Source organism: Pseudonocardia adelaidensis (assembly GCF_039543345.1).
GTDB lineage: Bacteria > Actinomycetota > Actinomycetes > Mycobacteriales > Pseudonocardiaceae > Pseudonocardia > Pseudonocardia adelaidensis.
The window spans coordinates 1-55954 of the sequence record NZ_BAABJO010000043.1; the positions used below are offsets into that span (position 1 = coordinate 1).

At 71.3% G+C, this 55954-nt stretch carries 57 protein-coding genes, 2 tRNA genes and 2 pseudogenes (1 of these 61 cut by a window edge); 32 read left to right on the top strand and 29 right to left on the bottom strand.

Going from position 1 to position 55954, the window contains the following annotated elements; translation table 11 throughout:
* Together ABEA81_RS37245 and vanR-Sc are read right to left on the bottom strand one after the other, a co-directional pair.
* Positions 1 to 319, bottom strand: a pseudogene (locus ABEA81_RS37245) (sensor histidine kinase); the annotation flags it as partial.
* A gap of 11 nt (positions 320 to 330) precedes the next feature.
* Entirely contained in the window at positions 331 to 1008 is a 678-nt protein-coding gene (vanR-Sc, locus tag ABEA81_RS37250; protein WP_345611936.1) for a VanSc-type vancomycin resistance response regulator transcription factor VanR, read from the bottom strand.
* 266 nt (positions 1009 to 1274) lie between these two features.
* On the opposite strand from vanR-Sc, the gene ABEA81_RS37255 reads away from it, so the two are divergent.
* The 3 genes and pseudogenes from ABEA81_RS37255 to ABEA81_RS37265 all read left to right on the top strand — a co-directional run bounded on the left by ABEA81_RS37255 (position 1275) and on the right by ABEA81_RS37265 (position 4770).
* Complete coding sequence (locus ABEA81_RS37255) at positions 1275 to 1937, top strand: M15 family metallopeptidase (RefSeq protein WP_345611937.1); 663 nt, start codon at positions 1275 to 1277, stop codon at positions 1935 to 1937.
* A gap of 23 nt (positions 1938 to 1960) precedes the next feature.
* Positions 1961 to 2257, top strand: a pseudogene (locus tag ABEA81_RS37260) (ABC transporter ATP-binding protein); the annotation flags it as partial.
* Positions 2257 to 4770, top strand: a complete 2514-nt coding sequence (locus ABEA81_RS37265) for an ABC transporter permease (RefSeq protein WP_345611939.1) — start codon at positions 2257 to 2259, stop codon at positions 4768 to 4770. The pseudogene ABEA81_RS37260 and the gene ABEA81_RS37265, both read left to right, overlap by 1 nt.
* A 125-nt stretch (positions 4771 to 4895) precedes the next feature.
* Here ABEA81_RS37265 and ABEA81_RS37270 read toward each other — a convergent pair whose 3' ends face one another.
* From ABEA81_RS37270 to ABEA81_RS37280, 3 genes are all read right to left on the bottom strand, one after another.
* On the bottom strand, positions 4896 to 5324 hold the full coding sequence (locus tag ABEA81_RS37270; RefSeq protein ID WP_345611941.1) for an arsenate reductase ArsC: 429 nt from the start codon (positions 5322 to 5324) through the stop codon (positions 4896 to 4898).
* 91 nt (positions 5325 to 5415) lie between these two features.
* Positions 5416 to 6495, bottom strand: coding sequence for an ACR3 family arsenite efflux transporter (arsB, locus tag ABEA81_RS37275; RefSeq protein ID WP_345611942.1), 1080 nt, complete (start codon positions 6493 to 6495; stop codon positions 5416 to 5418).
* Entirely contained in the window at positions 6492 to 6866 is a 375-nt protein-coding gene (locus ABEA81_RS37280) for an ArsR/SmtB family transcription factor (RefSeq protein ID WP_345611943.1), read from the bottom strand. Before ABEA81_RS37280 ends, arsB begins: the two co-directional genes overlap by 4 nt.
* A 108-nt stretch (positions 6867 to 6974) precedes the next feature.
* On the opposite strand from ABEA81_RS37280, the gene arsM reads away from it, so the two are divergent.
* From arsM to ABEA81_RS37295, 3 genes are all read left to right on the top strand, one after another.
* Positions 6975 to 7757 carry an arsenite methyltransferase gene (arsM, locus tag ABEA81_RS37285; RefSeq protein ID WP_345611945.1) on the top strand — a complete coding sequence of 261 codons (783 nt, stop codon included), beginning with the start codon at positions 6975 to 6977 and terminating at the stop codon, positions 7755 to 7757.
* Positions 7758 to 7921: 164 nt separating this feature from the next.
* Positions 7922 to 8080, top strand: a complete 159-nt coding sequence (locus tag ABEA81_RS37290; RefSeq protein WP_345611947.1) for a hypothetical protein — start codon at positions 7922 to 7924, stop codon at positions 8078 to 8080.
* 15 nt (positions 8081 to 8095) lie between these two features.
* Positions 8096 to 8734 (top strand): cysteine hydrolase family protein, encoded by a 639-nt coding sequence (locus ABEA81_RS37295; RefSeq protein WP_345611948.1) that lies wholly within the window; start codon positions 8096 to 8098, stop codon positions 8732 to 8734.
* A gap of 1037 nt (positions 8735 to 9771) precedes the next feature.
* Here ABEA81_RS37295 and ABEA81_RS37300 read toward each other — a convergent pair.
* Together ABEA81_RS37300 and ABEA81_RS37305 are read right to left on the bottom strand one after the other, a co-directional pair.
* Positions 9772 to 10494, bottom strand: a complete 723-nt coding sequence (locus tag ABEA81_RS37300) for a hypothetical protein (protein WP_345611949.1) — start codon at positions 10492 to 10494, stop codon at positions 9772 to 9774.
* Positions 10495 to 10541: 47 nt separating this feature from the next.
* Positions 10542 to 10612, bottom strand: a tRNA-Cys gene (locus ABEA81_RS37305).
* A gap of 606 nt (positions 10613 to 11218) precedes the next feature.
* Between ABEA81_RS37305 and ABEA81_RS37310 the strand changes: the two genes are divergently transcribed.
* Positions 11219 to 12367, top strand: coding sequence for a hypothetical protein (locus ABEA81_RS37310; RefSeq protein WP_345611951.1), 1149 nt, complete (start codon positions 11219 to 11221; stop codon positions 12365 to 12367).
* Positions 12368 to 13185: 818 nt separating this feature from the next.
* On the top strand, positions 13186 to 14025 hold the full coding sequence (locus tag ABEA81_RS37315) for a PaeR7I family type II restriction endonuclease (RefSeq protein ID WP_345611952.1): 840 nt from the start codon (positions 13186 to 13188) through the stop codon (positions 14023 to 14025).
* Position 14026: 1 nt separating this feature from the next.
* Here ABEA81_RS37315 and ABEA81_RS37320 read toward each other — a convergent pair whose 3' ends face one another.
* Positions 14027 to 15706 carry an Eco57I restriction-modification methylase domain-containing protein gene (locus ABEA81_RS37320; protein ID WP_345611953.1) on the bottom strand — a complete coding sequence of 560 codons (1680 nt, stop codon included), beginning with the start codon at positions 15704 to 15706 and terminating at the stop codon, positions 14027 to 14029.
* Between the two features lie 1139 nt (positions 15707 to 16845).
* Between ABEA81_RS37320 and ABEA81_RS37325 the strand changes: the two genes are divergently transcribed.
* Positions 16846 to 17343, top strand: a complete 498-nt coding sequence (locus ABEA81_RS37325; RefSeq protein ID WP_345611955.1) for a hypothetical protein — start codon at positions 16846 to 16848, stop codon at positions 17341 to 17343.
* A 133-nt stretch (positions 17344 to 17476) separates the two neighbouring features.
* A complete protein-coding gene (locus ABEA81_RS37330; RefSeq protein ID WP_345611956.1) occupies positions 17477 to 17785 on the top strand; it encodes a hypothetical protein in 309 nt (102 codons plus the stop codon).
* A gap of 152 nt (positions 17786 to 17937) precedes the next feature.
* Here the strand turns inward: ABEA81_RS37330 and cutA are convergent, their stop codons facing one another.
* Positions 17938 to 18288 carry a divalent-cation tolerance protein CutA gene (gene cutA / locus ABEA81_RS37335; protein WP_345611958.1) on the bottom strand — a complete coding sequence of 117 codons (351 nt, stop codon included), beginning with the start codon at positions 18286 to 18288 and terminating at the stop codon, positions 17938 to 17940.
* Positions 18285 to 18905 (bottom strand): helix-turn-helix transcriptional regulator, encoded by a 621-nt coding sequence (locus tag ABEA81_RS37340; protein ID WP_345611959.1) that lies wholly within the window; start codon positions 18903 to 18905, stop codon positions 18285 to 18287. Before ABEA81_RS37340 ends, cutA begins: the two co-directional genes overlap by 4 nt.
* A gap of 158 nt (positions 18906 to 19063) precedes the next feature.
* On the opposite strand from ABEA81_RS37340, the gene ABEA81_RS37345 reads away from it, so the two are divergent.
* The 14 genes from ABEA81_RS37345 to ABEA81_RS37410 all read left to right on the top strand — a co-directional run bounded on the left by ABEA81_RS37345 (position 19064) and on the right by ABEA81_RS37410 (position 27586).
* On the top strand, positions 19064 to 19471 hold the full coding sequence (locus tag ABEA81_RS37345; protein ID WP_345611960.1) for a hypothetical protein: 408 nt from the start codon (positions 19064 to 19066) through the stop codon (positions 19469 to 19471).
* Positions 19468 to 19704, top strand: a complete 237-nt coding sequence (locus ABEA81_RS37350) for a hypothetical protein (RefSeq protein WP_345611962.1) — start codon at positions 19468 to 19470, stop codon at positions 19702 to 19704. The genes ABEA81_RS37345 and ABEA81_RS37350 overlap by 4 nt, the downstream gene beginning before the upstream one ends.
* A 193-nt stretch (positions 19705 to 19897) precedes the next feature.
* Positions 19898 to 20035, top strand: a complete 138-nt coding sequence (locus ABEA81_RS37355; RefSeq protein WP_345611964.1) for a hypothetical protein — start codon at positions 19898 to 19900, stop codon at positions 20033 to 20035.
* Positions 20035 to 20511 (top strand): hypothetical protein, encoded by a 477-nt coding sequence (locus ABEA81_RS37360; protein WP_345611966.1) that lies wholly within the window; start codon positions 20035 to 20037, stop codon positions 20509 to 20511. Before ABEA81_RS37355 ends, ABEA81_RS37360 begins: the two co-directional genes overlap by 1 nt.
* Positions 20512 to 20791: 280 nt before the next feature.
* Positions 20792 to 21085, top strand: coding sequence for a hypothetical protein (locus tag ABEA81_RS37365; protein ID WP_345611967.1), 294 nt, complete (start codon positions 20792 to 20794; stop codon positions 21083 to 21085).
* A 4-nt stretch (positions 21086 to 21089) separates the two neighbouring features.
* A complete protein-coding gene (locus ABEA81_RS37370) occupies positions 21090 to 21278 on the top strand; it encodes a hypothetical protein (RefSeq protein WP_075950704.1) in 189 nt (62 codons plus the stop codon).
* Positions 21279 to 21409: 131 nt separating this feature from the next.
* Positions 21410 to 22987, top strand: coding sequence for a cell division protein FtsK (locus tag ABEA81_RS37375; RefSeq protein WP_345611970.1), 1578 nt, complete (start codon positions 21410 to 21412; stop codon positions 22985 to 22987).
* On the top strand, positions 22984 to 23202 hold the full coding sequence (locus ABEA81_RS37380; protein ID WP_425570824.1) for a hypothetical protein: 219 nt from the start codon (positions 22984 to 22986) through the stop codon (positions 23200 to 23202). Before ABEA81_RS37375 ends, ABEA81_RS37380 begins: the two co-directional genes overlap by 4 nt.
* A complete protein-coding gene (locus tag ABEA81_RS37385) occupies positions 23199 to 23972 on the top strand; it encodes a hypothetical protein (protein ID WP_345611972.1) in 774 nt (257 codons plus the stop codon). The genes ABEA81_RS37380 and ABEA81_RS37385 overlap by 4 nt, the downstream gene beginning before the upstream one ends.
* 119 nt (positions 23973 to 24091) lie before the next feature.
* The gene (locus tag ABEA81_RS37390; protein ID WP_345611974.1) at positions 24092 to 24331 is read left to right on the top strand and encodes a hypothetical protein; all 240 of its coding nucleotides are present in this window, start codon (positions 24092 to 24094) and stop codon (positions 24329 to 24331) included.
* A complete protein-coding gene (locus ABEA81_RS37395) occupies positions 24328 to 24621 on the top strand; it encodes a hypothetical protein (protein ID WP_345611976.1) in 294 nt (97 codons plus the stop codon). The genes ABEA81_RS37390 and ABEA81_RS37395 overlap by 4 nt, the downstream gene beginning before the upstream one ends.
* Positions 24618 to 26030, top strand: coding sequence for a replication initiator (locus tag ABEA81_RS37400; protein ID WP_345611978.1), 1413 nt, complete (start codon positions 24618 to 24620; stop codon positions 26028 to 26030). Before ABEA81_RS37395 ends, ABEA81_RS37400 begins: the two co-directional genes overlap by 4 nt.
* Positions 26031 to 26066: 36 nt before the next feature.
* Positions 26067 to 26216 (top strand): helix-turn-helix domain-containing protein, encoded by a 150-nt coding sequence (locus ABEA81_RS37405; RefSeq protein ID WP_345611980.1) that lies wholly within the window; start codon positions 26067 to 26069, stop codon positions 26214 to 26216.
* The gene (locus tag ABEA81_RS37410; RefSeq protein ID WP_345611981.1) at positions 26213 to 27586 is read left to right on the top strand and encodes a tyrosine-type recombinase/integrase; all 1374 of its coding nucleotides are present in this window, start codon (positions 26213 to 26215) and stop codon (positions 27584 to 27586) included. The genes ABEA81_RS37405 and ABEA81_RS37410 overlap by 4 nt, the downstream gene beginning before the upstream one ends.
* A 72-nt stretch (positions 27587 to 27658) precedes the next feature.
* Here ABEA81_RS37410 and ABEA81_RS37415 read toward each other — a convergent pair.
* The 3 genes from ABEA81_RS37415 to ABEA81_RS37425 all read right to left on the bottom strand — a co-directional run bounded on the left by ABEA81_RS37415 (position 27659) and on the right by ABEA81_RS37425 (position 31960).
* A tRNA-Met gene (locus tag ABEA81_RS37415) sits at positions 27659 to 27735 on the bottom strand.
* A gap of 78 nt (positions 27736 to 27813) precedes the next feature.
* Positions 27814 to 30750, bottom strand: coding sequence for a UPF0182 family protein (locus ABEA81_RS37420; protein ID WP_345611983.1), 2937 nt, complete (start codon positions 30748 to 30750; stop codon positions 27814 to 27816).
* 193 nt (positions 30751 to 30943) lie between these two features.
* Entirely contained in the window at positions 30944 to 31960 is a 1017-nt protein-coding gene (locus tag ABEA81_RS37425; protein ID WP_345611985.1) for a YlbL family protein, read from the bottom strand.
* 102 nt (positions 31961 to 32062) lie between these two features.
* Here ABEA81_RS37425 and ABEA81_RS37430 point away from each other — a divergent pair, with 102 nt between their 5' ends.
* Positions 32063 to 33493, top strand: coding sequence for a zinc-dependent metalloprotease (locus ABEA81_RS37430; protein ID WP_345611986.1), 1431 nt, complete (start codon positions 32063 to 32065; stop codon positions 33491 to 33493).
* A gap of 22 nt (positions 33494 to 33515) precedes the next feature.
* Here ABEA81_RS37430 and ABEA81_RS37435 read toward each other — a convergent pair whose 3' ends face one another.
* Positions 33516 to 34100, bottom strand: a complete 585-nt coding sequence (locus tag ABEA81_RS37435; protein WP_345611987.1) for a M48 metallopeptidase family protein — start codon at positions 34098 to 34100, stop codon at positions 33516 to 33518.
* A gap of 121 nt (positions 34101 to 34221) precedes the next feature.
* Between ABEA81_RS37435 and ABEA81_RS37440 the strand changes: the two genes are divergently transcribed.
* Together ABEA81_RS37440 and ABEA81_RS37445 are read left to right on the top strand one after the other, a co-directional pair.
* Positions 34222 to 35214 carry a hypothetical protein gene (locus ABEA81_RS37440; protein ID WP_345611989.1) on the top strand — a complete coding sequence of 331 codons (993 nt, stop codon included), beginning with the start codon at positions 34222 to 34224 and terminating at the stop codon, positions 35212 to 35214.
* Positions 35215 to 35304: 90 nt separating this feature from the next.
* Positions 35305 to 36645, top strand: coding sequence for an ABC1 kinase family protein (locus tag ABEA81_RS37445; protein ID WP_345611991.1), 1341 nt, complete (start codon positions 35305 to 35307; stop codon positions 36643 to 36645).
* A gap of 572 nt (positions 36646 to 37217) precedes the next feature.
* Here ABEA81_RS37445 and ABEA81_RS37450 read toward each other — a convergent pair.
* The 3 genes from ABEA81_RS37450 to ABEA81_RS37460 all read right to left on the bottom strand — a co-directional run bounded on the left by ABEA81_RS37450 (position 37218) and on the right by ABEA81_RS37460 (position 40060).
* A complete protein-coding gene (locus tag ABEA81_RS37450) occupies positions 37218 to 37574 on the bottom strand; it encodes a WhiB family transcriptional regulator (RefSeq protein WP_345611992.1) in 357 nt (118 codons plus the stop codon).
* A gap of 125 nt (positions 37575 to 37699) precedes the next feature.
* A complete protein-coding gene (locus ABEA81_RS37455; RefSeq protein ID WP_345611994.1) occupies positions 37700 to 37876 on the bottom strand; it encodes a hypothetical protein in 177 nt (58 codons plus the stop codon).
* Between the two features lie 123 nt (positions 37877 to 37999).
* A complete protein-coding gene (locus ABEA81_RS37460) occupies positions 38000 to 40060 on the bottom strand; it encodes an ATP-dependent DNA helicase UvrD2 (RefSeq protein ID WP_425570825.1) in 2061 nt (686 codons plus the stop codon).
* A gap of 47 nt (positions 40061 to 40107) precedes the next feature.
* On the opposite strand from ABEA81_RS37460, the gene ABEA81_RS37465 reads away from it, so the two are divergent.
* Positions 40108 to 40356 carry a mycoredoxin gene (locus ABEA81_RS37465; protein WP_345611999.1) on the top strand — a complete coding sequence of 83 codons (249 nt, stop codon included), beginning with the start codon at positions 40108 to 40110 and terminating at the stop codon, positions 40354 to 40356.
* Positions 40357 to 40430: 74 nt separating this feature from the next.
* Here ABEA81_RS37465 and ABEA81_RS37470 read toward each other — a convergent pair whose 3' ends face one another.
* From ABEA81_RS37470 to ABEA81_RS37495, 6 genes are all read right to left on the bottom strand, one after another.
* On the bottom strand, positions 40431 to 41348 hold the full coding sequence (locus tag ABEA81_RS37470; RefSeq protein WP_345612001.1) for a type IV toxin-antitoxin system AbiEi family antitoxin domain-containing protein: 918 nt from the start codon (positions 41346 to 41348) through the stop codon (positions 40431 to 40433).
* A 129-nt stretch (positions 41349 to 41477) separates the two neighbouring features.
* A complete protein-coding gene (gene nudC / locus ABEA81_RS37475) occupies positions 41478 to 42398 on the bottom strand; it encodes an NAD(+) diphosphatase (RefSeq protein ID WP_425570829.1) in 921 nt (306 codons plus the stop codon).
* Positions 42399 to 42442: 44 nt separating this feature from the next.
* On the bottom strand, positions 42443 to 43813 hold the full coding sequence (locus tag ABEA81_RS37480) for a M16 family metallopeptidase (RefSeq protein ID WP_345612004.1): 1371 nt from the start codon (positions 43811 to 43813) through the stop codon (positions 42443 to 42445).
* Positions 43810 to 45090: a M16 family metallopeptidase gene (locus ABEA81_RS37485; protein ID WP_345612006.1), complete on the bottom strand. Its 1281-nt coding sequence runs from the start codon at positions 45088 to 45090 to the stop codon at positions 43810 to 43812. The genes ABEA81_RS37480 and ABEA81_RS37485 overlap by 4 nt, the downstream gene beginning before the upstream one ends.
* A gap of 254 nt (positions 45091 to 45344) precedes the next feature.
* On the bottom strand, positions 45345 to 46361 hold the full coding sequence (locus tag ABEA81_RS37490; RefSeq protein WP_345612008.1) for a carbon-nitrogen hydrolase family protein: 1017 nt from the start codon (positions 46359 to 46361) through the stop codon (positions 45345 to 45347).
* 92 nt (positions 46362 to 46453) lie between these two features.
* Positions 46454 to 46651 (bottom strand): MerR family transcriptional regulator, encoded by a 198-nt coding sequence (locus ABEA81_RS37495; protein WP_345612010.1) that lies wholly within the window; start codon positions 46649 to 46651, stop codon positions 46454 to 46456.
* Between the two features lie 95 nt (positions 46652 to 46746).
* Here ABEA81_RS37495 and ABEA81_RS37500 point away from each other — a divergent pair, with 95 nt between their 5' ends.
* Both ABEA81_RS37500 and ABEA81_RS37505 read left to right on the top strand, forming a co-directional pair.
* Complete coding sequence (locus tag ABEA81_RS37500; RefSeq protein ID WP_345612011.1) at positions 46747 to 47040, top strand: hypothetical protein; 294 nt, start codon at positions 46747 to 46749, stop codon at positions 47038 to 47040.
* A 44-nt stretch (positions 47041 to 47084) separates the two neighbouring features.
* Positions 47085 to 48068 (top strand): AraC-like ligand-binding domain-containing protein, encoded by a 984-nt coding sequence (locus ABEA81_RS37505; RefSeq protein WP_345612013.1) that lies wholly within the window; start codon positions 47085 to 47087, stop codon positions 48066 to 48068.
* On the opposite strand, the gene ABEA81_RS37510 is transcribed toward ABEA81_RS37505, so the two are convergent.
* Positions 48020 to 49282 (bottom strand): aldehyde dehydrogenase family protein, encoded by a 1263-nt coding sequence (locus ABEA81_RS37510; protein ID WP_345612015.1) that lies wholly within the window; start codon positions 49280 to 49282, stop codon positions 48020 to 48022. The two genes, ABEA81_RS37505 and ABEA81_RS37510, sit on opposite strands and share 49 nt — an antisense overlap.
* A gap of 42 nt (positions 49283 to 49324) precedes the next feature.
* A complete protein-coding gene (locus ABEA81_RS37515; RefSeq protein WP_345612017.1) occupies positions 49325 to 50434 on the bottom strand; it encodes a cobalamin-independent methionine synthase II family protein in 1110 nt (369 codons plus the stop codon).
* Between the two features lie 65 nt (positions 50435 to 50499).
* Here ABEA81_RS37515 and ABEA81_RS37520 point away from each other — a divergent pair, with 65 nt between their 5' ends.
* The gene (locus tag ABEA81_RS37520) at positions 50500 to 51888 is read left to right on the top strand and encodes an MFS transporter (RefSeq protein ID WP_345612019.1); all 1389 of its coding nucleotides are present in this window, start codon (positions 50500 to 50502) and stop codon (positions 51886 to 51888) included.
* Here the strand turns inward: ABEA81_RS37520 and ABEA81_RS37525 are convergent.
* The 4 genes from ABEA81_RS37525 to ABEA81_RS37540 form a co-directional block, all read right to left on the bottom strand.
* Entirely contained in the window at positions 51849 to 52658 is an 810-nt protein-coding gene (locus ABEA81_RS37525) for a class F sortase (protein WP_345612021.1), read from the bottom strand. The genes ABEA81_RS37520 and ABEA81_RS37525 overlap by 40 nt on opposite strands.
* Positions 52637 to 53365, bottom strand: coding sequence for a DUF4142 domain-containing protein (locus tag ABEA81_RS37530; RefSeq protein WP_345612022.1), 729 nt, complete (start codon positions 53363 to 53365; stop codon positions 52637 to 52639). Before ABEA81_RS37530 ends, ABEA81_RS37525 begins: the two co-directional genes overlap by 22 nt.
* Before the next feature lie 191 nt (positions 53366 to 53556).
* On the bottom strand, positions 53557 to 54939 hold the full coding sequence (locus ABEA81_RS37535) for an aldehyde dehydrogenase family protein (RefSeq protein ID WP_425570830.1): 1383 nt from the start codon (positions 54937 to 54939) through the stop codon (positions 53557 to 53559).
* Positions 54940 to 54973: 34 nt separating this feature from the next.
* A complete protein-coding gene (locus ABEA81_RS37540; RefSeq protein ID WP_425570826.1) occupies positions 54974 to 55828 on the bottom strand; it encodes an exodeoxyribonuclease III in 855 nt (284 codons plus the stop codon).
* Positions 55829 to 55887: 59 nt separating this feature from the next.
* Between ABEA81_RS37540 and xylA the strand changes: the two genes are divergently transcribed.
* Positions 55888 to 55954, top strand: the start of a protein-coding gene (xylA, locus tag ABEA81_RS37545) for a xylose isomerase (protein ID WP_345612025.1). Its footprint extends 1118 nt past the window's final position; the window shows 67 of its 1185 coding nt (coding positions 1-67); the start codon lies at positions 55888 to 55890; the stop codon falls past the right edge of the window.

Genomic DNA, 55954 nt, shown 5'->3' on the forward strand with positions numbered 1-55954 from the left:
CGGCGGTGCGGGTGGCGGCGGTGATGCGGGTCAGTGGGGCGAGCATGCGGCCGGCGAGGATCCACCCTCCGACGAGGCCGAACACCAGCAGGAACGCCATCACGACGACGGCCGCCGGGGCGAAGACCAGCGGCCCACGACCCCGGAGCAGGAGCACGTTGGAGACCAGGTTCTCGAGGGAGTCGAGCCTCGGTCCGGGTGCGTCGGGCAGGAGGAACACCCACACGGCCGCGAGCAGCAGGGCACCGGCGAGCGCGAGGAACCCGGCGTAGCTGAGGGTGAGTTTGAGCCGAACGCTCAGCCCCGGCCGCCTGTCCACGGTCTCCTCCGTCACGCCCCGGCGCCGAGGGCCGTCTCGATGCGGTAGCCGGCGCCGGGCACGGTGGCGATGATCCCGGGTTCGCCGAGCCGTTTGCGCAGTGCCGAGACGGTGATGCGCACGGCGTTGGTGAACGGGTCGGCGTTCTCGTCCCACGCCCGCTCCAGGAGTTCCTCGGCGCTGACGACACCGCCGTCGGCCGCGACGAGGACTTCGAGCACGGCGAACTGTTTGCGGGTGAGCGGGACGTAGCGGCCGTCGCGGTACACCTCGCGGCGGAACGGGTCCAGACGCAGACCGGCGATCTCCCGCACGGGTGGCCTGTTGTGGGCGCGCCTGCGGTCGAGTGCCCGGAGCCGGAGCACGAGCTCACGGAGGTCGAACGGCTTCGTGAGGTAGTCGTCGGCGCCGAGCCCGAACCCGGAGGCCTTGTCGTCGAGCCGGTCGGCTGCCGTGAGCATGAGGATGGGCATGCCGCTGCCGGAGGCGACGATGCGTTCGGCGACCTCGTCACCGGAGGGCCCGGGGATGTCCCGGTCGAGGACGGCGATGTCGTAGGTGTTGATGCTCAGCAGTTCCAGAGCGGTGTCACCGTCACCGGCGATGTCGGCCGCGATCGCTTCCAGGCGCAGGCCATCGCGGATGGCCTCGGCCAGGTAGGGCTCGTCCTCGACGATCAACACCCGCACAAGATCTCGATGCTACGAGCCGGGGTATATCGCAGGCATATCGAAAACCGGATACGCCCCGGCAACACCACGCCGCCTTCCCTGGAGGAGTGACCTACCGCGGACCTGTGCCGGCCGGAGCGGCCCACGCTGCATTCGACGATCGCTTCCCGACACAACCCATCGCGGTCGGCCGCGGCCGGGCGGCGCTCGTCCTCGACGACCGGCACACGCGCGCTCCGTCGCGCCACCGCGCTCCCTCGGCCGGAGCAGCCCGCTCTCCACGATTGACGATCCTCATCGCCGCCGCCGTGGTCATCGCCGCGGTGATCGGAGCGTTCGGCTACCGGACGGTCACGTCCTCGTCCCCGTGGGCGGCACCCGCGCGATCCGTTCCCGCAACGGCGCCGGCAGCGTCTCCCCCGCACGCGGACGACGTGCGGCGGCGTCCCCCCTCAGCAGGCGACGACGTTCGTCCCGGTGACCGTGGTGCACTCGGCGAGGCCGACGGTGCCGTCCCCGACGGCGTGACGGTCTTCGACGACGACATCCCGGCCGTGGCCAACCTCGACCCGGGTCTCCGCACGGCCCTCCGCCGGGCGGCAACCGATGCCGCGGACGACCGGGTCGAGTTCGTCGTCAACAGCGGTTGGCGATCCCCCGAGTACCAAGGGCACCTCCTCGACGAGGCGATCGCGAAGTACGGCTCGAAGAAGGAAGCCGCCCGATGGGTGGCCACGCCCGACACGTCTCCGCACGTGGCGGGGGACGCGGTCGACATCGGGCCCACCGCCGCCGCGACGTGGCTGTCCGGGCACGGGGCCGCGTACGGGTTGTGCCAGATCTACCGCAACGAACCGTGGCACTACGAGCTACGCCCCGACGCCGTCGATCGCGGTTGCGCGCGCCTGTACGCCGACCCCACACGTGATCCGAGGATGCAGCAGTGACCACCACCCAGCCGGCCACCCGGGAAACCCTGGCCGAGACCCTCGGGGTGGCCGACCGGCTCGACCACCGCCCCGCCCAGCTGTCCGGCGACCAGCAGCAGCGGGTCGCGATCGCCCGCGCCCTGATCACCGGCCCGGACCTGCTGTTCGCCGACGAGCCCACCGGGAACCCGGACTCCACCACCTCGGCGGAGGTGCTCGAGCACCTGCGCCGCTCGGTGCGCGAGCTCGGCCAGACCGTCGTGATGGTCACCCACGACCGCGACGCCGCCACCTACGCCGACACCGTGGTCACCATGGCCGACGGGCGCATCGCCTGATGCGCACCGTCTTCCGCGCCTCGCTGCGCATCCACGCCCGCCGCTACGTCGCCGCGGCGATCGCGGTGACCGCCTCGGTCGCCTTCGTCGTCGTGATCGGCGTGCTCACCGCCGGGGCCAGGAGCGGGCTCACGGACGGCACCGGGTCGCCGTACCGCGGCGCCGACCACGTGGTTTCGCCGGCGATCTGGCCCGGGTCCCAGATGGACCTGGACGAGGTGATCGCGTTCACCGAGCGACACGGCGAGAACGCCGCCGCGATCGGCCGGGGCAGCCCGCCGGCGCAGGTGGACGGCCGGCCGCTCTCCAGGGTGATGGTGGCGCCGATCGCCCGGTCTCCCGAGCTGCGCTGGCAGCAGCTCGTGACGGGCCGCTTCCCGGCGGCCGAGGGCGAGGCGGTGCTGCACGACTGGTTCGCCCAGGCCGAGAAGATCGGGATCGGCGACCGGATCCGGATCGGCGAGGGCTCAGGCGCGACCGACGTGGAAGTGGTCGGCGTGGTGGAGTCGCCCGCGCCGGGCGCCATGGCCTCGGTGTACGTCACCTGGCCGCAGCTGCTCCGGTGGCGCGACGACCTGCACCTGGGCTCGGTGGCGGTGCGCGGGGACATCCTGGGTCCACTCCCAGGAGGCGCGAAGGTGCAGTCGCCAGAGGAGTTCGTGACCGAGCGGGAGGCCAAGTTGCGCGACGCGGTGGACACGTGGTCGTTGATGCCGCTGTTGTTCGCCGCCATCGCCGTCGTCGTCTCGGTCCTGGTCATCGCCAACACCTTCTCCATCCTGTTCGCGCAGCGGATGCGCGACTTCGCCCTGCTGCGCTGCGTCGGCGCGACCCGGCGGCAGGTGGTGGGCTCGGTACGCCGGGAGGCGGCCGCCGTCGGGGTGCTCGCGTCACTGGCCGGCGTTCTGGTCGGCGTCGGTCTCGGCTACGGCGTGATCGCCCTGATCAACGCCGTCGTGCCCACCGCCCGCAGCGGCGTCGTCAACACCCGTGCGCCCGTGATGTCGGCGAGCGCCCCGGAGCCGACCGCGTTCTGGCCCTGGCTGCTCGGCGGGTTCGCCCTCGGTCTGCTGGTCACCCTCGTCGCCTCCTGGTTGCCGGCCCGGCGCGTGGTCCGGGTGAGCCCGCTGGCGGCGCTGCGGGTGGGCGGGAGCACGGACGTCGCGCTCGACGTCCGCACGGCCGCCGGCCGGACGCGGCTGGCGCTCGCCGCGCTCGGGCTGGTCGCCGGGCCGGTCCTGCTCGGGACGGCGATGGCCCAGGACAACACAGTGCTGATGCTGGCCGGCGGAGCCGCGGTGTCGGCCGGTGTCCTTCTCGTCGGGCCGGTGCTCGTGCCCCGCCTGATCCGGGTCGCCGGGGCGCCGCTCGGCCTCGCCGGGCGACTGGCGACCCAGAACGCCGTGCGCAACCCCCGGCGGACCGCCGCCACCACCGCCTCGGTACTGGTCTGCGTCACCCTGACGACCGCCGTGCTCACCGGATCGGCCACCACGCGTGCCGCCTCGGACGCCGAACGCGGCGTGGAGCACCCCATCGACGTCGCGCTCACCTCGTCGGGGACGCCGCTCGGCTCCGACCTGCTCGACCGGGTCCGTCGCACCCCCGGGGTCGAGCAGGCCGTGCCGGTCGACGGCGTCGTGGCCCGGGTGTCCGGGCTCGCCGAGCCCATCCCGCTCCTCACCACGCCCGCCGCGGGGCAGGTCGCCCGCGACGGCGGGACGTTCGCCCACCTCCGACCAGGCGAGATCAGGATCGATCCCGGATCGTTGACCGACGACCCGGTCCGCAACCCGATCGACATCGGGACCGGTGATGAAGTCACGGTGCGCGTCGGCGACCGGGAGGCACGGCTGCAGGTCGTCGTCGGCGTGCCGTCGACCCACGAGCTGCACCAGGCCTCCGGATGGGGTCCAGCCGGCGTGGTCGCGACCGAGACCCTGGCACGGCTCACCGACTCCCCGCAGCCGCTCGCCATCTGGGTCCGCGCCACCTCCGGCACCGACTCGCTGCAGCTCGTCGGCGCCATGGACGAGCTGGCGGAGCCCGCCGGGGCGACGGTCGACGACCAGCTGCAGGCCCGGGCGGCGGAGGAGGGGCTGCTGGGGGTCCTCACGCTGTCGGTGCTCGGCCTGCTCGGCATCTCCGTGGTGATCGCCGTGATCGGGATCGCGAACACCCTCGGGCTGTCCGTGCTCGAACGCGCCCGCGAACACGCCCTGCTGCGCGCGCTCGGGCTCACCCGCAGGCAGCTGCGGCGGATGCTCGCGGCCGAGGCGATGCTCCTGTCGGTGGTGGCCACCCTGCTCGGCAGCGTGATCGGCATCGGGTTCGGCTGGGTCGGCTACGAGACGTTCGTGGAGCGGGCGCTGGCCGAGGTCCCCCTGCAGGTCCCGTGGCCGCAGCTCGGCGTCGTCGTCCTCCTCGCCGCGCTGGCCGGACTGCTCGCCAGTGTGCTCCCGGCCCGCCGGGCCGCCCGGGTGCCCCCGGCCGCGGGGCTGTCCCTCGACTGACCCGCCCGGCAGCCGCGCGGCCGGCGGCGCCCGCCGTGCCCGGCACTGTGCCCGGGACTCGTCCGTGCTCGGGGGTACGGACGAGTCCCTTCCGCTGGCCATCGACGGCGGTTCGCCCTCGACAGTCAGCGTGCCGGGCTCTCCGACCGTGCCGGAGTCGTGATCTCTGCGAGGAGCGCCGTGACCCGGGCGTCGATCTCGTCGCGGATGGGGCGGATCTCGTCGGCGGTCTTGCCTGCCGGGTCGGTCAGCTCCCAGTCCAGGTACCGCTTACCCGGGTAGACGGGGCAGGCGTCACCACAGCCCATGCTGATCACGACGTCGGCGGCGCGGACCACGTCGTCGGTGAGCGGCTTGGGGAACTCCTTGGACAGGTCCAGGCCGACTTCCGCCATCACCTCGTGAACGGCCGGGTTGATCTGGTCGGCGGGGACGGATCCGGCGGAGCGGACGTGCACCCGCCCCTGGGCGTGGTGATCGAGCAGGGCGGCGGCCATCTGCGAACGGCCGGCGTTGTGCACGCAGACGAACAGGACCTCGGGGACTGGGGACACGATCGCTCCTTCGGCGAGGTCGGTCGCCGTACGCTCGAGCACGGCGATGTCGGCGAGGACCCGGGGCCCTCGGGGCCTGCGGACAGGGCAGTCATCGGGCTGCAGTGGCGCGCCACCAGCGCCGGCGCAGGGCGAGCGAGACGTAGACGAGCGCGACGAGCACCGGGACCTCGATCAGCGGCCCGACGACGCCGGCCAGCGCCTGCCCGGACGTGACGCCGAAGGTCGCGATGGCGACGGCGATGGCGAGTTCGAAGTTGTTGCCGGCCGCGGTGAACGCGAGCGTCGCGGCGCGTTCGTAGCCGAGCCCGACGGCCCGGGCGAGAGCGAGCGAGCCCAGCCACATGACCGCGAAGTAGGCCAGCAGCGGCAGCGCGATGCGGGCGACGTCCAGCGGCTGGGAGGTGATGGCGTCGCCTTGCAGGGCGAACAGGACGACGATGGTGAACAGCAGCCCGTAGAGGGCGAGCGGCCCGACCCGGGGCAGGAACCGCGCCTCGTACCAGGCCCGTCCGTTGGTGCGCTCCCCGAGCAGGCGCGAGAGGTAGCCCGCGACCAGCGGAACACCGAGGAACACCAGCACCGAGGCGGCGATCGCCCACGGGGACACGTCGAGCGTGGCCTGGGGCAGGCCGAGCCAGCCGGGCAGCAGGTCGAGGTAGAACCAGCCGAGCGCGGCGAACGCGATCACCTGGAACACCGAGTTCAGTGCGACCAGTACCGCGGCGGCTTCCCGGTCGCCGCAGGCGAGGTCGTTCCAGATGATGACCATGGCGATGCAGCGCGCCAACCCGACGATGATCAGTCCGGTGCGGTACTCGGGGAGGTCGGGCAGCAGCAGCCAGGCCAACGCGAACATGAGCGCGGGTCCGAGCACCCAGTTCAGCACCAGTGAGATGACCAGGAGCCGGCGGTCGGCGGTGACGCTGTCGAGGCGGTCGTAGCGGACCTTCGCCAGCACCGGGTACATCATCACGAGCAGGCCGAGCGCGATCGGAAGCGAGACGCCCTGCACGGCGACGGCGTCGAGCGCAGACCCGAGCCCGGGCACCAGCCGGCCCGCGGCCAGGCCGAGGGCCATCGCGGCGATGATCCACACCGGCAAGAACCGGTCCAGCGTCGACAGCCGCGCCGCGACCGGGGCCGCCTCCACGGGATTCGTCCTGGTCACGCGCGGACGCCCGGCTCGATCGCCAGCACCGTCGACAGCCGGGCCAGCGCGGCCGGCTCGACGCGGTAGTACACCCAGGTGCCGCGCCGCTCACCGGTGATCAGCCCGGCTTCGCGGAGCACCTTGAGGTGGTGCGAGATCGTCGGCCCGGACAGGTCGAAGCCCGCGGTCAGGTCGCAGACGCACGCCTCGCCGCCATCGTGCGAGGCGATCAGCGAGACCAGGCGCAACCGCACCGGATCACCGAGCGCCCTGAACGCCCGCGACAGCACCACCGCCTGCTCGGCCGGGATCGGCTCCCGCACCAGCGGCGCCCCGCAGCCGACCACCGAGGACAACTGCGCGAGCTCGATCAGCCGCTGCTTCGACACCTGTCTACCTTGACAGTCTTCGATTCAGCGGCGCAACCTCTGTCTCGACAATTGTCGATACAGGCGGGCCGAGCGATGAGACATCCGGACCAGGAGCACGCCGACGCCGTGGATCGAGTGCGATCGGAGGTGCGTGCTCGCTACGCCGAGGCCGCGACCAGAGCGGCCGGGAGCGAGCCCGAGCCGGCGCGGGCCGCGGAGGTCGCGGCCGGGTGCTGCGGGCCTGGTGGTGGCGGCTCCGGGCCGGTGGACGTGGCGTTCGGCGCGCAGCTCTACGAGCCGGGTGAGGCCGCCGGCTCACCCGAGGCGGCGGTGGCCGCGTCGCTCGGCTGCGGGGTGCCGACCGCGGTGGCCGAGCTGCGGCCCGGCGAGGTCGTCCTGGACCTGGGATCGGGGGCGGGCGCCGACGTGCTGATCTCCGCGCGCCGGGTCGCGCCCGGTGGGCGCGTGTTCGGCCTGGACATGACTCCGGAGATGCTCGCGCTGGCCCGCGCCAACGCGGCCGCCGCCGGTATCGAGAACGTGGAGTTCCTGCACGGCTACCTGGAGGACGTTCCCCTGCCCGACGCCGGCGTGGACGTCGTGATCTCCAACTGCGTGATCAACCTCGCCGCCGACAAACCGGCCGTGCTGCGCGAAGCCGCGCGGGTGCTGCGGCCGGGCGGCCGGTTCGCGGTGTCGGACGTGCTCGCCGATCCCGACGTCGACGACCGGACTCGCGCCGCCACGAGCCGGTGGACGGGCTGCGTCGCCGGCGCGCTGACCCGCGCGGAGTTCACCGCAGCGCTGGTCGAAGCGGGCCTGACGGACATCGAGATCGTCGCGACACACAGGGTGCACGAGCACGCCGCCGCCGCGATCGTCCGCGCTCGCAAGCCCGCGCCGCGTTAGCCCAGCTGTCGCCCGAGGACCACCGCGGGTGTCGACGCATCGAGGCGTCAGCTCGACCGCTCCACTGCGGCGGCGCCGAGGAAGCCGAGGAACGGCGGGCAGCGGCGCACTCGCCTGTGACCGCCACGTGCCCCGCCTCATGCTCGGCGTCCCACGAGCGGTCGGTGTCGACGAGGCCCCCGCGACGTCGACGACTTCCCCTGGGCAAGGAGGGCCTGCTCGAGTGGACCTTCATCCCGGTCCAGGTACCCCTGCCGATCGAGGCGCTGTTCCGCGACGATGTGGACATCGCCGAGCCGCTCGACCGTACGACGGCGGCCTGAACCGCGGAGATGACCATGCACGAACACCGCGGCCTGCGGATCCGCACCGAGCTGTCCGAACTGTGCGACCCGAGCCGCCTCGCCCTCCTCGTCTACGACATGCAGGTCGGCATCGTGGCGCAGATCGACCACGGCGACCGGGTGACCGCGAACGTCGCTCGCGTCCTGTCCGCGGCACGGCGCGCCGGGGTACGCACGTTCTTCACCCGTCACATGTCCCTGCCCGTCGCGGCCTCGGGCGTCTCCGCCGTCCGCACCGCCATGGCGTGGCAGCGCAAGACCGATCCACGGCAGATCGTGTCCCCGTTCCCGAGGGACTCGCCGCAGTTCGCGATCGTGCCGGAGGTGCAACCAGGCCCGGACGACGTCGTCTTCGACAAGATCGCGATGTCGGCCTTCGTCGGCACACCGCTGGAGTTCGCACTGCGGGATTGCGCGATCGAGGCCTTCGCGGTGGTCGGCGTCGCGATGGAGGTGGGCATCGAGCCGACCGCACGGCACGCCACCGACCTCGGCTTCGTCCCGATCATCGTCACCGACGCCTGCGGGTACGGCCACGAGGACGCCGCGAAGCGCTCCCTGGAGACGCTGGAGTTCGCCGGCGGCACCCTGCAGACGGACACCGCCACCCTCGCCGCGCTCCTGGAATCCTGATCCACCGGGCTGCTGTACACCATCCGCACCCTTGCGCTCGGCGTAGCCGACCAGCATCTGCCGCTCACCGCGAGTTCCAGGAGCGGGACGCCGAACCCGGACGAGTCACTCACCCGCGTGCCAGCGACGACGATCACGGCTCGACAGGCCGGTGAATCTGCCACGCCGTCGAATCGGGACATCCACTCGGCGAACTCGGGAGAATCGGATCGGACGACCCTGCCGCGACCGTGTAGCCGCACGATGTTCGGCTTGCCGCCGAATGCGCAGAACATCACCGCGATCTGGCCGTTCTCGCGGATGTGGGCGATGGTCTCGGCTCCGCTCGCCGGACCCTGGACCTGCTGAACGAGAGGTTGCACCAGAACGGGAGAGCCCCGGTGCCGGTCGACCGGTTCCGGGCGAACATCGTGATCGACGGGCAGCTCCTCACATCGAGGACCTGGTTCGACGAGCCACGATCAGTGACTGCGAGCTCGACTGCGCGAAGCTCGCACTGCGGGCCGCTCCGCGCCCACCGGGGATCGCGCCTGAGACCACGAGCGCGGCCATCAGGCGGAAACACCCTCCGCCTGATCAGCCGCACATGCGAGAGGGCCCCTGACCATGCTGGTCAGGGGCCCTCTCGGTGTTGGTAGCGGGGGTAGGATTCGAACCTACGACCTCTGGGTTATGAGTCGGGAGTCCGGCGTCCCGCACGGTCTCACGCGGGTCACCGCAGCGCTCCCACTTCGGGACCGGCGGCCGGGCCGTCTCACTCGTGCCCCGCCGCACCGACAAATGCCGCCGCGTCGCGGTCACAGATCTGGTCACAATCGGCGGCACCTGACGCCCGCCCCGCCTGCCGAGTGCCATCTCGTCGACCTGGCGCAGCCCGACAGCACGGCCGCCCGCGGGCAGCCCTCGACGCCACCGCCGACAGACCTCGCGAAACTTTGCCCGTGGGTGGACGTGTGGTAGCCCTTCGGGAGGTCGGCGGGATGGCCCGCCCCGCCATCCCGGCGACCTGCCCGCCCGGCGAGGGCGTCCCGGCAGGATCAACTTGGAGATACGCCGGAAGGGCGGCGGCGATGGCGTGCCATCATTGTCCGCTCCCACTTACTCCGGCTTCCCTTAACTATTCTTTCATTAGCTGCATTCAGATTCCGCACATGAACGTCGAAGTCACGTTCGTGAGCAGCAACAGTTGCCACTAAGTCATGCACTACCCGCACCAGGTGCTTTAGTAGGTTGCGCTCAAGCGTCAACCGCCAGAGCGAGTAGGTTCGAATGGTCTTCATGCGTTCAGCATCAACGATTACACTCGACACCTTGAATGCAAATTCCCACTGTCCATGTGCCAGTGCGTTTCGCGCATTAGCAAGAGGGACTATGCGCTTATCGATCACTTCAACAACTTTGTTGTACCTAGCACGATCAGTAAACTGAAGAGCTTCGGGAACCCCCGACGAACTAAGTCCTCTGCGCCTCGCGAAACCCAATCGCACAAGCTCTCGCCAGCGGTTCTCAACCGAGAGGGCGCCGAGGCTGTAGCGATCCGGCTCCCTCAGGCCCGAATAATACCACACAATCTCGTTGACTGAACTCTCCATATAGGCAGCAAGCGCAAGAGTCGCGAGCCTAGTGTACGCTTCTTGCTCCGCCTTATTCCCTGAGCGGATGGCTTGCTTTCCGGCTCGAGCAACCATGGAGAACGCACGATCGATCGCCTGACTGTTGGCAGAATGCCTTGACCAGGCCTGAAACGAGTCGTAGCTCAAGCTGCCGTCCATTCTCGCGCCGACGCAAGGCACACAGAGTATGCCCTCCGTCGGCCCGGGAATCGAACCCGGAAACTTCTCCTTGCGGGAGCTGTGTTGACCATTACACCAACCGACATCCAGCTGCAACCCAATCGCGGATTCCGTATGATCAGTACTTCGTCCTGGACCGCAGCTAGCGCCGACAGTATAACCTACCACCTAAGCTGGGACGCGCTGCGGGTCCTCACCCATCTATCAGTCTGCGCAGTTCGGCATGAGCTGGCGCACAGGCTACTCGTCCGGACTTGAACGCCTGCTGGCAACGGCAGACCGAAACTGCCTGTCGGCCTCTACGAGAGTCTCGTTGGCGTGAGCCCTCGCAGGACGATCCTCCTTTTGCAACTCAGTCCCCGCAAACCATGCGCTCGTTCGTATGACCGACGCGCGGAACCATGAATCCTGCGAAACAAGGTCCACTTTCGTGGTCGCTGCTGGTTGCTAACGTTAGCTGTCGCGAACAGCTCCGATCCCCGCGACATGTCCGCCGTCGTGTGGCGCGTGCTGCCGACGTCCGCCATCCAAAAGTGGGGGTAAACACGGGGGCTCTACCCGGCTCCCCATCCGACAGTCCGCCGTCCAGGGACCTTGAAGGTTCGTCCTGAAGCTCCGATGACCAACGCACCGGGCGGGTCTTGGCGGAGTGCGTCCGTGCGCCGGGCATGCGGCACGGGAAGATGCCCTCATGTCCGCGCACAGCTTCCTAGAGATCGGCCAGCGCTTGATGCTCGGCAGCAGAGAGGGCTACGTACCGGACATAGCGGCCCTGTTCATCGAGGACGAGCTGGAGCACAACGACGAGCGCTTCGGCTACGTCTCGACAGCGGGCGAACTCCGGGATCGGCTGCAGCTGCATGGGTACACCGCCGCCCGGGCCCTCCGAGAGTTGGACGCGGCCGTGGCGGCATGGCACGGGCAACACCCGAATCCCGGCGCAGACACGATGGGAGTACCAGTTCGAGGTTCAGCCGATCTACTCGCAGAGCTGCGCGAGTACGTCAACGGTACCGACGAATGGGTACACTTCCAGCTTCCTGATGATGTTGAGTGGGAGCTTGACCCCCGAACACATCTGCGCCTCGTCCTCGACCTCGTCGAAGCGAGGTTCCCCGTCCGCTATAACCTGGACGACCTACAGAGTTACGAACTGCTCACCCCAGGTACTCCGATCACGGAGCAGGCGCGAGAGGCGCGTCGCCATGTCATCGCGACTGATGCTCCCCTTGTGATCCTGACGGAGGGCTCCAGCGACTCACTGCTGCTCGGCGATGCGATCCGTGTGACACATCCACACCTCGTCGGGATGCTGCACCTAATGGACTTCGCGGCTGGAGCAGAAGGCAGCGCAGCGGCCTTAGCGAGGCTAGTGCACTCATTCGTAGGGGCAGGCATCGCAAACCGAGTACTGGCGTTGGCGGACAACGACACGGCAGCGCATGACGCGCTCGCCAAGCTAAAGCGTGAGGGCCTGCCGGATGGCTACCGAGTACTGCATTATCCGGACCTGCCGCTGCTTAGGCGGTATCCGACTCTGGGGCCCCAACTCGCGGATTCCGTCCTGATGGATGTGAACGGCAAGGCAGGAAGTCTGGAAATGTATCTTGGGCGCGAGCTGCTGACCGTCGACGGCGAGCTGGTGCCGGTACAATGGACGGGCTACATCGAGGGACAGAAGGGATACCAAGGCGCGATTTCGGCGGTGCACAAGAAGCGAATCCAGCGGGAGTTCCGAAGGAAAGTTAGGTCCGCCCTGGAGGACCCGAGCGTGCAGGAGACCCAGGACTGGAGCGGGGTCCAGGCGATTGTGGGGGCGATACTTGGGGCGTTTGAGTGAGGGGAGGACTTGCGTCCACTGGATTATGGGTCGAGCGCCGGATGTATCCAGGCATATCGTCATAGTCAGTGACAAGCCCCGTGACCTCACCGCCGAATCAGCGCCGTCTCACTCGTACCCATCACGCCAAGCGGTTGTACGGCGTCCTGGTCACACATCCGGTTACATCAGGGCTGGCGCCGGCGCGCCTGCCCTGCCTGCGTGCCATCCCGTCAACGGCTGCAGAGTGGTTCGAAGACGACCTGCGAACTACAGATTCCTAGATCGTGCCGTGGGACGGTGCCGCGTGGTGCCGGACATTGCCGCTAAGCTGCGCGGGCGCCTGCGGCAGATTCTTGGCGTTCTGTGCCGGCACTGACCATTCCCGGTAGGTAAACGTGGGAACTGATCTTACGACGACTACCTCGACCCATCAACTCTGCGAGACAAGATCGACGTCCGTGTATGTACTGGTCGGGCCAGCATGCTGGGTCGTGCTGGGGCGGGACGGAGCATGCCAGCGCTCGTGAGGCCTCTGCTGCCTCTCCGCAGCTCCCGATGCCGCCAGTATCGTCCCCGTCGACTGGCGTAGCCCGAGCGCACTCACGCGCGTGAGCGGCCCTCGACGTATCCGCTAGCGTTCGTCGTCAAGCTCTATCTGCGGGGGCCACGTGGTAGCCCCTCCGGGAGGTCAACGGGATGACGCGTCCGCGCACTTAGCGGCCTGCCGTCACACAACGCCACGACCTCTTGACACAGTTCGTCAATTCCACCAACCCTCCTACCAGGGCCAACGCTGCCTTCCTACCCTGCCTGAGGAGTGATCACAGCACCCCCATATGGTCCGCTCTGACCTAGATCAGCGGCGCGACCAGGAGGCCGATAAGTTGACGCCGGAGCAAGAGGCCGACGTTGCAGCAGCGCTCCTGGCATTCTGGACAAGCCAGGACGAGGCAGCACGAGCACAGCAGGCACGCGGGGTAAACGATGTAGGCGGCCGGGCTGGCGTCACGTCCGGGGGCCATCTCGACCGCGTTGCACAGCTTCTAGGCAGGATCTGCATCGGAGCTGGCGCGCCCAAAGAAGAGGTATTCTATAAGTATCCGGTCGATGACCCTAACAAGCGAGCGGGAGCATCCATCGGTTACACATTGCCTGGATATTATCGCCCAACAAAGCAATGGGACTTGGTTGTTTACCGTGACAATGTCCCAATTGTTGCGATCGAGCTTAAATCTCAGAAGGGGCCATCGTATAGCAACAATGCTAACAATCGCGCTGAGGAAGCCCTCGGCAACGCTTTGGATTTCAGGCGGGCACAGCAGGCTGGCCTGATTCCTGGTGATCCGTGGATTGGCTACGTCTTCGTGATCCAGGACGACGAGAAGTCTCGGCGCGGTCGGGGCAACCAAGATCGTGGGCGCTTTCCTAAAGACCGAATGTTCGAGGGCTGGTCATACGTGGAACGCGTCAGGCGCTTGTGCCAGCGCCTGGTGGAGGACGAGCACTACGACCGCACATGGGCAGTCGCCACCAGTGCGCCCCCGAACTTCTCGTGGGACGAACCTGACGCTGAGCTCAGCGGCTACGTCCAGTTCCTAACAGGACTGACGGCGGCAATCGGTCGACATTATGACGGGGTACCGCGCACAGGCCAGGCGAAGCTCTCTCTCTTCTGAGCTAGTCCGACCTGACCTGGTTCGTGCTCTTGAGCCACGACGCCGTCTCCTCGCTCAAGCCGTAGACGCGGATCGCGACCTCCGTTGCAGCAGCGGTGTCCCGCTTCTCGAATGCGGCCGCCAAGGCATCTGCATCCTTGGCCGAGACGTCCTCTGGTCGAGGCACTCGGATACGGCGGAGGTACTGCGCCTGAAACCGCAGCGTCCCACCCCGCATCTTTACGCAGTAGGCGCCGACGGTCATCTCGGCGACCTTTGAAAGAAGCAACCCGCCTAGCACCTTCAGGTCCCAGGTATCCGAGACGATAAAGTACAAATTATGGTGCGGGTATGTACCGCCTGGATCGTAGACCGGGTGGGAGGTCATCTTCATGTCAGGGAATAGGAGCTTTTCTCGGGCAGTTAGTTTGTGATCGACCTTATCGATGGTGCGGTACCAACGGCTGGGTTGTCGGTGAGCAACGTTACGCCTCTTGAGCAACCCGTCCTGACTCTCGAAGTAGCGGCGGAGCCGGGGCCAGTCGGCCAAATCGACGAGCGAGCCCTCATCCCACGGGTTGACCAGATAGTGTCCTGAGGGCTTCAACGTGCCACTGGTCGTGTCTTGCGCCATGGATAGCGGAAGCAGGCGCTCAGGCTCCACGAGCTCGCTGTCTCGCGTGACGAACACCCCGTCAGCACCAGTCGCGACTCCGATGCCAATCCTTGTGCCGACTGTCCGATCTTCCAGCGAGTAAAAGCGCTCGTTGAGATCCTCGACGAGGGCCAGGACAGCCGGGCTGCCACTGGGCCAAAGATCTTCCCCTCTGAACCATCGAGGCAATTCAGAGATCTCGTAGCGGTCGTTCAAGACGGGCTCACGCCGGTCGCCCCGAACCCACTCCGTGATGGCGACGGCGTCGTCTGGACCGAAGCGGCTCGTCGTGTTGGCAACGACAGCTGCCCTCTGCTCAGCTCGTCGGATGACGGAGACTGCGGGGTATGCCGACACCGACTCTTCAAAAGCGTTGACGTCGTGCATCTGGATGGTGACGTCGACGCTGTAGCCGTCGCCAATCATCTTTCGCAGCTGCTTGCCGTATTGATTGCGCATCCAGCGGTCTGCGACGATGAAACCCAGCCTTCCGCCTTCGCGAAGCGAGCGAAGACCGAGCTCTATGAAGCCGACGTAAATGTCGGCGCGCCCAGTCATGGATTGACAGGCAGCTCGATAGAGCAACGTACGAGTCTCTGGTACGTCTTCCAAGCGGATGTACGGCGGGTTGCCGATGACGAAGTCAACGGACCCAAGCTCGGCCGGACGGAGCAAGTAGTCGCCCGTGGCGATCCACTTGCTCACCACCATCTCCGACTCAGCCTCGTCCCAGCCGGCGGCTGTAAGCACGGCGGTCGCCATCTTGCGGGTCGCCTCAACGTTTTTCGGCAGCAGATCGAAGGCTCGTATAGCGTCACCGGCGTCGTTGAGCGAGTAGCCATAAGCCTTGGCCGACTGGCTCAACCGCTCAATCATCGGGCCGAGGAAGGCACCAGTACCGCAGGCCGGTTCGACTGCTCGGAGGGCAACGAGGTCGCGGTCGGCTGTGTAGCCACAGAGGTCGAGGATGAACTCAACGACCCAACGACGAGTGAAGACTTCGCCGTGCTCAACGACGTCTTCAGGGATGCCCGTGCTGTCCTCCACCGGCTCAGGCTAGCCCGCGGCCACGACAGGCTGACGCAGCGCGGTCGGGTGTCGCAGGCCGCATCCATACACGTACTGGCCGTCCACTGACGGGGTGTGCCGCCAGGCCACGGCGAGCCACGCGTGGTGGTCCCAGTCCACACCTGCGCGTACGGATACCACTAAAGCCGTTCCGAAAATCTCGCTGTCCGCTCGGAGCCCGAGCACTCAGCCCTGAACGCCTGCTCTGCGGGGAGCAGTCCGTACTGCTGCCCTGGTCACACTACTGGTCCGTGATGATCGCTACGACCGTCGGCGATCGCTTGTAGTGCCCTTCTGATGCTCGCAACCACGGCGTGAGCGTCCCGCAACGAGTGGCCTTGGTGTGGCATCCCGTCGACCTGGCGTAGCCCGATCACGCCGCGGACGGAGGACAACCTGCCCGCGAAGATCGACCACGTGCAGGTGTCCGGCGCAGCCGGCCCTGTCCCTGGCCACGATGCCAGGCTTGCCCTCCGGCCGCGGCGTGATAGCCCTCGTGGAGGTCGACGGGATGCCACACCCCGAAACCACCCACTCCTCCCCCGCGCTCGCACTCCGCCCGGCATCCCGGAGACCTGCCCGTCCGGCGAGGACATGTTCTTGTTCTTCCCTTGCTGCGAGCGGCGCAGAGCTGTTCGCGGTGCCGCGGCCGGGTCCGCTCTTCCTGCCGGGCGCGCGGCGCCGGGGACCGGCCGGAGGCCGCACGCCCCGGCGCCGCATGGCGCCCGGCATCGGGCACAGGCCCGGCCGCGGCGCCGCAGGCGCCGCCTTGAACAAGCAGGGAAAGTCTGAACACGAGCAGGCTGTGAACCCAGGCTGTGGCCGCTGTGGGCGGGGCCCTGCTCGGCCAGTCCGCAGATCGAGGCCCGTAGCGCCTTGGGTCCGGCTGCGACAGGCGACGGGCAGCAGATCCCGCGAGATACGTGATCGGAGACACAGCGGGTTAAGTGACCCACATCACATGTACGGGTTAAGACTAAGCTGCAGCTGTGGCCTGAGTCACATGAGGCGTACCGCCGGTTGCCGCTGGCCGCACTCGTTCTGCCGTCCACCGCGCCGGGGGACACCTCAACTGTAGTTGTCCCTCCCTGGCCACCCCGCCGAGTACCGTCTTCGGCGTGGATCAGGATCAGGACGAGTGGATCCGCGAGCTCCTCCGGCGCCGGGACGTCGAGGACCGCGACCTCGCCGCCGCAGAGAAGCGACACAAGGAGCGTACCGACGCCATCGATGTGCTCCTTCGGGCTGCGGGATGGATCAACGGGGCACACGTCGACGGCCCACGCAAGAAGACCACCGTGATGGTCGACGCGAACGTTCTGGTCGTCGCGAACAGGACCACGCGCGACTACGTGAAGCGCGCGCTCGCGGACGCCGGTAAGCCGATGAAGATGTCCGACGTCGTCGACGCGGTGAAGGACCTCGGGGCCCCCGCCTCTGAAGTGACGGTCCGCACGGTGCTCGCGAAGATGCTGAAGGCGGGACAAATCACCCGGCCCGAGCGGGGGATGTACGGCCTCCCCGAACAGCCCGCAGGCCCCGACCCGGAGGTTGCCCACTTCCTGGAGAAAGTTGAGGAGAGGGCCAAGGAGACCCCGGAGGACAACGAGGACTAGGTCTGCTCGGCCGCAGAGGCCACTCCCCAGAACACCGAGAGACGGACCCAAGATCCGCCTGAGAAACGACTCGGGCCCGTCCCACGGTGCGTCATGCCCCGACGAAGTCTCTACAACCTGTAGGAGCGCATCCATGGTAGCTCTGACGCTGCCTCATGCCCAGGTTCAGTCCCCTGTTGAGCTGGGTCTCACCCATCAGTTGTTCGGCCCGTTCGGCATCACCGCGATGGTCCTCGTCGCCATGGTGATGATTACGTGGATCCTGTTCCAGGACTCGGAGTCTCGGCACCGCGCCGGCATCCTCGACGCGATCTTCGGCGGTTTCGCGGAGCTCGTCCGTGCGCTCGCGGAGCTCGTCCGAGCCCTGCCTGCCGCGATCCGCGCCGCTATCGAGGCGATCCGGGAGTTCTTCGGCAAAGATCCATCGGACGGCACGCGGTAGTCGGGCCGGGGCCGTGAGGTGAAGTAGCACGTGGATCGACGGGTCTGGCAGGCGCAGGTCGAGCGAGGGCACCGAGGGCTGCTAGCCAGAAGGCACCGTCTCGTTGAGGTCGCCCACCTCGACGAGACGGGCCACGCGGCGGCGGTGCGATGTCATGAGTCGTCGGCATCCGCGAGCGAGGTCGACTGACCGGTCTCGGCGGCAATCCAGGCGAGGTACTCAGGATTGCCGTCGTAGATCGGTCGAGCGCTGATGCCGGGCACCTGGTACGGGTGACGCTCCTTGGCGTACTGGACGATCTCGGCAACGAGCGCCCGCCGGGTGTGCAGGGAGGCGCGCCCCTCGGTGCGCTCGTGCACCTCGCCCTGCCACCGGTAGATCGAGTGGACAGGGGCGAAGTTGTGAACGCTCGAACAGAGGCGCTGATCAACAAGCTCGCGTGTGAAGCTGCGGAGCCACGCGGGATCGGGCGCAGTGATCACGACCTCGCACAGCTCGGTCATGGCGCTGCCGTCCCTCGCTCGGCGATCAGTTCGTCCATGGCCTGCTCGGAGTCTTCACGGGCCTTGCCCATCGTTGCCCAGCCGGTCATGACTTGATCGTCAGCGCCGAGACCTACCCATCGGCCGATCATGCTGAGCCCGTGAGCGTGCTTCATGAAGAAGTACATCGTCCCCTTCGACCGGACCGCCCCTTCGTTCGCGGCGTACCAACCGGTGAGGACCTGATTGTCCCAGAATCGGAACTCGCCGGTCCAGAGGTAGCCACCGCCTTCCTCTGGGCTGAGTCCGTGCTCTGTGGCTGCGACATGGACGATCTCGCCCTCGTGGCGCATGTACACAGGCTGCGTCGCGATCCTCTCGATGCCGTCGCGCGACGTCTGCCAGGACGCCCACCAGTCGCCAGTGAGGCTGACGCCGCTCGGAGCGCGACCGGCTAGCTCGGTCACCGAGACACCCAGGGCGTCGGCAATGGCGATCGCGACGGACAGCAGCGGTTGTTGCTCGCCGGCCTCGTACCGGCGGATCTGACGTGTATCAACACCGGCGGCGCGCGCAAGGGCGCTCTGCGACAGCCCTAGGTCGGTGCGTCGTCGCCGGATGACTTCGGACATCTCCATTGCACCATCGTAGGACGTCCTGGTCCGCGGCCACCGGACCACCTCGCCCCATGAGGACTAGTTCGCCCTTGACAAGGGGACGAGTTCGCCCCATCATAGGACTATGACGCCCTCATTAAGGGCGAAGAAGACCTACCAGGTGGAACGAGGAGGAGCAGGTGCAGGACCTTCCGGTGATCTTGGAGCAGTACAAGTTGACGATCGTGGAGCCGGCGGCGCCGAAGACGCGGCGGGACGACAAGACCGGGCAGGACGTGGTGGTGACTGACCGGCAGGGCGCGACGATGTTCGTGGTGTCGCTGTTCGCGAAGTTGCAGGTCCGGGCGGGTGAGCGGGCGCCGAAGGGTGAGGAGATCCGGGTGACCCTGGAGACCGACCCGGGCGAGGGCTTCGCGGAGGACGCGCGGGTGAAGCTGATCAACCCGCGGATCAACGCCTACCAGATCGAGAACAAGGACAACGGCCGCGTCACGTCTGGTATCGCGTTCAAGGCGGCCGGCCTGACCCCGGCGGGTGCCCAGGCCCCGGCTCCGGCGCCGGTGCCGTCCCCGAAGGGTGAGAAGTGAGCACCCGGCCCGGGATGGGCGTGTCGGTCAGCGTCCACGCGGACGCCACCACGTTGATCGCGTCGAAGCTGCTCACCGTGGATGGCCAGCCGTGCCCGATCCTGCGAGTGGAGGGCGCCCGCGACTACGTGGCGGTGTTCGCGGACCGGCCCGAGCTGATCCGACTCCGGGACGCGATCGACAACGCGCTCGCCGACCTGGACTCGGCGCAGGCACGGGAGTCGGCCGCGTAACCGACCGGCCGACACGAGGAATCCGCGGGCCGAGCTAGCCCGCAACCAATCAGAACGGAATTCCCGCGGAATGCGGGGCGAGGTAGACGCACGCCAAAAACGAGGCTACAGGAGGCGAATGGGAATGGTGTGCGAGACGTGCGCCGGGACGAGGGTCTGCGGGCCGTGTGATGGGCGCGGGGAGTTCGAGGACATGGACTCGGACGCCGTGTTCGAGTGCGAGATCTGCGGCGGAGACGGCGTGTGCATGGAGTGCGACGGAACGGGCGAGGTCGACGGCCTGGACCCGAGCGGAATCGACGAGTTCGACGGAATGGGAGTGGGTGAGTGATGGCAACGGCGGTGAAGGACCGGTCGGCGGGTCTGGTGCGCACACACGTGATCACCGGCTGGCCCGACCAGGTCCACGCGGCCCTGGAACGTGCACAAGCCGACGGGCGACTGGTCGGGGTCGGTGACGTGACCGAGCTGCCGGATCGCCAGGTGCAGGTCAACGCACAGCTCCGCGACGAGCAGCCCCAGCGGGCCCGGTGGATCTCGCGGCTGAGGTGGCCGGCCACCTGGGTGTGGGCGTGGATCGGCGCGGGTGTGCTGGGTGTGGGCGCGGTGGCCGGTGTGGCATGGGCGGTCGTGACCGCGGTGTCCGCGCTGATCACGGCAGTCTCGGCGGCCGTCGACGCGGCGACCGGGTGGGTCGGAACGTACTGGCCCGCACTGGCCGGGATCGCCCTGGTCCTGCTCCTGCTCGGGACCGCGGGCGGGGTGAAGAGGTGCACGGGGATGCACTGCGGGGGGTGTCGACGGTGACCACCGCGATCAACCGCAACGGCAAGGGGCGGACCCGCCAGCCCGTCACCGGTGTCGGTCGGCTGGTGCGCCGGATCGAGCACGAGCGGCGCCGCTGGATGGGCCGCGCCGTCGACGAGGTCCCGACCGAGCAGGCCTGGCGGGCGGGGGTGGCCGAGGGGCTGCGCCTGGCTCAGGTCGCAATCCGGAAGGGGGGTCTGACACCCGCACAGCCGCACGAACACCACGTACTTGACCAGCACGAACGTCCCGGGGAGGGGCGTGAGCTATGGCAACAGCGATGCAGAAGGCACGGCAGTGGCACAAGGGCCGGACGAACCGGATCGCGGTGGCGCGGTTCGCGGAGTTCTGGACGGCGCTGCAGAACGTCGGGGACGCCCTCGCCGAAGCGCAGAAGGAGTCCAAGCGGGCCGATGACCCGAAGTGGAAGGCCCGTAACCAGCGGCACTGGGAGCTGGCCAGCGTGGAGGAGATCCGCGGCGCGCTACGGGCGAGCAAGTTCTCGCTGCGGATCGTGTCCAGCCAGGCGAAGGCGTTCGAGGAGCAGTTGATCACGAAGGACTGGAGGCGGTAGAGGAATGGCGAACCACATCGATCGGCTCATCGAAGAGCTGGACGCGACGATGCTGCGGCTCGGCGAGGCGATGCGCGGTATCCCGATCCGCCGCGGTTCTTTCAAGAAGACCCACGACAACCTGGTCCGCGATGTGGCCCGGGTGACCACGATGCTGGACGCGGCCCGCCCGGTGCTGCGCAAGAACGACTAACCGAGCACCCCGCAAGAGACAGGCTCCGGGCCGGGACCTGACCGGCCAACCCCCTGAAAGCGAAGGGCCCTGGAATGGGTCCCGGCCCAACCTGTCTCCAAAACAGGCAGAAATTGATTACGGGAGTTGGAATGGTTACGTTCGAAAAGCGCGGAAAGAAGAACACGAGCAGGAGTGCTCGCGGGCGCGGCGGGTCGGCGTCCGGGCGCACCTCGGCCCGTCCGATCGGCACCGAGTTCCGAGTGCTCGCCTGGCTGGTGCGCCACCCCGGATGGCTGATCGCGCCCGCGGTCGCGGTGTGGGCCGTCTATGTGTGGGGCACGACCGCCGCCATGCTCGGTGCCGCCGTGCTGGTGGCGGCCGTGGTGGTGTGGTGGCGGGCGCATCCGGCCTCGTTCGACCGGTGGGCCGCCCCCTGGATCCGCTCCACGTGGCGGCGCTGGACCGCCTACCGCGGCCGCCGCTGGCGGGACGTGCTGGACGAGTGCGACCTGACCCGCGAGCACCGCCGCTCCGGACAGCTATTGGTCCCGCGGGTTGTGCGGGTCCGTGCGATCACCCCGTCCGTCGACGTGGTGACGGCGCGGATCGTGCGCGGGCAGGAAACCGCGATGTTCGTCGACCGGGCCGCCGCGCTCGCCGACGCCCTGGGTGCCCACCAGGTCGCCGTGACCCGAGCCAAGCCCGGGGTGGTGACGGTCATCGTGGAACGCCGGATGCCGTTCGACCGCGCCCTGGACGCCCCGGCGATTCCGGACAGCGTGGACGAGGTCGACCTGTGCGCGCTGGACGTGGGCGATGACGAGTTCGGGCGGGCGTTCCTGCTGCGGGTGCAGGGCAAGCACATCCTGACCGTGGGCGGCTCCGGGGCCGGGAAGGGGTCCGGGCTGTGGGGGCCGCTGCGGGCGATGGGCCCGATGATCCGCGCCGGACTCGTGCGGCCGTGGGTGATCGACCTCAAGGGCGGGGTGGAGACCGAACGCGGCGCGCCGCTGTTCCACCGGTGGGCCACCACCCCCGCGGAGGCGCTCCAGCTTCTGACCGACTTCCGGGACTCCATGGTCGCCCGCCAGGTCTGGATGCGCTCTGAAGGGCTGCGGGACTGCCCGATCAGCTACGACACCCCCTACGAACTGCTGATCATCGACGAGTTGGCGATGCTCACCGCCTACGGCGACGGGCCGGCCGTGCGGGAGGCGCTGCGGCTGCTCGGGGTCGTGCTCACCCAGGCCCGGGCGACCGCGCACAGCGTGATGGCCTACGTGCAGGAACCGTCCAAGGACGTCGTGGACGTCCGCGAGCTGTTCACCCTGCGCATCTGCCTCGGCGTCACCGCCGCCTCGCACGTCGACATGGCCCTGGGGGAAGGGGCCCGCGACCGCGGCGCGCTCGCCGACCAGATCCCCGGCGACCCCGACCACGCGGGCATCGGGTTCGTGATCGACCCGGTCACCCGGGCGCCGTTCCGGTTCCGCTTCGGCTGGACCACCGACTCCGACATCGACGAACTCGTCCAGCGCTGCACACCCCACCGCAGCACGGACGACGCCGATGGCGACGAGGCAGAGGTCATCGACATGCCCGCCGCCGACCAGCGCGACACCAGCCACCGCGACACCGAGCAGGGCCGCGACCAGGGCCCCGACCGGCGGCGGAACTACTACAGCGACGACGAGGACGACGACGAGGCCGGAGAGGAGAGCGCGTGATGTTGGACATGACCGGATGGGCCCTGGTCACCTGGCTGAAGGTCACCGCACTGCTCGTGGCCATCGTCACCGGCGCGTGGTGGTTCCTCGGCACCCAGCACGGCGCCTTCTGGTTGATCGTCGTCGGCGCGGTACTCGCTGAGGGCTGGACCGTTCGGCAGCTGGCCCGCGAGTGGGGACACGAGGCCCGGTTCCAGTGGTGGTGGCTGCGATGAGCCCCACCCACCGGCCCGCCCGCCGTCCGGCCGCTCCGGCGCAGGGGGCGTTGTTCGGGAAGCAGGTGCCGATCCCGGCCCCGCGTACCCCGACCGTCGCCACCCAGGACCCGGAACTCGTCGCGTCCGTGGTCCGGGCCGCGACCGCCCGCGGCTATGTGCTCATCGGCCCGGCCCAGCGGGTGTTCCTCCGACAGGCAGGCGAGACCCGCAAGGGCGCCCCGGTCGACCCGGTACCCGCCTACGAACAGGACACTGTCCGGCAACTCCTGGACGCCGGGCTACTCACCACCGGCGGCACCCACATCGTCCGCCACGGGGGCAAGGAGGGGCCGGCCACCTCGGTGCTGGTCCCGAAGGCCACCCGGGCGATGGTCACCCGCTGGGATAGTTACCGGCCCCTTTATGGCCGCGGCACCGGTCACCGCGTGATGCGGAGGGCTGAGATGGCGCGCATCACCCACGTCGACGTCGTCCGACCCGGGCGAGGGCTGGTCACCGGCCGCGCCACCGAGGGGCAGGACGACGGGTTCTCCGGCGAGATCATCCGCGACGGCACCGACTACCTCGTCGAGGACGCGCACGGCGTCGGGATCGGCCGCGCCCGCTCGTACCGCGCCGGGGCCGAACGCTTGGCCCGCCACTACGACACCGACCCCGGGCACGTCGAGATCACCTACGAACGCGACCGGCACGGCCGTTGGTCCGGCGACGCGGACGCGGCCCGCGCCACCGCCCACGCCAACCGGGCCCTACGCCGCCACACCTGACCCTGGCGGCACCACCCCATCGAACGGCGGGAGGCCTGCCCGACGAGCGACCAGGCCCGGGCAGGCCACCCGCACCCACCCCTTCGTCCCTGCGACCCGTCGATCACGGGAGAACAGCCATGCCCACCACCCACCGCCGCGAGCGCTACGGCCGATACCGGATCCGCAACATCGCCGCCGACGCCTGCCGCTACGTCGAACTCGTTGACGACCACGCCGAACTGGACTGCCCGCGCTGCGCACAGACCCTGCGCGGCCGCCGCACCGATACCGACGTGTTCCGCGAGGGCGGGCCGCTGTGGTCGGTCCTGCTGGACCACCTGCTGCACGACTGCCCCGCCGTGGAGGTGGCCCGATGACCACCACCACACGGGCGGCGCGGATGTCTCGGCTGCGGGTCCTCGCGCTCACCGAGGACGAGCGCTACCGCCACGGCTGGAGCGTCTCCGGCGGCCGCAGCACCCAGCGCTGCCCCTGCTGCCGCACCAGCGTCTGGGCCCCGCTACCCGACCCACCGAGCGAGGTCCTCGACGTCCGCGACCCCGACGCGATCGACAACTACCACCGGCAGGTGCTCGATCGGCTCACCGACGCGGTGTTCGACCACCTGGACCACGACTGCCCCGACACCCGAGAGGACAGCCGATGACCACCACCACGACCGAGCCGGCCACGACGACCGACCCGGCCACCGCGACCGATGCGGCGATCAGTGCTCGGCTGCGCGCTCCGGACTACCGGCAGTGGCGGGCCGCGGTCGAGGCCACCGGCGGCTGCGCCGCCCCGATCCAGCTGCGCGGGTCCACCACCATCCTGGACCGGGACGGGCAGGTCCTGATCGAACGTGGCGGGGATGTGCTTGCCCCTTGCGGCAACCGCCGCGAAACCGTCTGCCCGGCCTGCTCGGAGCGCTACGCCGCCGACGCCTTCCACCTGCTGCGCGCCGGACTCGCCGGAGACACCGGCAAGGGCGTTCCGACCAGCGTGACCGACAAGCCGCGCGCGTTCCTCACCCTCACCGCGCCCTCCTTCGGGCCGGTGCACACCCGCAAGACCACCCGCCGCGGGTTCGTCGTCCCGTGCGGCTGCGGAGAGCGCCACCACGGCGATGACCCGCGCATCGGCACCGCCCGCGACCCCGACACCTACGACTACGAGGGCGCGGTGCTGTGGCAGGCGCACGCCGCGAAGCTCTGGGGCCGGTTCACCACCGCCCTGCGCCGATCCCTGGCGGCCGCGCTCGGCATCCGGGTGCGCGAGTTCCCCGACCACGCCCGGCTGTCCTACGCGAAGGTGGCCGAGTACCAGCGCCGCGGGCTCGTGCACTTCCACGCCGTGATCCGCCTCGACGGCCCGGACGGGCCTGCCGCACCCTGCCCACCCGGCCTGGACCACGACACCCTGCGGGCCGCGATCAGCCACGCCGCCCAGGTCGCCACGATCACCACCGACCGCACGGACGGCACCCCGATCACCCTGAGCTGGGGGCGGCAGCTGGACCTACGCCCGATCCGACCCTCCGGAGTCGCGCAGCTCGAGGACGAGGCCGGAGAGTTCACCGACGCCGCACTGGCCGGCTACATCGCGAAGTACGCCACCAAGGGCACCGGTGCCAGCGAGGGCGCTGACCGGCCGGTGCATGACATCGACCTTGTCGCGCACCTGGACATCCCGGCCCACCACCGCCGCATGATCGAAACCGCCTGGCACCTCGGCGGCGAACCCCGCTACGAGGCGCTGAACCTGCGCCGGTGGGCGCACATGCTCGGCTTCCGCGGCCACTTCCTCACCAAATCCCACCGCTACTCAGTGACCTTCGGCGCCATCCGCGGCGAGCGCCGCACCTGGCGCCTCGCGCAGGACCTCGCCGAACTCGACGCGGCCACCGACGACCCCAACCAGATCCCGATCGACCTCACCACCGTCACGGTGATCAACGACTGGATGCCAGTCCGCTTCGGACACCGTGACCACGCCGAACGTGAACTCGCACTCGCGATTGCCGAACGCCGCCGCCAGCAACGACGCGCAACGACAACAGGGAGGAACGCGTCATGACCACACAGAAGATCGAGGAGCTTCCGGCGCCCGAACATGGATCGCCGCCCCGCGTCGTTGCTGGGGATCAGCAGGGCGTCCGCATACCGCTACGCCGCCTCGGGGGAACTGCCCGTGCGGCGTCTCGGGAGCCGGGTCTACGACGCCACAGCACGTCTGCTCGCAATGGTCGGGAGGCCTGCGTGAGTGCGGATGGACGCGCGGCGCAGACGAAGGGCATCACGGTCCACCAGCGAGGCAGCACCTGGCACTACAGGCTGGAGCTGGAGCCCCATCCGCTGACCGGGAAGAGGCAGCGCGAGAACCGGGGCGGATTCGCGACCGAAGAGGAGGCCTGGGATGCCGCGATGGCCTCGAAGCAGCGCCACGGGAGTGGTCGACAGGTTCGCGCGTCACGAAGGGCGGTCCGCGCGTTCCTGGCCGAGTGGCTGGACGCCGTGAGCGACTCGCTGAAGCCGTCGACGCGACAGAACTACGAGGACTACATCCGGGCGAACGTCAACCCGCTCATCGGCGATCGGCGCATGCAGGACATCACCGTTCCGGTGCTCAACCTGCTGTATCGGCACCTGCTCACCGAGGGGCGGATCAGGACCGACAAGAACGCCGCGATGTACGCGTACTGGCAGGCGAACCGCGCACGGCACGAAGGCAAGGGCCCCACTCCCGCCGAGGTCGTCACCGCGTGCGGGGTCACGATTCACGCCGCTCGGGCGGCTGTTCGCCGGTTCCGCCGTGGACGGGTGCCGGTCGAGCACGGGACAGGGCTCGCGCCGAAGACGGTCAAGAACATCCACCGGATGCTGCACCGCGCGTTCGGCGACGCCGTGGCGTGGGACTACATCGTGTCGAACCCTGCCGAGCACGCGAGCCTGCCCCGGGAGCAGCGACGGATGGCACGGAACCGGCCGAAGCCGTGGACGGTCGACGAGCTGACGGCGTGGCTGCGGCTCGCGTTGTCCGATCGGTTCGCCGCGATGTGGCTCCTCGCTGCGACAACGGGTATGCGCCGCTCTGAGCTGGCCGGCGCCGATCGCGAGCTGCTGGACCTCGACGCGGCGACGCTCACGATCGAGGACACCCGCGTCGTGGTCGCCGGGCGCACGATCGACTCGGACGGGAAGTCGAACAGCGGGGTGCGGGTGATCTCTCTCGACGCGTTCAGCGTGCAGATGCTGCGCCAGTACCTCGCGGTGCTCGACGACGAGCGCGCGGCGTGGGGGCCCGGCTACGACAGCTCGCACACCAAGCTGATGCGCTACGAGGACGGTCGGCGCCTGCACGCGGACACCGTCACCCGACGATTCAACCGGCTGGTCGACCTCGCGGGCGTGCGCAGGATCCGGCTGCACGACGTCCGGCACACCTACGCGACGCTCTCACTGGACAGCGGCGTCCACGCGAAGATCGTGAGTGACCGCATCGGCCACGCACACGAGGGGATCACGGTCCAGATCTACGGCCACCGATCGACCGGTCACGACCGGGAGGCAGCCGAGCTGGTCGCCGGTCTCATCCGGACCCGCCTCGACGCTCCGACCAGCGATGCCGGGTAGCCCCTGGTCACAGATCTGGTCACAACACATGAGAAACGGCCCTCAGGATGATCTCCTGAGGGCCGTTTCCGGTGGTAGCGGGGGTAGGATTCGAACCTACGACCTCTGGGTTATGAGCCCAGCGAGCTACCGAGCTGCTCCACCCCGCGTTGCTGTTGTAGGAGCTACTCTACACCTCCCCGAAACGCCGCTGCAGCGGGGGGTCCCCACTGCAGCGGCGCCGGGTGTCAGCCTCCGGGGGCCGGTGGAGCGGACGCGGGCGGCGCCTGACCGTTCGCCTGCTGGAACTCCTTGACCGCCGCGTCCAGTGCGGCCAGTGCCCGGCCCTGGGCCGCGAAGTCGCCGGTCTGGTTCGCGGCCCGCAGGTCGACGATGGCCTGCTGGATCGCGGCCGCCGCGGTGGCGACCTGCGGGTTCGACGTGCCTGGCGGCGCGGCGGGCGCGGCGGGAGTGCCCGCCTGCGCTGGCGCCTGCGGCTGCTGCCCGGGAACGTTCGGCACCACCGCGCCGGCACCGGGTAGCACTTGGTCGAGCGCTCCGGCCAGGGTCGCGTCGAAGCCGACGCGCCCTTGGTAGAACACCAGCACCCGGGCCAGCTGTGGATAGCTGACCTCCTGGTTCGCTCTCTCGATGTAGACCGGCTCGACGAACAGCAGTCCACCGGCGACCGGAAGGGTGAGCAGGTTGCCGTAGTCGACCGTGCTCTGCCCGTTCCGGGACAGCAGGCCGATCTGCTCACTCACTTCGGGCGAGCTCACAAGGGCGCTCTGTACGAGCTGTGGGCCTTGGGTCGTGGTGTTGTCCGGTAGTCGGAGCAGCGTCATCTGGCCGTACGTATCCGGATCGGAGCTGACCGACAGGTACGCCGACAGGAACTCGCGTTCCTGGAACACCAGTGCGCTGGTGAGCTGGAACGACGGCGGTGAGCCCGGCTGTGCCGGCGTCCCCGCCAGGATGTAGTACGGCGGCTGCGGCAGCGCGCTCCCGCTGCCGGTGCCCTGGGGTGACGGGTCGGACGGCACGTTCCAGAACGAGACGTTGTTGAAGAAGTCGCCCGGCGTGTCGACGTGGTAGCGCGTGAGCAGCTCGCGCTGCACCTTGAACTGGTCCTCCGGGTACCGGAAGTGCGAGCGCAGCCCCGGGCTGATCTCCGACGCGGGCTTCACCGTGCCGGGGAAGGTCTTCATCCACGTCTGGAGGACGGGGTCGCTCTCGTCGAACGCGTACAGGGTGACCGTGCCGTCGTAGGCGTCGACGGTGGCCTTCACCGAGTTGCGCAGGTAGCTGACGTCCCGGTCGAGCTCGGGGCGCACCCCGCCCTGGCCCGGCTGCAGCGCATCGGTGGTGGACTCACCGAGGGGGGTGCGGTTGGCGTACGGGTAGTTCTCGAGCGTCGTGTAGCCGTCGACGATCCACGTGATCCGCCCGTCGACCACTGCCGGGTACGGGTCGCCGTCCAGGGTGAGCCACGGCGCGACGGCCTGGACCCGGTCGGCGGGGTCGCGGACGTACATGATCTTCGAGTTCTCGTTGATCGAGCTGTTGAACAGGATGTTCCGCTCGCCGTAGAAGAGCGCGAAGACCAGGCGGTTGACGATGTTGTCGAGCGGGACGCCACCGCGTCCCGCGTACGTGTAGCGCTCGGTGTCGGTGTCGTACTCGGTGGGCGCGGACCCGTCCGGAGCCCCCACGATCGAGTACGTGTCGATCAGCTCGCCGTAGTAGGTGCGCGGCTCCTGGACGCGCAGGCTCTCCGGGATATCGGGCTTGTCCGAGGTGAACACCGGCAGGCCACCCTGGCCTCCGCTGTCCTCCAGCGCCGCGTTGATCTCATTGGCCTGGGCGGTGACGATCCCGTTGCCGTGGGTGTAGACGAGGTGCTGGTTGATCCACTCCGTCTGGTTGCCGGACAGGCCGCTCGTGTCGAGCTCGCGCAGGGCGACGATGAAGTCCTGCATCTGGCCGTTGACCTCGTACCGGTCGATGTCCAGCTGGGACGGGAAGCCGTAGAAGGCACGCAACTGCTGCCGCTGTGTGAACGTCCGCTCGACCTTCGCCGGGTCGAGCAGCCGGATGTTCGACATCGTGGCCGTCTCCGCGCGGACCTGCGAGGGAGTGGCGTCCGAGACCCCGCTGTACGGCACTTCGTTGATCTTGTTCAGGCCGAACGCGTCGCGGGTGGCCGCGATGTTCCGCTCGATCGAGAGCGCCTCGCGCTGCTGGGCGTTCGGCGCCACCGAGAACTGCTGCAGCACCTGCGGCCACGCCGCCCCGATCAGCACGCTGGACAGCACGAGCAGGACGGTGGCGATGGCCGGCAGCTGCAGGTTGCGCCGGAACACCGCCGCGAAGAACGCCGCGGCACAGATGATCGAGATGAACAGCAGGATCAGCTTGGCCGGCATCACCGCGTTGAGGTCGGTGTACGTGGCGCCGGTGAAGAGCGGGCTGCGGTTGCTGAACAGCAGCTCGTACCGGTCGAGGTAGTACGCCGCCGCCTTCAGCAGGACGAACACGCCGGCGAGGATCGCGAGCTGGGCGCGCGCCGCCGAGGAGACCTGCCCGGCACGGCCGGTGAGCCGGATGCCGCCGAAGATGTAGTGGGTGATCAGCGAGACCACGAAGGCGATGGCGACGGCGACGAACATCCAGTCCAGCACGTAGCGCAGGAACGGGAGCTGGAAGGCGTAGAAGCTGATGTCGATGCCGAACTCGGGGTCGGCGATGCCGAACCGCGTGGAGTTGAGGAACTGCTGGACGGTCTGCCAGTCGCCCTGCGCCGCGAGCCCCGCGATGACGCCGATGACGACCGGGATGCCGATCCCGAACAGCCGCAGCCGCTGGATGATCACGGTGCGGTACCGGGCGATGGGGTCTTCGGGGCCGCTGACGGGCACGAACACCGGGCGCGTGCGGTAGGCGATCCACAGTGAGAGGGCGACGAGCCCGCCGATCAGCAACGCGCCGACCAGGAACTGCACGATCTGCGTGAACAGCACCGTGGCGAAGACGCCGCGGTACCCGACCTCGCCGAACCAGAGCCAGTCGACATAGAAATTGATCAGGCGGGAACCGCCGAGCAGCAGCAGCACCAGCAGCCCGGCGATGACGAGCAGAATCCGGGTGCGGCGGGACAGCGTCGGGGCTCCCACCGGGGGCCGCATGGCCACAGGGCACGCTCCAGCAGATCGGGGTTGGGCCGCGAGGCGCCCTGCCGGCCCGGTGTGGCGGCAACCTGCCCAGATCGCCCTTCGGCCGGTCCGACCGCACGCCCTGCTGACCCAACTCTACGGACAGGGTGTGGAGTTCCCGTGGGGGCCCCGAATGTCCGAGTTTCCCGGTTTCGCGGGCCCGCGATCAGCAGGCCGGAACGGGCCCGCCCGCCTTCAGCGACTCGAGCGCGGTGACCGCCTCGTGCAGCGTGCCGACGCGCACGAGCTGCAGGTCACCGGGGTTGGTCGCGACTGCTTCCTCGCAGTTCGCCGCCGGGACGAGGAACACCGTGGCGCCCTCGTCGTGCGCCTTGCGCATCTTGAACGGAATGCCGTTGATCGGTGTGACGGTCCCCGTCGGCTCGATCGCCCCCGTGCCCGCGACGAACCGGCCGCCCGCGAGATCGTCGGGCGTGAGCTTGTCGACGACCGCCAGCGAGAACATCAGACCGGCCGACGGGCCACCGATCCCGCCGAGGCTGATGCGGATGTCGCCGTCGCGCAGCCTGGCGCCCAGGATCACGCCGAGCAGGCCCTGCTCGCGGTCGGGCCGGGCCGCGAGCGGGATCTGGACGTCACGCACCTCGCCCGCCCTGCGGTACTGGACGGCGACCGTGTCGCCGGGGTGCGTCGGCCCCAGCACGTCCGACACCTCCCGCACCGAGTCCATCGGCCGGCCCGCCACGGCGAGCAGCTCGTCGCCGGGCTGCAGGATGCCGGCAGCAGGTGTGTCGGGCACCAGGCTGCTGACGATCACGGTGGCGGGCAGCTGCAGCTCGTCCAGCGCGGCCGCTTCGGCGTTCGCCTCCGACGACGTGAACTGCGCGTTGTTCTGCTGCTGGATCTCGTCCAGCGACATGCTGGACGGGTAGATCGGCTCACGCGGCACGACCTGGCTCTCGGGCGACGCCCACAGGGCGAGCGCCGAGAACATCGTCAGCCGGTCGGTCACCGACACCGTCGTCATGTTGAGGTGCCCCGACGTCGGGTAGACCGGCAACCCGTCGACCTGGACGACCGTGGCGCCGTCGACCGTGCCGAGGGTGTCGTAGGTCGGGCCGGGCCCGAGCGCGACCAGCGGCACCGGCAGCGAAGCGCCGAGCACGCCGAGCGCCAACGCGAGCGTGCTCGCGAAGACGACGGTCCAGGTCCGGCGGTTCACGAACGCACAGCCTAAGCCGCTCGGGCACCGGGTCTTCGACGGTGGTCCATTCACACCGAGCGCGAACAGCTGAGCAGCGCGTACCCGCGTACCGTGGACACCATGAGTGACATCCCGTTCGGCTTCGGACCGGGCGACCGCGACCCCGACGACGAGCGGCGCCGTGACCTGGAGGGCGGCGGCCAGGGGGCCAACGACCCGCTCGGGTTCAGCGGTTTCCCGGGCATGCCCATGGGTGGGATGCCGGGCGGTGCGGGCGGCTTCGACGTCAACCAGCTCGGCCAGATGCTCACCCAGCTCGGCCAGATGCTCAGCCAGGCCCAGTCGAGCGGCGACGGCCCGGTCAACTACGACCTCGCCGCGCAGCTGGCGCGCCAGCGGCTCGCGGCCACCACCTCGTCGCTCACCGGGGCGCAGCGCGCCGCCGTCAGCGACGCGGTGAAGCTGGCCGAGCTCTGGCTCGACGCCGCCACCGACTTCCCGGCAGGCGCCACCGAGACCAAGGCGTGGTCGGCCAGTGAGTGGGTCGACGCCAGCCTCCCCACGTGGAAGCGGCTGTGCGACCCGGTCGCGCAGCGCGTGTCGAGCGCATGGGTCGAGGCCATGCCGGAGGAGGTCCGCTCCGCGGCCGGGCCGATGATCGCGATGCTCGGCCAGATGGGCGGGCTCGCGTTCGGCAGCCAGCTCGGCAACGGGCTCGCGCAGCTCGCGGCCGAGGTCGTCTCGTCCACCGACATCGGGATCCCCGTCGGCCCCGACCGGGTGGCCGCGCTGCTGCCGGAGAACGTCGAGAAGTTCACGAAGGACCTCGATCGCCCGTCCAGCGAGGTCATGATCTTCCTCGCGGCCAGGGAGGCCGCGCACCAGCGGCTGTTCACCCACGTGCCGTGGTTGAAGGAGCGGCTGCTCGGCACGGTCGAGCAGTACGCGCGGGGCATCCGCGTCGACTCCTCCCGGATCGAGGAGCTGGCCCGCGGCATCGACCCGTCCAACCCGGGCGCGATCGAAGAGGCCATGCGGTCGGGCATGTTCGAGCCCGAGACCACGCCGGAGCAGAAGGCGGCGCTCGCCCGGCTCGAGACCCTCCTCGCGCTGGTCGAGGGCTGGGTGGACGCCGTGGTCGCCGAGGCCCTCGGCGAGCGGCTGCCCGGCGCCGACGCGCTGCGGGAGACGCTGCGCCGTCGTCGCGGCGCCGGTGGCCCGGCCGAGCAGGCGTTCGCCACCGTGGTGGGGCTGGAGCTGCGGCCCCGGCGCCTGCGTGCGGCCGCCGAGCTGTGGAAGCTGCTCGGCGAGCAGCGCGGCACCGCGGGTCGCGACGCGCTGTGGGCCCACCCCGACCTCGTCCCGACGGCCGACGACCTGGAGGACCCCGCCGCGTTCGTCGGTCGTGCCGAGTCGGCCGACCCGATCGCCGAGCTGGAGAAGCTCGCGGGCCAGAAGGCACCGGAGGAGGACCGCCCCGGGGGCAAGGCGGAGGACGCCACCGAGGACGACGCGGACGGCGAGTCGGACGGCCCGGAGAAGACCACCTGACGGCGCGATCGCCCAGCCGCGTCTAGCCCGTGGCCGACGTCGGCTCGGGTGATTCGACGTCGTCCGGCTCGTCGCCGTCGATGCCCGCCAGCCCGAGGCCTGCGGCCGCCGACAGCCCCTCCAGGTAGCCCATCGCCCGCTCCGCACGCGGGTAGCGGTGCACCCACGCCCAGAAGCGGGCGTCGTGGCCGGGCTCGAGGAGGTGGGTCAGCTCGTGCACCAGCACGTAGTCGACCACCCAGCCGGGGGCGTCCCGCAGCCGCTCGCTGATCCGGATGGTGCCGTCGGCCGGTGTGCAGGACGCCCAGCGGGTGCGCATCGGCGGCACCCACCGCACGCTGGTGGGCCGGGCGCGGCTCTCCAGGAAGCGCCGCGACAGCTCCAGCGACCGCCGCCGGAGCGCGTCGTCGCCCTTGCGGCCGGGGGACCGCCTGCGCGCCTCGCTCCGCTCGAGCCTGCGCACCATCTCGTCCACCCAGCGCCGCTCCTCGGCGTCGCTCATCCAACCGGGGATGAAGACGACGACGGTGTCACCCTCGCGCCGAGCACTGACCATGCGCCGGCGGCGGTCACTGCGCCGGACCTCCACGACCGCGGGCTGCGCCATCACACCAGCCTAGTGGCACCGCATCCCGATCTCGGTTCACGGGACGACCGCCACGAGCAGTTGTCCACAGCCCTGTGGACAGCTCTGAGCCGGTGTCGACCGGCCCGCGCACCATCGAGGCATGACCGCACCCGTGAACCCGTTGCCCCGAGTGCTCCGGCTGCCGCCGCACCGGTCCGTGCTGAAGCTGGGACCCGGATCCCGGATGCTCGGCCTCGACCCGACCGCAGCGGTGGCCGTCGAGGACCTCCCGCCTGCGCTCGCCGAGATGATCGACGAGCTCGCCGCGCCCGTTCCGACGGACGAGCTCGTCGGCCGGGCGGCCGACCACGGCGTCGATCGCACCGACGCGGAGCTCCTGCTCGCCGAGCTGGTCGCCGCGGGTGCGGTCGTCGATGCCGCGGACGTGCAGCGACGGGAGCGGCGGCGCGCGGCGAGCACGGTGGTGGTGCACGGCTGCGGGCCGCTCGCCGTCGGGGTGGTGCTGGGGCTCGCCACGGCCGGCGTCGGCGCGGTGCACGTCGTCACGTCGGGCAGCGTGCGGGAGGGAGACCTGGGCACCGGGCTCCTCGACGCCGACCGCGGCACGGACCGGGCCTCCGCCACGGCGGCCGCGCTGCGGCGACTGCTCCCCCGGGCCAGGACGGGCCCGCCGCCGCAGCGGACCGTGCCCGACCTCGTCGTGCTCGCCGATGCGGGCACACCCGATCCGGTACAGGTCGCCGAGCTGCACACCACCGGCACCGCGCACATCGCGGTCCGGGTGCGCGACGGTGTCGGCGTCGTCGGCCCGCTGGTGCTCCCGGGGCGCACCACGTGCCTCGGCTGCATGGAGATCGAACGCTGCGCCCGGGAACCCGGGTGGACCGCGGCGGCCGCCCAGCTCGTCGGCGTCCCCGGTCGAGCCACGCAGGCCTGCGTCGCGGCCACGGCGGGCCTCGCCACGGCGCAGATCCTCGTGGCGCTCGACGGTCCGGACGGCGCCGCCGCCCCACCGGCGCTGGAGGCCACCCTCGAGCTCGACCCGACCGCGGGCACCATCGTCCGTCGGACCTGGGCACCCCGCCCCGACTGCCGGTGCGGGTGTGACGCGGTGGGCGGGGACACGACCTGATGACATGCGCCGCGGGTCATGGTCAGGACACAATCGAGGTGTGGACGGATTCCCGAGCCGCAGTACCGGTGCCCAGGCCGAGGTGACGACGTGACCGACATCCCGCGTCGCACGGCTGCCCGCACCGCCAAGCTCGCGAGCCTCCCGCTCGGCGTCGCCGGACGCGCGGCTGCCGGATGGGGCAGGCGGCTGGCGGGCGGCGACGGCGAGCAGATCTCCGCCCAGCTCATGGCCAAGAGCGCAGAGCAGCTGTTCGCCGTGCTCGGCGAGCTCAAGGGCGGCGCGATGAAGTTCGGCCAGGCGCTGAGCGTGTTCGAGGCGGCCATCCCCGACGAGTTCGCGGCCCCGTTCCGCGAGTCGCTCGTGAAGCTGCAGTCCGCCGCACCGCCGATGCCGGCCGCCGACGTGCACCGGATGCTCGCCGAGCAGTTCGGACGCGGCTGGCGGGAACGCTTCCGCGAGTTCGACGAGACTCCCGCCGCGGCGGCGAGCATCGGCCAGGTCCATCGCGCGGTCTGGCGCGACGGGCGCGAGGTCGCGGTCAAGGTCCAGTACCCGGGTGCCGAGGAGGCGCTGCGGTCGGACCTGCGCCAGCTCTCCCGGATGAGCCGCCTCATCCAGCCGCTCGTGCCCGGCCTGGAGATCAAGCCGTTGATCGCCGAGCTGCGCGAGCGCATGGAGGAGGAGCTCGACTACCGCGACGAGGCGGCCAACCAGCGGATCTTCGCCACGGCCTACGACGGGGACGACAAGGTCAAGGTGCCGCGCGTCGTGGCGTCGGCCCCGCGGGCGATGGTCACCGAGTGGGTCACGGGCCGGCGGCTGTCGGACGTCATCCGCAGCGGCACCCAGGCCGACCGCGACCGGGCCGCCGCCCTGCTGGCGGAGTTCCACTACTCGGCGCCGGCGCGGGTCGGGCTGCTGCACGCCGACCCGCATCCGGGCAACTTCCAGATCCTCGACGACGGCCGGCTCATGGTGCTCGACTTCGGCGCGGTCGCCCGGCTCCCCGACGGGCTGCCCCGGCCGCTGTCGATCATGGTGCGGCTCGCGCTCGAGAACAAGCCTGCCGAGCTCCTGCAGCTGCTGCGCGACAACGGCTTCCTGCGGGAAGGCTCACCGCTCGCCGCGGAGGAGGCGATCGAGTACCTGGCGCCGTTCACCGAGCCGCTGCGCACCGACTCGTTCCGCTTCAACCGGCGCTGGTTGCAGCGGCAGGCCGAGCGGGTGGGCGACCTGCGGCGCCCCGAGTTCCGCACGGGCCGCGAGCTCAACCTGCCGCCGCAGTACCTGCTGGTCCACCGCGTCACGATGGGCACGCTCGGGGTGCTCTGCCAGCTCGACGCCGAGGTGCCGCTGCGCGGCATCGTCCAGCACTGGCAGCCGTGGATCTTCGACGCCGAGGACGAGACGGCGGGCCGCCACGCCTGACTGCGACCCTCAGCCGAAACGCGAGTCTGGCGCATCAGAACGCGGGACTCACCCTGATCGAATGCGAGACTCGCGCGCTCGGATGAGGTCGCGAGTCCCCCGTTCTGGCAGGGCGAGTCCCGCGTCCGGCAGGGCGAGTGCGCGCGGCTGGACAGGGGGATGGCGCCCCGGATCGCGGTGATCCAGGGCGCCATCCGGTGGGCGGCGTCACGGAGAGGACACCGCCGAATCGCGGACCGGCCGCGGGAGGGCCGGTCCGCGTGGTGGTTACGCCACCCTCACCTGTGCGCGGGCGGCGGAGCGGGCGCGCTCGGCCCGCCGGGCGGCGTAACCGGCGAGCGACGCCCACCGGCGTCCGGCCGTGAACTGCCGGACGAGCGCGTGGTGCCGTGCGGCCTCGAGGGCCTCTTGGTGTCGGCATCTGGCCAGTGCTTCGTGGAGCAACATCGCGGTTCCTTCGCGGTCGCGCTCGACAGGTCGCGTGAAGGCGGCGGTCTGCGGCGTCATGAGGTCGGTCATCGGTATCGGTCTCCTGTGGGCGGGTCCTCGAGGGACCTACGGGGCGGGGTTGATCAGGCGGACATGGCCGCGGCGTACGCGCGGTCCCGGGCGAGGTCGGCCTTGCTCGGGCGGCCGCGAGGCCTCTTGCGCGGGATCACCGTTCCGCGCTCGAAGATCTCGCCGCCCCAGACGCCCCACGGCTCGGCGCGCTGCAGCGCGCCTGCGAGGCACTCGGCCTTGATCGGGCAGCCCGTGCAGAGCGCCTTGGCCCGCTCCAGCTCCTTGGGAGCCTCGGCGAACCACAGGTCCGCGTCGCCGGAACGACACGGCAGGTCCAGCCCGGCGCGGGGTGCCGCGTCGAGCAGGGTCCCCAGCCCGGTGGCGGAGTCGCCGCCGAGCTGCTCCGGAGTGATCGTTCCGCCGTCCAACGGAACTGATCGGACTAGCACTTCAACCTCCTGCGGTGAGTGGGTCGTGCAGGACAAACAAAAAGGCCGCGGATCCCTGGTGGGGTCCGCGGCCTCGGTCTTCTGGCCTGGGGCTCTGAAGTCGTCTATAGATGACGACGCTCCTCTGCGGACACACTTGTGCTGTTATCGGTCCCGAAGCCGCCGAGGATGACGCCGGACGGGCGCTGCTGCTTCCACGCGCGCGCGTACGTCGGCACCACGGACTCCACGCGCGGCAGGGCACCGTGGACGGCGGCGACGAGGTTCGTCATCGTGATCACTGGGGCACCCCCTTCGCGGGTGAGGTCGTGGCTGAAGACGGGCTGGTGAGGTCCGTCGAGAGATGACCGTAGCGACCAGCGCTCCGGCCGCACAACTGATTTACGGGAAGTTTCTCCGATCAACTACCCGGACTCCGCGATCAGCCCGAGGACGGCCTCGCCGTACCGGTCGAGCTTGCGCGCCCCGATGCCGGGGATCCGCACGAGGGAGGCACTGTCGGCCGGGCGGTGCTCGGCGATCGCGGTGAGCGTGGCGTCCGTGAAGATCACATAGGCCGGGACCTGCTGTTCCTTGGCCTCGTCCGCCCTCCAGACGCGCAGCCGGTCGAGCAGCTCGACGTCCACATCGGACGGGCAGTCGGCACATCGGCGCAGCTTCATCGAGTCGGCGCCGATCAACGGCGAGCCGCAGACGCGGCACCGCGGCTTGGGTGCGCCGCGGCCCCCACCGCTGTTCGCCACGCGCGAAGCGGGGTGCTCGTCGGGGATGAGCCCGTAGAGGAACCGGCTGCGCCGGCGCCTGCGCGGGCCACCCGGCTGCCGCGAGAGCGCCCACGACAGGGCGAGCCGCCGGCGCGCCCGCGTGAGACCGACGTACAGCAGCCGCCGTTCCTCCTCGATCGCCTCGTCGTCGCCGTCGGCGTGCTGGATCGGCAGCGTGCCCTCGACGAGCCCGACCAGGAAGACGACGTCCCACTCGAGCCCCTTCGCCGCGTGCAGGGACGCGAGCGTGACGCCCTGGACGGTGGGCGGGTGGGCCGCGTCGGCGCGGGTCTCCAGCTCGCTGGCGAACCGGGGCATGTCGGCCTCGGGTTCGACCGCCGCCAGCTCCTCGGCCAGCTCGACGATCGCGAGCAGCGACTCCCACTGCGCCCGCTGCTGCGCACCGGCGGGCGGGTCGGCCGTGAGCCCGACGGGGGCGAGCACGGCGCGCACCGCGTCGACGAGCGGGGCGTCGACGGCACCGGCGACCCGCACGGCCGTCATCGCCCGGCGCACCTCGGGCCGGTTGAAGAACCGCTCGCCGCCGCGCACCTGGTACGGCACCCCGACCTCGGTGAGCGCCTGCTCGTACACCTCCGACTGCGCGTTGATCCGGAACAGCACGGCGATCTCGCTCGCCTGGGTGCCGTCGGCGATCAGCCGGGCGATCCGCTTGGCGACGGCGGCCGCCTCGGCGGGCTCGTCGTCGTGCTCGGCGAAGTCCGGGTCGGGACCGGGCGGCAGCTGGCCGACCAGCCGCAGCCTGCTGCCGGCCACCCGTCCCCGCGCCGAACCGATCAGCGTGTTGGCCGCCGCCACGACCTGCGGGGTGGACCGGTAGTCGCGCTGCAGCCGCACGACGACGGCCTCCGGGAACCGTCGCGGGAAATCGAGCAGGTAGCGCGGGCTCGCGCCCGCGAACGTGTAGATCGTCTGGTTGGCGTCGCCGACCACGGTGAGGTCGTCCCGTTCGCCCAGCCACGCGTCGAGCACGCGTTGCTGCAGCGGCGTGACGTCCTGGTACTCGTCCACCACGAAGCAGCGGTAGCGGTCGCGGAACTCCTCCGCGACGCCGGCGTGGTCCTCCATCGCCGCGGCCGTGTGCAGGAGCAGGTCGTCGAAGTCGAGCACCTCGGCGCGGTTCTTGAGCGCCTCGTACCCGGCGTACACGGCGGCGACCTGCTCGGCCGGGCCGGGCGTCTCCCGGCGGAGCTTCGCGACGGCGGCCGGGTACTCGTCCGGCGTGACGAGCGTGGCCTTGGCCCATTCGATCTCCGAGGCGAAGTCGCGCAGCGCGGCGGCGTCCGTGCCCGCCTTCACCCGGGCCGCCGCCTGCCCGACCAGCCTCAGCTTGCCGTCGAGCAGCTGCCACTGATCGCCGCCGACGACGCGCGGCCAGAAGTACCGCAGCTGGCGCAGCGCGGCGGCGTGGAACGTGCGCGCCTGCACCCCCGACACCCCGAGCGCACGCAGCCGGGTGCGCATCTCCCCCGCCGCCCGCGCCGTGAACGTGACGGCGAGGACCTGGCCCGGCGCGACGTGCCCGGTGCTGACGAGGTGGGCGATGCGCCGCGTGATCGTGCGGGTCTTGCCCGTACCCGCCCCGGCCAGCACGCACACCGGCCCCCGGGGGGCGGTGACCGCTGCGAGCTGCTCGTCGTCCAGTCCGGCTTCGAGGGTGGGCGCACTCACGGGCCCCATCCTCGCAGCAGGGGAAGACAGGACCGGCGGCGGAGGTTGACCGGTGCATGGCTCAGGTGACGATGTACTCGACCACGTGGTGCGGCTACTGCCGTCGGCTCAAGCTGCAGCTCGACCAGGCCGGCATCGCGTACGAGGAGATCGACATCGAGCGTGATCCCGAGGCCGCGGCGTACGTCGAAGGGGTGAACGGCGGCAACCAGACGGTGCCCACGGTCCGCTTCGCCGACGGCACGGCGCTGACGAACCCGCCTTTCGCGGTGGTGGCGGAGAAGGTAGCGGCCCTGGCGGCATAGGACCGCACACACCCAGTCGGGACGGCACACAGCGCCCAACTTCTGTGCCCTATCGGTTCGATGTGTGCGGTCGATCAGGTGGGGCGGAAGTGGGAGCGGATCCGAGCGGCCACCGGGGCGAAGCGGTTCAGGTCCGACCAGATCCAGCGCGCCACACCGAGATCTTCCGCGCGGAGCGCGTCCTCACGCAGCTTCTCGGCGACCAGGACCTCGACCGGGTCCTGGTCCGGCCGCAGGGTACGGCCGTACTTGACGAGGCCGTCGAACTCGCCGACCGTGCGCACACCTGGCCAGCCGAAGTCGACGCGTCCGATGAATTCGCCCGTGTCGCGGGCTCGGACCTCCCACTGCAGTTCGGGCAGCGCGAGGCCGGCGGCGAGCGCCACCCGGCTGCGCGACTCACCGACGCTCTCGCTCAGGCCGTTGGCGAAGGCGACCACCCGCCGGGCGGCAGGGCTCCCCGGCCATCGCGGCGCACGCGCGAGGGCTTCGACGAGGCCGGCGCGCTCGAGTCGGTCCGTGCGCTTGTGGAACATCGCGGCATCGGCCAGCACGACAGCCCGCTCGAACGGCAACGACCGCGCCAGGTCGGCGATGGTCCGGGCGAGCGACGTGACGGGCCGCCCGCCGATCGTGACGATCTCCGCCGGATCGAGCGGCGCTGTGTGAACGTGGACGAGAGCTCCGCAGCGGCCGCCGTTGCGCCGTGACCGCGTGACGTGGACACGGTCCAGCGGGATCCCCCAGATGCGCAGGCCGTGCAGGACGGCGGCGGACACATGGCTGACGACGGCGTCATCAGCCAACTGACCGAGCGCAGCCTCGACCTGCAGCACGTGCTTGGCGAGAACGTCGTCCGGCACGGAGCCCTCGACGTAGACGCCCCGACGTAGCGGGGTGAGCCGGCCAGCCCGCACAAGGCGGCGCACCTCGTCGTCGGTGAAGCCGGCGTCGAGCAGCTGCGACCGCACGCTGAGCTCGGGCAGATCCACCGGACGAGCATCGCGGGGAGAAGTCCGCGCGCGGACCCGAATCGAGAAATCCGAGTACCGCACACATCGGATCGCGACGGCACGGACTGCGGGACGTCTGTGCGGTCCCGAGCCGGTGTGTGCGGTCGATCAGTCGAGGGCCGCCCAGCTCTCCAGCATCGACCTCGCGATGCTCACCTTCCCGGGGAGCAGCAGCGGGCGCTCGGCCTTCGGCCTTGCGCCCCAGTCTCCCTCGTCCAGCGCTGCGCGCAGATCCGCGCGGGTCACCCACATCGCCTCGGCGATCTCGCCGTCGGCCGGGACGATCGGGTCGTCCGGGTCGGCGACGGCGGAGAAGCCGACCATCAGGGAGCGGGGGAACGGCCAGGCCTGGCTGCCCAGGTAGGACACGTCCCTGACGCGGACGCCGACCTCCTCGTGGATCTCCCGGAGCACGCAGGCCTCGAGGGACTCGCCCGCCTCGACGAAGCCGGCGAGCACCGAGTAGCGGCCCTCCGGCCAGACGGGCTGACGCGCGAGGAGAACCTGATCGGCGCCGTCGTGCACCAGGCAGATCGCGGCCGGGTCGGTGCGCGGGTACTCCTCGTGCCCGTTGGCCTCGCACACCCGGTGCCAGCCTGCGGCCCGCGGGTGCATCGGCGAGCCGTCCCGCGCGCAGAACCGGGCGGCCGCGTGCCAGTTCAGCACGGCCACGGCCCCGGTGAGCAGGCCGGCGCCGAGCGCGTCGAGGGCGGCGCCGACGGTGCGCAGGTCGGCCCAGTCGGTGGGGTCCTCCCCGGCGACGAGGTCCACCTCGCCGCGCACCGCCCAGTAGGCCGTGCCGTCGTGCTCGCCGAGCAGCACGGCGTCCTCGGGCGGCTCCTCCCCGCTGGTCGGCCGGGTGACCAGCCGGGCCCCGGAGCCGGAGATCATGTCCCAGCGGTCCCGCGGCCTGCGGACGTCCCCCCAGTCGACGGGCGTGCGACCGCCTTCGTCGAGCACGACGAGCCGGGCCTTCGGCCAGCCCGCGAGCTGGCGCTCGCGGTCGCTGCGGATCGGTTCGTCCCGCATCACCAGTGAGCGGGACAGGACGGGCGGGGTGTGCAGCCGGAAGGTCACGGGCCGGTGACCCCGCCCAGCGCGCGGACCCGGGCGCCGATCAGGTCCGCGTCACCCACGACGACCCCGGTGAACGCCGTGGGCGCGAAGAACTCCAGCGCCGCCTCCGCCACCTGCTCGACCGTGACCGACTCGAGGCGGGCGGGGTGCGCGCGCAGCCAGTCGATCCCGAGCCCGTCGGCGGCCAGGGCGGACAGCGTGGACGCGAGCCCGCCCTGGTTGTCCAGCGAGATCAGCAGCGACCCGACGGCGTAGGCGCGGGCCGCGTCGACCTCGGCCGCGGTGGGCGGCACCGCGGTGAGCCTGCCGAGCTCGTATCGGGTCTCGAGCAGCGCGGCGGCGGTGACGTCGCTCGCCACGTCGGTCTCGACGCCGAGGACGGCGCCGCCGGGGACGAACTCGATCCCGGAGTGGGCGCCGTAGGTGTAGCCCTTGTCCTCGCGCACGTTCTCCATCCACCGGGAGGAGAAGTAGCCGCCGAACACCAGGTTGGCCAGCTGCAGCGCCGCGTAGCGCGGGTCGTCGCGGCGCAGGGCGGGCGCCGAGAGCCGCAGCTGCGACTGCACCGACCCGGCCCGGTGCACCAGCAGCAGGTCCGACGGCGTGATCGCGGGCGGCGGGGACAGCTCCCGGGCAGGCGCGTTCGCCGTCCAACCGGCCACGGCCTTCTCGACCTGCGCGAGCGCGGTGGCGGGTTCGATGTCACCGACGAGCACCATGATCGATCCGCCGGGCACGAGCGCGGCGGCGTGCAGGGCCCGCACCTGCTCGGCGCTGACGGCCGCCACCTCCTCCCCGGTGGGCATCTCCCGGGTGATCGGGTGGTCGCCGAAGCGCTTGCGCTGCAACGCCTCCCGGGCGATCGTGCGCGGCTGGGCGCGGGCCACGCTGATCCGCTCGACGAGCCGGTCGCGCTCGCGGGCCACCTCGCCGTCGGGGTGGGTGGCGGCGGTGAGCACGTCGGCGAGCACGCCGAGCAGGTCGGGCAGGCCGTCGGCCAGGCCGGAGCCACCGATCTGCAACCGCTCCGGGTCGACGTTCACCCCGAGGTCGGCACCGACCGCGGCCAGCTCGTCGTCGATGCCGACGCGGTCGCGGGTGGCCGTGCCGGTGAGCAGCGTTGACGACAGCAGCTCCGCGACGGCGGGGTGCTCCGGCTCGTCACCGGCGAACGGCACGCGCAGCCGCAGCTCCACCATCGGCACGCCGGGCCGGTGGGCGGCGAGCACGCGCAGCCCGTTGGGGAGGACACGCTCCTCGACGTCGGGCAGCGGCACCTCGCGGGTGTCCCCGAGCGGCGGCAGCGGGCGCGGCCCCAGCTCGGTGCGGCCGATCTCCTCGGCACTGCGGTGGCCGGTCACGGTCATTCGCCCTCCTTCGGCTCCACCAGCAGCACACCGCGCCCGCCGGAGCGCAGCGCGGCCGCGGCGGCACGCACCTGCTCGGGGGTGACGGCGGCGAGCCGGTCGGGCAGCTCCGCGCTGATCTCGGCCCGGCCGTAGAGCAGCTCGCGGGCGCCGAGACCGAGCATCCGGTACATCACGCGGTCGTTCTCCTGGTGCAGCCCGGCCGACCAGCGGGCCACCTGGCGGGCCAGCTCGTCCTCGCTCGGGCCTTCCGCGGCGAGCTTGTCCAGCTCCTCGTCGACGGCGGCGAGCACGCGGTCCGGGTCGACCGCGGCCGGGTGCACGGCCGTGATCGTGAACGTGTCGGGGTCGCGCGCGTCGAGCGGGCCCATCAGCCCGGCGCCCGCGGAGATGTCGGTGACGAGCCCGTCGGTGTGCACGAGCCGCCGCTGCAGCCGGGCCGCCTCGCCGTCGCCGAGCACCGACCCGAGCAGCGCGTGGCCGAGGTAGCCGTCGATGTCGGCGCCGGGGTCGGGCAGCCGGTACCCGAGCGCGATCGCGGGCAGCGGCGCGTGCGCGTCGATGACCGACTGGCGCCGCTCGCCGGTGGGGAGCGGCTCCCCGAACGCCGGGCGCTGCGGCGCGGGACGGGCCGGGATGTCGCCGAAGTGCTTCTCGACCAGCCGCAGCGTCTCCTCGACGTCGAGGTAGCCCGCCACCGTGACCTGCGCGTTCGCCGGCGAGTAGTAGGTGTCGAAGAACGCCGCGGCGTCGTCGAGCGATGCCTGCTCCAGCTCGGAGAAGTCGCCGTAGCCGTTGTGCGCGTTGGGGAAGGTGTCGTAGAGCACCGGCGGCAGCAGGATCCACGGGAACCCGCCGTAGGGCCGGTTGAGGACGTTGAGCCGGATCTCCTCCTTGACCACGTCCACCTGGTTGCGCAGGTTCTCCTCGGTGAGCTTCGGCGCGCGCAGCCGGTCGGCCTCGAGGAACAGCGCGCGCTCCAGCGCCGCAGCGGGGAGCACCTGGAAGTAGTCGGTGTAGTCCTGGTGGGTCGAGCCGTTGAACACCCCGCCGGACCCCTGGACGTGGCGGAAGTGCGCCAGCTTCTCCAGGCTCTCGCTGCCCTGGAACATCAGGTGCTCGAACAGGTGCGCGAACCCCGTCCGCCCCTCGGGCTCGGAACGGAATCCCACGTCGACGTGTACCGCGACGCCGACGACGGGGGTGACGGGGTCCGGGACGACGAGGACCCGCAGCCCGTTGGGCAACGTCGTCCGATGCAGTTCTGGCGCAGGCACGCCGCCGAATGTATCCCGTTGCGGGGACTCGCCGCCTACCCCGTCAGCGCGTGGATCAGGCCGGTCCCGGGCCGGCAGCTGACGTACTCGACGAGCGCCTCGCGCTCCACCACCCCCGATACCCCGTGGTGGAGGGCAACCGGGCGGCCGGGCCCGACGTCGACAGGTACCGCATGGCGGTCCCGAAGATCGCGACGTGCGTCGGGTGGGACCCCGCCCAGCGCTCCAGGTCGGCGAGGAGCGCCGACCCCACGTCACACGTCCGCGGGGATGCGGGTCGGCGCGCTCGGCAGCTCCCCCTCGATCTCGACACCCGGCGCGGTGAACGGCACGACCCGGTCGCCCGGGGTCTTGTTGAGCAGCAGCCGGGTGACGTCGGGCCGCGCGTAGTGGCCGGCCGGGTCGGCGGCGGCCTTGGCGAGTGAGATCGTGCCGAGGTCGAGGTCGGCGTACACGATCCCCTCGGCGTCCGGCGCGAGCGGCTCGTGCAGGAGGCTCCCGTCCGGACCGAAGATGCGGGCGTACCCGCCGCCGGGCTGCAGCAGGGCGCGCTTGGTGTCGTCGGTGCAGAGCAGCTCCACCATCTCCGGCGAGACCGTGGCGCACGGTGCCACGACGAAGCAGCCGCCCTCGACCGCGTAGATGCGGCTCGCCGAGGTGTTCACCTCGGGGCCGAGTGCGTACGCGGCGCCCGCGTAGAGCGAGAAGCTCGGCCACGCCGCGACGTGCACCTGCTCGTCCTGCGCGTACATCGCGTACTTCGACAGCGGCTGGAGGTGCTCCCAGCAGCACAGCCCGCCGATCCGGCCGAGCGGCGTCTCGTACACCGACAGGTCGCTGCCGTCGCCCTCGCCGAACACGGTGCGCTCGACGTGGGTGGGCTTCAGCTTGCGGCGCTGCGCGACCGTCTCGCCGTCCGGTCCGATGATCCACTGCGCGATGTAGAGGCTGCCGGCCTGCCGCTCGGAGAGCCCCATGACGACGGTGATCCCGTGGCGGCGAGCTGCGGCGGCGAGCCGCTCGGCCTCGGGCGAGCCGTAGACCAGCGAGTTGTCGTGGTAACGCGGGAAGAACTGCAGGCCCCACGCCGGCGCGTCCAGCCACACGAACCACGGGTAGCCCGGCAGGAACGTCTCCGGGAAGCCGATGAGCTGCGCGCCGTTCGCGGCCGCCTCGGCGATGAGGGTGATCGACTTCTCGACGCCGGCATCGAGGTCGAGGAACTCGGGTGCGGCCTGCACGGCCGCGGCGCGGAACCGGGGGTGGGTCATACCCGGGAAGCGTGGCGCGTGGTCGGCACGCACGCTGGTCCCTGCGTGTCGGATGTGTTGACTCGTCGACGCACCGTCGGCCGGTCGACCGCTCAGCGGTCGTCGCGACGCTCGGCCGCGATGCGCCGCAGTTCATCGCGGACCCGCTCGATGTTCCACCTGGCGTGGCCACCGGCCGATTCGAGGTCCGGGGTCAGGATGCCGTCCTGCCTGTACTTCTGGATCGTGCGCGGCGCCAGGCCCAGGGCGCGCGCCAGCTCCGCCGTGGTGACGAGGCGCGGTTCTGACACCCCTCGACCGTAGGCGCAGGTCAGTGCGGCTACTGCTGCTTGTGCGGCCTCTGCTGAGATTGCGTTCTATGCGGGTTATGCGGCATCGTGGCCACATGGCGTTCTGGATGACGGAGGTCCCCGGAGGTGGGTTCGCGATGGGCGAGGCGGCGGACGAGGCCGAGGCGCGGTTGATGATCGCGCGGGAGCAGGGCCGGGCGTCGGTGACGTTCAGCGAGCGCTCCGGCCGGTACCGGTGGACGGTGGTGCTGGACGGGGGAAAGACCTCGCACGGCTGGGCGGAGACCGAGGCGGAGGGGTGGTGGTTCGTCAAGGAGGCGGTGAACCGGCCGTACCGGGGCACGCACCACCGCAAGCCCCGCGGGCTCTGGACGTTGCCGCCCACATAGGGCGGCGTCTTGCCGGGCCGTCCGGGCGTCCCTACCGTCAACCCATGGCGCGCCTGCTCACCACCGACGCGGTGGAGGCGCGCGAGCGGCTCGCGTACTGGAACGAGGCCGTGTCCGACACCTACGTCCGGCTCGACACGACCACGCCGGGCAGCGACGTCGTCGGGGAGATCCGGGCCGACTCCCTCGCCACGCTGGAGCTCTCCCGCGTCACCGCCACGGCGCAGCACGTGCGGCGCACGCCGTCGCTCATCGCGGTGGCGGCCGAGGACTACTTCCTGGTGAGCATCCAGACGCGGGGTGCGGGCGCGGTGGTGCAGGACGGGCGCGCGGCGGTGCTCGCGCCCGGCGACTTCGCGCTCTACGACTCCACCCGGCCCTACGAGCTGCACTTCGACGACGCGTTCCAGCAGTACGTGCTCATGCTCCCGGGCCCGACGCTGCGCTCGCAGCTGCGGAGGGCACCCGACCTCACGGCGCGCGGCGTCCACGGCTCCCGCGGGGCGGGCCACCTGATGATCAGGATGATCCGGACGCTCGCCACCGACATCGGGGTCCTCGAGCCGGCCGCCGCCGCGGCCGTGGCCCAGAGCGTGGAGCACATCGTCGTGGCCGGGCTCAGCTCGCTGGCCCCCGGCACGCCCGTCCCCGAGCCCGAGCTGGCCGCCCGCCGCGAACAGATCAAGGCGTGCGCCCGCGCCCGGCTGCGCGACCCCGGCCTCACCGTGGCCGCGATCGCAGCCGCCCTGCACACCTCGGTGAGCACGCTCCACCGCGCCTTCGCCGGGGAGCCGTGCTCGATCGCCGAGTGGATCTGGGCACAGCGCCTCGACGCCGTGCGCGCCGACCTCTGCGACCCCGCCCTGCGTCGCCGCACGATCAGCGACCTGGCCTTCTCGTGGGGCTTCGTCGACGCGTCGCACTTCAGCCGGGCGTTCAAAGCCCGGTTCGGGTGCACGGCGCGCGAGGTCCGGCTCGGTCAGGCAGGCGGCAGCACCACGAACTGCCGCAGCGACAGGTCGACGTAGGTCACGGGGCCGCGCGGCCCGGGGGTGTGGTCGACGTTGATGCCGGTCTCGGGCAGGCCGAGCAGCTTGTAGCCGTCGAGCAGTCGGGTGGTGGTGTTCCAGAACACGCCGGTGCCCGGGTAGGCGTCGATGAACGACTCGGCGGCCGTCCGGTCGGTGGCGCAGACCGTGGCGGCGAGGCCGGACGTCTCGCGCGCGGCGGTGGCGGCGGCGTCCAGGGGTCCGTCCACCGGCGCGACGGTGACGTGCGCCTCGGCGCCGGAGTCGAGGGCCCACTCGTGGCCGAGCGGGTGGCCGTGCGGCGGCAGGCTCGGCGTGATCTCCCGGGCGCGCAGCGCCTCCTCGGCCACCGGCCACAGCCGGCCGTACGCGGGGCGGTCGATCAGCAGCAGGTTGAGGCGGTTGCAGACGCCCAGCCGGTCGGTGCTCTCGGTGACCAGGCGCGTGACGTCGGCCGGGTCGGCGCTCGCGTCCAGGTAGAGCACGCCGCCGCCGTCGGCGTGGGCGAGGATCCGGGTGCCCGCCGTTGCGCCGAGCGCCGACAGCTTGCGGGTGACCTCGCCGCTGCCGCGCACCACGACGAGCGGGACGAGGTCGGGCAGCCCGACCAGGGCCTCGGCCCCCGCGTGCCCCGGCGTGGGCACCAGCTGCACGGCGGCGGCCGGCACGCCGTTGCGCTCCAGCGCGGGCGCGATCACGAGCTCGACGAGCGCGCGGGCCGAGCTCAGCGCGGCCGACCCGGTGCGCAGCACTGCCGCGCTACGGGCCTTCAGCACCTGCGAGGCGACGTCCATCGTGACGTTCGGGCGGGCCTCGAACACGGCGCCGATCACACCGACCGGCACCCGCCGCTCGTAGACGCGCTCCCCGCCCGGGAGCGTGCGGATCTCCCGCTGGGCGGGCGGCTCGGGGGTGTCGGCGAGCACCTCGAGCTGGGTGGCCATGTCCGCGAGCCGCTCCGGCGTGAGCCGCAGCCGGTCGAGGAGGCCGGGTGCCATCCCACTGCGCTCGGCCGCCTCCACGTCCGCCGCGTTGGCGGCGAGCAGCTCGGCCTGCTTCTCCCGCAGCAGGTCCGCCGCGGTGCGCAGGGCGGCATCGACTCTCGAGCCGCCAGCCGCCCGCACCCCCGGCGCGGCGGCCGCGGCGCGCTGGGCGGCCTCCCGCACGGCGGTGGCCTCGGGGCTCTCGGTGGCGAACGCGGTGCTGGTGCTCACGGGGAAAGGTTGCCACGCGGCCCACCGCCTCTGCCCGCAGGTTCAGGACTTCGCGAGGGCGGCGCCTTCGGCCAGGGCGCGCAGCTTGGCCCACGCGATGCGCGGGTCGACGCCGTCCTCGCTCACGGCGAGGGTGGCCATCCCGCAGTCGGTGGAGGCGAGCACGCGGTCGGGCCCGACGATCCGCGCGTAGCGCTCGATCCGCTGGGCCACGAGCTCGGGGTGCTCCACGTAGTTGGTGGTGCTGTCGATCACACCGGGCATGAGGACGAGGTCGTCGGGCAGGTCGGCGTCGGCCAACACCGCCCACTCGTGCCCGTGCCGCGGGTTCGCGCCCTCGAAGGACAGCGTGCCGGCGCGCGCGGTGAGCAGGACGTCGAGGATGTCGCGCAGCGGCACGTCCCGGTGGTGCGGGCCCTCGTAGTTGCCCCAGCAGACGTGCAGGCGCACGCGCTCGCGCGGGACGTCGCGCAGGGCCGTGTTCAGCGCGGCGACGTTCTGCTCCATCCGCTCGCGGTGGGCGCGCAGGCCGTCCTCCCCGTCCGGGAAGCCCGCGCGGCCCGCGGCGAGGTCGGGGCAGTCGACCTGCAGCAGGAGGCCTGCGCCGACGATCGCGTCGTACTCGGTCTTCATCGCCTCGGCGAGCGCCGCGAGGTAGGCGGTGCGGTCGCCGTGGTGCTCGTCGTCGACGAACAGCGCGATCACGCCGGGCGACGCCGCGGTGAGGAAGGCCTCCCGCGTGCCGGCGGCGGAGCGCAGCGCGGCGATGTCGGCCTCGACGGCCGCGGTGTCCGGGTAGGTGACCGGGCCCCGGCAGACGGGGATGACGAAGTCGCGGGACGCGGCCCGGCGGGCGAGCCGCTCGGCGTACTCGGGGAAGCCGTCAAGTGCGGGGTTGGGCCGGGGCCCGCCCTCGACCGCCTCCAGGCCGGTGATGCGCGACCGCACGTAGGTGACGTAGCTGATCTTGCCGAGCTCGCCGTCGTTGACGACGTCGATCCCGGTCTCCACCTGCCGGCGGACGCACTCGGCGACCGCGGCGCGCACCGCCGCCGGGTCGAGATCGGGGCCGCCGCGCTCGCGCTCCGCGATCGCCGCGAGGAGGTCGGCGGGGCGTGGCAAGCTCCCCGTGTGCGTCGTCCTGACCGGCATGTGCGGACCCTCCCCGCCCGAACGCAGTTGACCTGCACCCGTGTTCAGGTTGCACGATCGTCGCCGTGACCGCAGCCCAACCCCCCACCGCCGTCCGCGACGAGCTGTTCGGACCGAGCCGGCGCGCCACGACGATCGGCATCGTCCTCCTGATCAGCCTCATCGCGTTCGAGGCGATGGGGGTGAACACGGCGATGCCGGCGCTCGTCGCGGACCTCGGCGGCGTCGCGCTCTACGCATGGCCCTTCGTCACGTTCATGGCGGCGTCGGTGTTCGCCACGGTGCTCGGGGGTCGCTGGTGCGACCGGAACGGGCCGCGGGTGCCGCTCGTCGTGTCCCCGCTGCTCTTCGGCGCCGGCCTGCTGGTGGCCGGCACGGCCACCACGATGGCCCAGCTCCTCGTGGGCCGGGTGCTGCAGGGCGCCGGTGCCGGGATGACCAGCGTGTCGGTCTTCGTGCTGATCGCCGCGGTGTACCCGGAGCGGGCCCGGCCCGCCGTGTTCGGCCTCATCTCGTCGGCGTGGGTGCTCCCGGCGCTGCTGGGCCCGCCCGTGTCCGGGGTCGTGACGCAGACGCTGTCCTGGCACTGGGTGTTCCTCGGGCTGGTCCCGCTCGTGCTGGTCGCCACCGCACTCGTCGTCCCCGCGGTGCGCACGCTGACGCGGCCGGAGCGGGCGGCCGGCGCCACCCGCCGGGGGGTGCTGCCGGCGGCGTTCGGGGCCTCCGCCGGGGTCGCCGCGCTGAGCTGGGCCTCGCAGCACACCTCGGTGCTCGCCGCCGTCGTCGCCGCGGCGTCCGTCGCCGTGCTCGTCCCGGCGCTCGTGCGGCTCTTCCCGCGCGGGGTGTTCCGGCTGGGGCGCGGGATCCCCACGATCGTCGCCTCGCGCGGGCTGCTCGCCGGCGTGTTCTTCACGATCAACTCGTACCTGCCGCTCATGCTCGAGGCGACGCACGGCTGGTCGCTCGCCGCGGCGGGGATCCCGCTGATCGTCGGCGCGCTCGCCTGGTCGGGCGCGTCGGCGTGGCAGGGCAGGCACCCGGACCTGCCGCGCCAGCGGCTGCTGCGGGTCGGGTTCTGCGCGGTCACCATCGGCGCCGCGGGCATGCTCCTGGTCGCCCCGGCATGGGGCGTCCCGTGGCTCGCCCTGCCGTTCTGGGCGATCGCCGGCGTGGGGATGGGGCTCGGGTTCTCGTCGGTGTCGTTCCTGCTGCTGCAGCAGTCCGAGCCGCACGAGACCGGCTTCCACACCTCGGCCGCCCAGATCGCCGACCAGCTCGGCACCGCCACCCTGATCGGCGCGGGCGGGGCGGTGCTCGCGCTGTTCGGCACGCCGGCGGCGGCGCTGCCGGTGCTGATCGTTGTGCTCGTGGCACTGGGGTCGATCGGGGTGCTCGGGTCTCCGCGCGCCGCGACTCAGGCCGGTTCGGCGAAGACCACGACGTTGTCGGCGTAGTGCCGGGTGCTGCGGTCGAACGCCCCGCCGCACGTGATCAGCACCAGGCGGGGCGGCCCGCCCGCGGCGAACACCTCGGGTGGCAGCTCCGCCTTGGTGTACTGGCGGCGGGCGGTCACCCGGTAGCCCACCGAGCGGCCGTCGGCGCCCAGCAGGACGACCTCCTCGCCCTCGGTGACGTGCCGCAGGACGGCCAGCGCGCCCAGCCCGCCCGTGCGCGAGTCGACGTGCCCGGCGAGAACCGTCGTCCCTCCCGCGCCGCCCGCCAGAGCACTCGGCGACCACCAGCCCACCGTGGACGGCGGCTCCGGCACCACGAGTGCGCCCTCCGGTCCCGTCGTCACCGCGACGACGGGGGCACGCAGGCCCCGGGCGGGCAGAGCGAGCTCCACGGGCGGCGTTCCCGCCCGGATCGGCTCGGGCGCGGGGGCCTCGCCGGCGAGCAGCCGCGCGAGCTCCCCGTCGACGACCGGTCCGCCCGGGTGCAGGTCGAGCGGGTCGGGCCCGGGGCGCGCCTGCGGCTCCGGGGCGCCGAGCGGCGTGGCGACGGCGCCCGGCCCGGGCGCGAGCATCGTCAGGCCGCCCAGCAGGAGGACCGAGCCCGCGGCCACGAGCGCGCGGGGGACGCGCCCGCCGTGCCCGGGCACGGCGGCACCGTCCCCGGGCTCGGCCGGGTGCCGTCCGGGTGCGACGGCGCCCCGGCCGGCCGGCGGGTCGAACTCGAGGGTGCCCTGGCCCGCCTCGACCGTCAGGCCGCCCGGCGCCGCCACCACAGCGCGCCGGCGAGCAGCAGGGCACCGAGCCCGACCAGGACGATCGCCGCCGGGGTCACGTCGCCCGCGGCCTGCCCGCCGCTCCCGGCGTCGACGGCCTTGGGCGTGGTGGCGCCGGACGGGGCGGCGGCCTCCTGGAGCCCTTCGGTGAGGGAGTCGAGGCGGTCGAGCGCGTCCTGCGCCGCGGCCTTGGCCTCGTCGGAGGCGTTCTCGTCGGCGAGGACGGCGTTCGCGGCGTCCCGCGCCTGCTGCTGGAGCTGGCCCGCGGCGCGCAGCCACGCCTGGTCGAACTGCTCGCCGTTGCGGGCGCGCAGGTCGGCGAGGGTGGCCTGCTGGTCCGCGGTCGGCTCGCTGTCGAGCGTGCCGCCCGCGCCCTGCTTCAGCTGGTCGAGAAGCGCCTGCCCGTCGGTGGAGTACTGGGCACCGAGGTCGCGGACGTTCTGGGCAGCGCCCTGCGCCTGGCCGAGGCCACCGAGCGCGGTGATCGCCGATGCGGCCGACCCGGCCGCCCCCAGCGCACCGCCGGCGCCCATCCCGAGGGCGGCGTTCGGCCCGCCCGGCGCTCCGGGCTGGTCCGACGCGGTGGGAGCCGGTTGGTCCTGATCGGTCGAAGCGCAGGCGGTGACCGCGCCGAACACGATGCCGATGATGGCGACCACGGCGACCGCGTTCGCAACGGCCTGCCGGAGGGAACGGGTGCGCACGGCTCCTCCTTCGTCGGTGGACGCGAGCACACTTGCGCCGTTCCTGGCGGCCCGCAGGCGGAACCGGCGAAGTCCGCCCCAACGTGTGTCCCTCGAGCGGGTCCCGCGGTGAGGAGCGCGCCGAAGTGCTTCGACCTACTGCGCGACGCCCAGGCGGCCACCTGGACGCCGCTCGCTGCGGCCGGGGCCCTTCAGCACACTCCCAAGTGCACGACCTTCACGGCCGTCATCTCGTCCAGCAGCTCGGGGCCGAACCCGAACCCGGTGCCGCTGATGCCACGCGGCTCGGACGCCCCGCCGGGGGCGCCACCGAACACGTCGTTGACCTTCACGGTGCCGACCGGGAGCTCCCGCCACGCGCGCTGCGCGTGCTCCATGTCGGCGGTGAGCACGGTCGCGGCGAGGCCGTAGCGGCCGTCGCCCCCCTCCCGCAGCGCGGTGCCGAAGTCGGGCACGACACGCACGGGTGCCACCGGGCCGAACGTCTCCTCGCTCATGACAGCCATGTCCGGGACGCACCCGATCAGCACGGTCGGCGGGTAGAAGGCACCGGGGCCGTCCGGGATCGCGCCGCCGGTCAGGGCGCGGGCGCCGCCGTCGAGCGCGCCCGCAACGTGCCCGTGCACGTGCCGCCGGTGCGCCCGGTCGACCAGTGGGCCGATCCGGTCCGCCCACCGCCCCGCCTCCTGCACGAGCGCATCCAGGAACGCGTCGGCCACGCACGCGTGCACGTAGATCCGCTCGACGGACACGCAGATCTGGCCCGCGTTCGCGAACGACCCGAGCGCCGCCTGGGCGGCGGCCCACCCCGGGTCCACGTCGGCGTCGACGACCAGCGGGTCGTTGCCGCCGTTCTCCAGCAGGGCGCGGGCACCGGTGCGGGCACACGCCTCGGCGATGGCGCGTCCGGTCGCGGAGCTGCCGACGTGCGCGACGACGTCGACCGGCGCCCCGGCGAGCCCGGCCCCCACCGCGCCGTCGCCGTCGACGATCTCGAGGACGCCCGGCGGCAGGTGCGCGGCGACGAGCTCGGCGAACCGGCGTCCCGTCTGCGGGCAGCGCTCGCTGGGCTTGTGCACCACCGTGTTCCCCGTCGCGAGCGCGGCGCCGATCAGCCCGGCCGCAACGGCCACGGGGTCGTTCCACGGCGTCAGCACGGCCACGACGCCGCGCGGCTCGGGGATCATCAGGTCGGTGGCCGCCCAGGCGCCGTGCAGGCTGCGGCCGCGGTGCACTGGGCCGAGCTCGGCGTACTGCACGAGCGTGCCGACGCCCGCGTCCACACCGCCGCGGGCGTCGTCGACCGGCTTGCCGGTCTCCCGCGAGTTGAGGGCGGCGAGCTCGTCGGCGGCCTCCCGGACGGCGGCCGCGGCGGCGTGCAGGGCCGCGCCGCGCTCGGCCGCCGGAGTGCGGGCCCAGCCGGACGCGGCCCGCCGGGCGGAGGCGACGGCCTCGTCGCACCGCTCGGGCGAGGCGATCGGGACGCGCCCGACGACCTCGTCGGTGCGCGGATCCAGGACGGTCAGCTCATGGTTCTCCAGGACGGTCACCGAGGAGCAGTACCCCGCGTCCAACTGGATCACGCCCTGCTCTCCCGTTGCAGCGCCCTCAGGCGCGGTGCGGCAGCTTCTTCGGCGTCGACGGCGGCGGTACCACGGGGCCTGCGTCGCCGTCCGGGGCCGTGTCGAGGTCGACGATGACGGGGGCGTGGTCGCTCGGGCCGCTGCCCTTGCGTGCCTTGCGGTCCACCCACGCGGCCTGCACGCGCCCCGCCGGGTCGGCACCGGCGAGGACGAGGTCGATCCGCATGCCCAGGTCCTGGTGGAAGCGCCCGGCCCGGTAGTCCCAGTAGGTGAAGATCCGGTCGGACGGCCAGCGGTCGCGCACCACGTCGTGCAGGCCGAGGCCCTTGATCTCGGCGAGCGCCTTGCGTTCGGCCGGCGTGACGTGGGTCGAGTTCACGAAGAGCGCCGGGTCCCACAGGTCGTCGTCGGTGGGCGCGATGTTCATGTCGCCCGCCACCACCGCCGTACTCGCGTCCGTCACCGACTCCCGCAGCGCGGCGAGCCACTCCAGCTTGTAGAGGTAGTGGGGGTCCTCGGGAGAGCGTCCGTTCGGCACGTAGGCGGAGGTGACGCGCAGCCCACCGCACGTCGCCGTGACCGCGCGCGCCTCGGCCGGGGAGTCGGGCGACGGGAACCGCGGCTCGCCGGGTAGGCCACGCACGACGTCGTCGAGCCCGACGCGCGACAGCAGCGCCACCCCGTTCCAGCGGCCCTCGCCGAAGTGGGCCACGGCGTAGCCGCGCTCCGCCAGTGGCGCGTCGAGTGCCTCCGCGAACGCCTCGTCGGACAGCTTGGTCTCCTGCAGGCACACGACGTCCGGCGCGCGCTCGTCCAACCAGGGCAGCAGCCGGGGCAGGCGGATGAGGGCCGAGTTCACGTTCCACGTAGCCAGACGCACCCGGAGCACGCTACCGTTGCCGAGAGTTTGTACGATGGCCGAACAAAGGGGTTTCTCCCATGCCTCAGCCCACCCGCGAGGACCGTTTCAGCTTCGGGCTCTGGACGGTCGGCTGGCCCGCCGTCG

Bases quoted from the DNA above. Each gene is read 5' to 3' on its own strand.
- ABEA81_RS37265 (WP_345611939.1), top strand. From the start codon at position 2,257: ATGCGCACCGTCTTCCGCGCCTCGCTGCGCATCCACGCCCGCCGCTAC.
- ABEA81_RS37295 (WP_345611948.1), top strand. From the start codon at position 8,096: ATGCACGAACACCGCGGCCTGCGGATCCGCACCGAGCTGTCCGAACTG.
- ABEA81_RS37310 (WP_345611951.1), top strand. From the start codon at position 11,219: ATGTCCGCGCACAGCTTCCTAGAGATCGGCCAGCGCTTGATGCTCGGC.
- ABEA81_RS37315 (WP_345611952.1), top strand. From the start codon at position 13,186: ATGGTCCGCTCTGACCTAGATCAGCGGCGCGACCAGGAGGCCGATAAG.
- ABEA81_RS37330 (WP_345611956.1), top strand. From the start codon at position 17,477: ATGGTAGCTCTGACGCTGCCTCATGCCCAGGTTCAGTCCCCTGTTGAG.
- cutA (WP_345611958.1), bottom strand. From the start codon at position 18,288: ATGACCGAGCTGTGCGAGGTCGTGATCACTGCGCCCGATCCCGCGTGG.
- ABEA81_RS37340 (WP_345611959.1), bottom strand. From the start codon at position 18,905: ATGGAGATGTCCGAAGTCATCCGGCGACGACGCACCGACCTAGGGCTG.
- ABEA81_RS37355 (WP_345611964.1), top strand. From the start codon at position 19,898: ATGGACTCGGACGCCGTGTTCGAGTGCGAGATCTGCGGCGGAGACGGC.
- ABEA81_RS37360 (WP_345611966.1), top strand. From the start codon at position 20,035: ATGGCAACGGCGGTGAAGGACCGGTCGGCGGGTCTGGTGCGCACACAC.
- ABEA81_RS37365 (WP_345611967.1), top strand. From the start codon at position 20,792: ATGCAGAAGGCACGGCAGTGGCACAAGGGCCGGACGAACCGGATCGCG.
- ABEA81_RS37370 (WP_075950704.1), top strand. From the start codon at position 21,090: ATGGCGAACCACATCGATCGGCTCATCGAAGAGCTGGACGCGACGATG.
- ABEA81_RS37375 (WP_345611970.1), top strand. From the start codon at position 21,410: ATGGTTACGTTCGAAAAGCGCGGAAAGAAGAACACGAGCAGGAGTGCT.
- ABEA81_RS37385 (WP_345611972.1), top strand. From the start codon at position 23,199: ATGAGCCCCACCCACCGGCCCGCCCGCCGTCCGGCCGCTCCGGCGCAG.
- ABEA81_RS37390 (WP_345611974.1), top strand. From the start codon at position 24,092: ATGCCCACCACCCACCGCCGCGAGCGCTACGGCCGATACCGGATCCGC.
- ABEA81_RS37395 (WP_345611976.1), top strand. From the start codon at position 24,328: ATGACCACCACCACACGGGCGGCGCGGATGTCTCGGCTGCGGGTCCTC.
- ABEA81_RS37400 (WP_345611978.1), top strand. From the start codon at position 24,618: ATGACCACCACCACGACCGAGCCGGCCACGACGACCGACCCGGCCACC.
- ABEA81_RS37405 (WP_345611980.1), top strand. From the start codon at position 26,067: ATGGATCGCCGCCCCGCGTCGTTGCTGGGGATCAGCAGGGCGTCCGCA.
- ABEA81_RS37420 (WP_345611983.1), bottom strand. From the start codon at position 30,750: ATGCGGCCCCCGGTGGGAGCCCCGACGCTGTCCCGCCGCACCCGGATT.
- ABEA81_RS37430 (WP_345611986.1), top strand. From the start codon at position 32,063: ATGAGTGACATCCCGTTCGGCTTCGGACCGGGCGACCGCGACCCCGAC.
- ABEA81_RS37435 (WP_345611987.1), bottom strand. From the start codon at position 34,100: ATGGCGCAGCCCGCGGTCGTGGAGGTCCGGCGCAGTGACCGCCGCCGG.
- ABEA81_RS37440 (WP_345611989.1), top strand. From the start codon at position 34,222: ATGACCGCACCCGTGAACCCGTTGCCCCGAGTGCTCCGGCTGCCGCCG.
- ABEA81_RS37460 (WP_425570825.1), bottom strand. From the start codon at position 40,060: ATGGGGCCCGTGAGTGCGCCCACCCTCGAAGCCGGACTGGACGACGAG.
- ABEA81_RS37465 (WP_345611999.1), top strand. From the start codon at position 40,108: ATGGCTCAGGTGACGATGTACTCGACCACGTGGTGCGGCTACTGCCGT.
- nudC (WP_425570829.1), bottom strand. From the start codon at position 42,398: ATGCGGGACGAACCGATCCGCAGCGACCGCGAGCGCCAGCTCGCGGGC.
- ABEA81_RS37480 (WP_345612004.1), bottom strand. From the start codon at position 43,813: ATGACCGTGACCGGCCACCGCAGTGCCGAGGAGATCGGCCGCACCGAG.
- ABEA81_RS37490 (WP_345612008.1), bottom strand. From the start codon at position 46,361: ATGACCCACCCCCGGTTCCGCGCCGCGGCCGTGCAGGCCGCACCCGAG.
- ABEA81_RS37500 (WP_345612011.1), top strand. From the start codon at position 46,747: ATGGCGTTCTGGATGACGGAGGTCCCCGGAGGTGGGTTCGCGATGGGC.
- ABEA81_RS37505 (WP_345612013.1), top strand. From the start codon at position 47,085: ATGGCGCGCCTGCTCACCACCGACGCGGTGGAGGCGCGCGAGCGGCTC.
- ABEA81_RS37515 (WP_345612017.1), bottom strand. From the start codon at position 50,434: ATGCCGGTCAGGACGACGCACACGGGGAGCTTGCCACGCCCCGCCGAC.